Raw genomic sequence first — 55,226 nt, 5'->3', positions numbered from 1 at the left:
GGCGGGCCATCCAGGAGTGCAAGCTGGAGGCTTGATCCCATGGGCGGCGCAAGCGGTAAAGTTTCAATTCACTTGAATTGTCTCAATACGTGACTTTTGACCATTATGTCGTTAAATGAAACAACTCAAAGTGCCCAGTCGCTTGCCGCGATCCGCGCCGCGGCAAGCCCTCCATCATCGTCGAGGATGGTCGCCACGCCGATCCCGTCCGCGATGGATGCACCCCGAACCTGGGAAAGCTCCAGCTGGAACGTATCGTTCGCCTCCCCCGCCTCATCGGGCCGCAGCGTCACCGCGATGCGCTTCACCGTCTCACCCGGCGCGAAGGTCAGCACCCCGTTCGCCGCCACGTAATCGGCTTCGGAGGCCGTGCCCGGCCGGGTCCGCCAGTTGACGGTTACCGGCGCCGCCGCCGCCTGGCTGAGGCTGACGACGAAGACGGCCTCCGCCGGCGCTTCCGCGACGCCGGGCATGATCGGTGCCAGGCGGTCGGTCTTGATGGTCAGCACCGTTTCCCAGTCATCCGCCAGAATGCCGCCCGTGTCGCCGGAATTGGGGTTCCAGGACCACCAGGCGAAGGATGCGGCGGGGCCGGCGATGTCCTTGTCCCCATCCGCATCGACATCGCCGGAGAGGTAGGCGATCAGCTTGTCCGCCCAGGCCTGGTCCTTCGGGTCGACCAGGCGGGACCCGAATTCGCCCATCAGCACCGGCGCCGTGCCCTCTCGCCACAGGTAGCCCCACATCTTGTCGAACAGCCCCGGCAGGTTGGCGGGGAAGTCCGGCCCCTGGAAGAAGGGCTGCGCATAGACGGAATTCGGATAGTCGTGCGGCGAATAGACCAGCTTGTTCGCGACGTTCAGCTGCACCGGCCGTTCCGCGGCCCCCATGAGGTTGCCGCCCCACCAGTAGTAGCTGCCATTGTGGTCGCCGACGCCTTCCACCAGCACCAGCCAGTCCGGATTGGCCGCCAGCACCGCATTTCCCGCCCGTTCCGCCGCCCCGGCCCAGGCCCCCCAGGCCACATTGTGCGGTTCATTGTGCAGATCCGCGCCCACCACGGCGGAATCGCGGTAGCGCACCGCCAGATCCTCCCACATGTCGATCCAGCGGGCCTCGGTGAAGCGCCCCTCGTACCAGAGGCCGTTGCCATTGGCCCCGTTGCCCGCCGCGCTGCGGTGGTGGTCCAGGATGATGCGCAGCCCGATCTCCCCGGCGTAGTCGACGATCCTGTCCATGATCTGCAGCGGCGTCAGCCCGACGAGGTCGGGGTTCAGGTTCCAGTTGATCCCGTTCGGCGTGCCTCCCTCCTGCACCGCCTGGGCGGAGAAGGGCAGGCGGATGGCGTTGAATCCCGTCTCCAGGATCTGGTCCATCATGTCCCGCCAGTTGCGGGTGCCGAGGCCGTGCGGCGAGAGCGTGCTAGTCTCCAGTCCGAACCAGTTCACCGCCGCCAGTTGCACGGCATTGCCCTGCGCATCGACGATGCTGCCGCCGCGCGTGGACAGCGTGCCCAGGGGCCGCGCCACCCCGGCGGAGGGATCGCCTTCCAGCACCGCCCCCGCATCCGCCACCGTGATGCGCGGCAGGTCGTTGTTGACGATGGTGCCGGTCGCCTCGGCGTCGGTATAGGCGGCGCGGACAGGGTTGGTGAGGCGCAGCAGGAAGCTCTCATCCGCCTCGACCAGCGTGTCACCATTGATGGTGACGCGGACGGTCTTGCTGAGTTCGCCGGGCTGGAAGGACAGCGTGCCGCTGCGCGCGACATAGTCGCTGCCCGCCACCGCCGTGCCATCGGCCGTCGCGAAGCGCGTGGAGACGACGACATCCTGCGCCTTCGACAGCGTCACGGTGAAGGTCATCACCCTGGTACCGGAATTGCCTTCCGTGACGCTGGCATCGGCCACGCTGAAGCGCGCGATGTCGTCATCCTCGATGGTGGCGATGCCCTGCGCGTCCGCGATGGTGGCGCCCGTCGCGCCGGTCAGGTTCAGCAGGAACCGTTCAGCCTGCTCCCGCGTCGCATTGTCCACCAGGCCGACGGAGACGACCTTGCTGGTCTCCCCCGCCGCGAAGGTGATGCTGCCGGTCGCCGCGCGGTAGTCGCTGCGGGCCAGGGCCGTGTCGTTGGCGGTCGCGAAGGTCACGGTGACGGGCGTCGCGCTCGCCTTCGACAGCGTCAGCACAAAGCGCGCCGCGCCGTCATTCTCCCACGCCAGCACATCGCCGACGGACACCGTCGGCAGCACCACGACAGGTGGCGGCGGCGGGACCACGACCGGCGGCGGGACCACCACGCCCGGCGCCGCCAGCACGAAGCGGGCGGGATCGGGCGCGGGGCCTGTTGTCGCCGCCTGGAATCCGAAGCCGATCTCCCCGTTCCAGCCCGTGGCGTTCCAGCCGGCGTTGCCGACCGTGTACACGCCATCGAGGAAGGAGACGATCTCCGCCCCCCAGATGTTCACGATGCTGAAGCCCGCATCGAAGCGCAGCGTCCAGCCATTCAGCGTGGCCTCCGGCCGCATCGTCACCTGCGCGACGAAGCCGGAACCCCAGTCGCTGGACCGTGTGACACTGAACTGCGTGGGCATGGTGGCGGCGCTCCCCCCTGGCATGGCGCCGGCCCTCCCCCCCGGGCAGCCGGCCCCATCTTCCTAGCGGGGCCTGTCGTCAGGCAGGGTACCGTTGTGTCGTCTTGTGTCGCCGCCGCGGCGACACAAGAACACCGCCGCTCAACGCCAGGATGCGGGGACGTGGCGGAAGGGCTGCGCCGCCAGGTCCAGCGCGGCGGGGCCGGGGCAGTCGCATTCCACGATGGCGCTGCACCGCGCGGCGAAGGCGGCGCGGAAGTGGTTCTTCGCCTTGTTGGCCAGCAGCCGCGTCGCCGCCAGGTCGATGCCGTGAAGCGCGAAGAAGGCCGGGTCCACCGCGGCTTCCTTCCGGCTGGTCACGACAACCCGCAGCAGGCCGGACCGCAGCACCACGGTCGGGCCGAGATCGACCGGCGCGCCGCGCTCCATCGGCCCCTCATTGACGAAGCGTCCCGCCGTCAGCCGCTCCACCACCGCCTCCATCGCGACCGGTGGCCCGAAGGCATCCGTGGTCCGCCCGCCCAGAAGGAAGCCCGCGCGCGCGCCCTCCCCGATCGCCGTTGCCTGCGCCACCACGGTGGGATCGTGCAGGAAGGCGAAGACGGTCGGCACCGGCGGCCCGGCCTCCACCAGCACGCGCAGCAGGTCGGGCGTATCCGCCACGCCGCCGGAAAGCGGGTTGTCCGCGGGGTCGAGCAGCGCCACCAGGCCCGGCGGCGCCGCCAGCGCCGTGGCCAGAGCATCGCGCGGCGTGGGCAGCGTCACGGCGAAGCGCGGCAGCCGCGCGACGATGGCATCGCGCACCGCCGCCGCCGCCTGGCTGGCTGCCTCCGGCGTTGTCGCCCAGGCCATGCCGCTCGGCCCCGCATGGGGCGTGTCACCCCAGGAGAAGCCGCCGAAGGGCGCCGCTTCCAGGACCTCGTCGCCCTCCAGCGCGGCGGCCTCCGCCCAGACCTCCGCCATCGGCCCGGCTTCGCTGCGCATGTGGAAGCTGTGCAGCACGCGCGGATGCTTGGCGATGGCGCCGAACAGGCGCTGCCCCGCCAGGCGCCGTTCCAGCATGGCCAGCGCCCGCAGCGCCACCGCATCCATGTCGAGATGCGGGTAGGTGCGATAGACGCTCGCCCCATCCAGCAGCGTCGCCAGTTCCGGCGCCATGTTGCCGTGGAAGTCGAAGCTCGCCACCAGCGGCGTCGCGCCGATCGCCGCCCGCACGCGCCGCACCGTCGCGAGATCAGCGGCGGGCTCGTGTTCCGCCACGCAGGCGCCGTGGAGCGAGAGGTAGACGCCGTCCCACGGCGCCCCGACTGCGATGCCATCCAGCACCTCCGCCAGCCAGCCCTCATAGGCGTCCCGCATCAGCGGCCCGCCGGGCTGGGCGGAGGTGCAGCGCAGCACCGTGGCCTGCCAGTCAGACCGCGTGGCGAGGAAGGCCGCGAGGCCGCCGAGTTCCGTTGCCGTGCCTGCATAGCGCGACAGCGCTGCCTCCCCCGCCACCCATTCGCGGGATCGGAGTTCGGCCGGCCCGGTCGGGACCGGGGTGAAGGAATTGCCCTCGAACCAGAGGCGGGCGACAGCGATGCGTGGCATGGCGCGATCCTACCGCCACGCCGCGCCGCCTGCCCATCCCGCGTCAGAGCCGCGCCGGCCGGAAGGTGTCGCAAGCCTCCAACTGGCCGGATTGCAGGCCGGTGCGGAACCACCGCACCCGCTGTTCGGAACTGCCATGGGTGAAGCTATCCGGCTGCACGGTGCCGCGGGCGCGGCGCTGCAGCCGGTCATCCCCGACCGCCGCGGCGGCGTTCAGCCCTTCCTCGATGTCGCCATCCTCCAGGATCTGCCGGGCGTCCTGCGCGCGACGGGCCCACATCCCCGCCAGGCAGTCCGCCTGCAACTCCACCCGCACCTGCAGCGCGTTGCCCTCGGCCTCTGCCGCGCGGCTGCGCAGTTCCTGCACGCGCCCCAGCACGCCGAGCTGGTTCTGCACGTGGTGCCCGACCTCATGCGCGATCACATAGGCGGCCGCGAAATCCCCGGGCGCGCCCAGCTGCCGCTGCATCTGCGCCAGGAAGTCCAGGTCGATGTAAACGCGCTGGTCGCCGGGGCAGTAGAAAGGTCCGACCGCTGCCTGCGCCGTGCCGCAGGCGCTCTGCACCGCGCCGGAGAACAGCACGAGGCGCGGTTCCTGGTAGCGGCGGTTCATCTGCTGGAAGACCGGGTTCCACACATCCTCGGTCTCCGCCAGGACGCGGCGGACAAAGCGGCTTCCCGCGTCATCCGCCGGCGGCGCGCCGCCACCGCCCTGCGTCTCCGTCCGCGCGGGATCGCCGCCGGACAGGATCACGCCGGGATCGACACCCAGCAGCAGGGCGATCACCACCAGCACCACGCTGCCGAGGCCGCCGCCGACGGCAAGCCCCCGCCCGCCGCCGAAGCCGCCCCCCCCGCCGCGCCGGTCCTCGACATTGTTGCTTTCGCGTCCATCGCCGAGTTGCATGGCGTCCCGTCCTCCGTGGCGGGCCTGCAACGTCGGGCGGCCTAGGCGGTTGCGGCCGCTCCGCGGCGGGCGGTTGCGGCCGCTCCGCGGCGGGCGGTTGCGGCCGCTCCGCGGCGGGCGGTTGCGGCCGCTCCGCGGTGGGCCCAGCATCCGCCCCGCGCAAGGGAGGCCGCCATGTCCACCGAACCGCTGATCCTCGCCCTCGTCGAGTGGGTCGCCCCCCACCCACGCCCCTATGCCGCGGTGATGGAGCCCTGGCGCACCAATTGCCCCCGCCTGACGGTGTGGGAGGACGTCGTGGAGCGCGGCCTTGTCATCTGCACCGCAGCACCCGACGGCGCGCTGATGGTCGCCGCCACCGAAGCCGGACGCCGCGCGCTGGCGAAGCGCCTCAGCCCAGCAGCGCCACCATGACCCAGCCGATCACGATCACGCCGAGCAGGGACGGCAGCAGCAGACGCCAGACCTGCCCCGGCCGCGCCCCATCCGCCAGCAGGCCGCAGACCATGGCCGTGACGGCGAAGGACATGCCCGCGCCGGCGGAGCCCGCGAAATTGTGCAGCGCGGGCGCCAGCCCCTCCGGCATCCCCGCCGCGCGGCCCAGCGCGAACTGCACCGGCATCAGGGCGGCGTTCGATCCCACATTGCTGCCCGTCACCATGCCGGACACCAGGCCCATGACCGGCACCGCATAGGGCGCGGCCGGGCCAAGCGCCTCCGCCGTCGCGGTCGCGAGGCTGGCCGCGATGCCGGACCCCGCCATCCACCGCGCCAGCACCACGTAGAACAGCATGGCCATGGCGGGCTTCAGCGCGCGGCGGAAGGCGCCCGCCGCCACCACGGGGGCATCGGAGCGCGTCGCCAGCAGCACGCCCGCCGCAAGCCACAGCACCACCGCCACATGCGTCAGCGGGAAGCCCGGGAGTTCGGGAAAGGGCGCCCAGGAAGGCGCGCCCGCCCAGCTCCGCGCCAGCAGCAACGCCGCCGTCAGGCCGAGATAGGGCGCCATCGCCCGCCCGGCCCTGCGCCAGCCCTCCGCCCCCGAAGGCGGGTCCAGCTTCCACAGCGCCGCCAGCAGCGGCAGGCCGGATGCCAGCACGCCGATCACCTCGAACGGCAGGACGGGGTGCAAAAGCACCAGCATCGCCGCCATGGCGGACAGGAACCCCATCTGCGCCAGCTTCTCCGCCGGCGGCACCACGACCCCGGCGGCCGCGCAAAGCCGCCACAGCACGGGCCCCATCAGCAGCAGCCAGGCGGCGTTGGGCCAGGATGCCATGGTGGCGATCTGCTGCGCCGGCATCCCCACCAGCGCCGCCCCCAGCGCCGTCCCCGGCCCCAGCCCGCCCCAGGGCACCAACGTCAGCGACAGCAGCGCCATGGCGGCCGCTGGAGCGCCGCCAATCCCCATGCCGCGCAGCGCCGACAGCGCGAAGACCGCCCCCACCGCGAAGCCGGTGACGCTTTCCATGAAGACGCCCATCAGCAGCGCCGCCACGAAAATGCGCCGCGGGTCCGGCGCCCCCTGCCCCGCCTGCGGCTTCGCCAGCGCCGCATGGAACAGCAGCCCTCCCACCACCACGGCGATGGGCTTGGAGGCGAGGAAGGCGCCCCGCAGCGTCTCCGCCCCCAGGAAGGGCAGCGCGGCCGCTCCATCGGGGAGGGAGAGCAGCACCGCCGGCAGCGCCACCACCAGCGCCGCCAGCACCGCCGGCACGGGCCCCGCGCGGCCCGAGACAAGAAGACCGAGCAGCAACAGCAGCGGCGCGGCCTGGAGGAACAGGATCATCCGGGCATCCTTGCCATATCGCGGCGGCCACGCCAGCCTGCCGCGCCATGCTCTACGCCGCCTATGGCAGCAACCTCGACCACGCCCGGATGCTCGCCCGCTGCCCGGGCGCGGCGCCCGCGGGAAGCGCGCTGCTGCCGGGCTGGCGCCTGGCGGTGAACCGCTTCGGCACCATCGAACGGGATGGCATCGCGACGGTCCCCATCGGCCTGTGGCGGATCACGGAAGCCCATCGCCGCGCGCTGGACATCGCGGAGGGTGTCGCGCTCCGCATCTATCGCGCCGCGATGCTGGATATACCCGGCCATGGCGCGGCGCTGACCTATATCGAGCAGCGCCACCGCCCCGGCCCGCCCTCCGTCGCCTATGTCGCGCATCTCCGCCAGGGCTATGCCGATTTCGCGCTGGACGGCGCGGCGCTGGATGCCGCCCTGGCCCGCTGGAGCATCGCTTCTCGCCGCGTGATGTAGAGCGTCGATCCGATGATCAGCGCGCCGCCCGGCAGCAGCCACCATTCCGGCACCTCCCCGAACAGCACCACGCCGAAGAACACGGCGTACAGCAGCCGCACATAGGACAGCGGCGCGATGAAGCTGGCATCCGCCATGCGCAGCGCCATGATCCAGACCCACATCGCCGCCGGCCCCAGCACCGCCGCCGCCAGCAGCAGCCCCGCATTCCACCAGCCCGGCCAGGCCAGGCCCGGCAGCGCGATGGGCAGGCTGACGCAAAGCGCGACGACGCCGACATAGAACATGATCGTCACCGTGCGCTCCGTCCGCGCCAGGCGCTTGGTGGTGATCAGGATGCCCGCCCCGAAGACGGATGCCGCGATGGCCGCCAGCACCGGCACGCCCACCGGCACCATCCCCGGCCGCATGATGATCAGCACGCCCACGAAGCCGACAATCGTCGCCGTCCAGCGCCGCCAGCCCACCTTCTCCCCCAGCAGCGGCGCCGCCATGGCCGTGACGAACAGCACGGTGGTGAAGGACAGCACCGTCGCGGTCGCCAGCTTCATGCCGGAGAAGGAGACGTAGTAGAGATACCAGGCGATGGCGGAGAGCAGGCCGCGGAAGATCTGCATCGGCAATTCGCCCGTGCGCACCAGCAGCACGGGGCTGCGGATCAGGTCCGGCACCGTCCAGGCCAGCTGCCCGATGGCCCGCGCCAGCACCAAGGTCGCAATCGGCACGCCGACCAGCGCCTTCACCGCCAGCGTCTCCAGCGTGAACAGCAGCGACGCGGCCAGCGCCAGCAGCGCCGCCTTCGTCGTCTGCGTCACTTGCGGCGCGCCTCCGCGATGGTCACCACCATCGCGCCACCCAGGATGATGGCCGCGCCGATCCAGCCGAACAGGTCCGGCACCTCCCCGTACAATACCCAGCCCGCCACCGCGACGACGACGATGCGCAGGTACTGGAAGGGCGCAATGGCGGAGGCCTCGCCCGCGCGCAGCGCCTCCGTCACCAGGAAGATGATGCCCGGGCAGATGATCGCCACCAGCAGCATCAGCGCCATGTCGCCCAGGTCGAGCGGCACCCAGGCATGGATCGCAAACGGCAGCACGCCGGTGAACGTCACAAGCCCCACCCAGGCCAGCACGGTCTTGGTCGTCTCCGTCGTCGTCAGCATCCGGCTGGTGACCGTGATCCCGCACCAGGCGATGGCCGCGCCGATCGCCGCCGCCGCGCCGATCCAGTCGATCTGCGCCCCCGGCCGCAGCATCACCGCGACGCCGACCAGCCCCACGATGGTGCCAGTCCAGCGCCAGCGGTCCACCCGTTCCCCCAGCAGCACGCCGGCCAGCATGGTGGTGAACATCACGTTGGTGAAGGACAGGACCGTGCCCGTCGCCATGTCGAGCCGCGTGAAGGAGTAGTAATAGAGCCCCCAGCAGATCAGCGACGACATGCCGCGGAACACATGCATGGGCGCGCGCTTCGTGCGGAACACGCCGATGCCGCTCACCAGCATCGTCGGCATCACCCAGAGCAACTGCCCGAAGGCGCGGGACGCCAGCTGAACCTCGGTCGGGATGCCGCGCAGCGTCATCCAGCGGATGAACAGCACCTCCGTCGCGAAGAAGACCGCGGCCGCCGCCATCAGCGCGGCGCCCTTCAGGTTATTGGTCGGCGGGTTCACCGCGCGTGAGACCGATGCATTGACCTCTGTTGTATCCCAGCTAGCGTGACACCCAGGGTGGGCCGCCCGTGCCGCGTCGCGCAAGCGCCGTGCCTGCATGGCGGCCCCCCGTTGGACAGAAGGGGAAGCGCGCGTGGCGAAGGAAGCCGAACAGGCGGCGGCGAGGCAGGCCGTGGATCACGGCCCCATCCTGGTCTGGGGCGCGGGCGCCATCGGCGGCACGATCGGCGCGCATCTGGTCAAGGCCCGCCACGCCGTCGTGTTCTGCGACGTGGTGGCGGACCACGTCGCCGCAATCGCGGACCCGGCCCGCGGCCTGGTGATCGAGGGCCCGGTCACGCAGTTCAAGGTCGTCGCCCCCGCCGCGACTCCCGACCAGGTGAAGGGCGTCTTCCGCCGCATCATCCTGGCGGTGAAGACGCATGACACCGAAGCCGCCTGCCGCGCCCTGCTGCCGCACCTCGCCCCCGACGGCTACTTGCTCTCCGCCCAGAACGGACTGTGCGAGCGTGTGATCGCCGAGGTCTGCGGCGCCCACCGCACCATGGGCGCCTTCGTCAATTTCGGCGCGGATTGGCTGGAACCCGGCCGGATCACCTATGGCAATCGCGGCGCCGTGGTCGTCGGCGAACTCGATGGCGCGAAGACCCCCCGCGCCACGGCGCTGCACGCGCTGCTGCAACAGGTCTTCGAACCCGATGCGGTGCTGACCGACAACATCTGGGGCTATCTCTGGGGCAAGCTCGCCTATTCCTCCCTGCTCTACGCGCAAGGGCTCGCCGCGCATGGCATCGCGGACATGATGGCGCGTCCCGAATTGCTGCCCATGGTCCGCGCGCTGTGCGGTGAGGTGATCACGGTCGCGCGGGCGGAAGGCGTGAAGCCCCTGTCCTTCAACGGCTTCGACGCCACCGCCTTCGGCCCCGGCGGGACGGAGGATGCGGCCCGCGCCTCCATGATCGCGATGGAGGCCTTCAACCGCCCCAACGGCAAGACCCATTCCGGCATCTGGCGCGACCTCTGGGTGCGCCACCGCGCCACACCCGCGGATGCGCAGATCGGCGCCGTGCCGCCCATCGGCGATACCCACGGCATCCCCTGCCCCACGCTGCGCAAGCTCATCGCCATGATCCATCAATGCGAGCGTGGCGAACGCCCCATGTCCGACGCCAACCTGCTGGAGCTGCTGCCATGAACATCCGATTCGACGGCCAGACGATTGCCGTCACCGGCGCCGGCCACGGCTATGGCCGCGCCATCGCCCGCAGCTTCGCGGCGTTGGGCGGCAATGTCTTCGCCTGCGATCTCTCGGCCGGGGAACTGGCGGAAACCGCGCGCTGCGAGGGCAGCATCACCACCGCCGCCTTCGACCTGACGGCCAAGGGCGCCGCCTTCGACTGGATCAAGTCGATCGAGGCCGCGACGGGCGGCCCCATCGCCGTGCTGGTCTGCAATGCCGGCGGCGTGCGCGGCCAGGTGAACCGCCCGGTGGAGGATGTGCCCGAAGACGATTGGCACGCGATCTTCGACATCAACACCCATGCCGCCTTCAACATGGCCCGCGCCGTCGCGCCCGGCATGAAGGCCGCCAAGGCCGGCCGCATCGTCACCATCAGCAGCGGCGCCGGCCTCAAGGCCAGCAAGACGGGCATCCAGGCCTATTGCGCCGCCAAGCACGCCCTTGTCGGCCTGACGCGCCAGCTGTCCCGCGAATTCGGCCCGCATGGCATCACGGTGAACTCCGTCGCGCCGGGCTTCGCCCTTTCCAACCCCGCCACGGTCAAGCAGTTCGAGAGCTACGGGCCGGAGGGCCAGAAGGCGCTGGTGGACGGCATCTCCATGCGCCGCCTGGGCGATCCGCAGGACATCGCGAATGGTGTCCTCTTCTTCGCCTCCAGCTATTCGAGCTGGGTCACGGGGCAGGTCCTGTCGGTCGATGGCGGCGGCTGAGGAGCCACCGCCCGGCTTCGCGCCGGCTTTCTTCGACAGCGCGGCGGGTGGCAGCGAGTCGCCCGCCGCGGCGCTGTACGGCTTCGCCCTCGACCTCGAAGCCACCGCCCGCGACGCCCCCGACTGGGTGATCGAGAGCGCCGGCAATCAGCCGCTCCGGATCAACCCCCTGCGCTGCGAACCCGATGGGGGCAGCATCGCCTTCGAAAGCCAGGGCATCAGCGGCGTCCTCACCCTATCCGCCCACCCATCGGGCTGGGTACGCGTGACCGCCACCATCGACAGCCACTTCGTCTTCAGCGCCTTCGTCGATCGCGTCTGGGAGGAGTACGAGATCCATCCACCCGCCAGCCCGCGGCGTCCCGGCGGGGTCGAGGAGGATGCGCCCGGCCGTGTCGGACGCCGGCGCGACCGGATGTCGCTCTCGGCCCGCATCTGGCCGCAGCTGGAGCCGCTCGCGAATGCCGAGGGCTGGGTCCTGCTGCACCGGGCATAGGACTGAGGCGCGCGAACCTACCGCCCGAGCCTGACGCCATCCTGCGCGCCCGCCGCGCGGCGCTCCGCGCCCTGCTGCCGGCGCCGCGCCTCGTTCACCTGCGCCTCGTGCCGCAACTCGCTGGAGGAGGTGCGCCCGCCCTCCGGCCCCGTCGCGGTGCGCGGATTGACGTTGCCGAGCGGCGATGCGTTGCGCGTCCGCGGCCGCGCCGCCGCCTCGCGCTGGGGCCGCGCCGGTGCCCTGCGCGCCGCCGTTCCCGTCGCGGGCGATGACAAGCTCTGGCGCCCCGCCGGCGCCTGCCCATGCACCGCCGCCGCATTGGGCCCCGTCAACGGCGCGCTCTGTCCCCAGGCAGCGGGGGCGAAGGCCAGCCCCGGTGCCAGCAGCGCGGCGAAGATCGCCGCCCGCACCGTCACGCCCCCAGCCTGGTGAACAGCCCCGCCAGCAGCCGCGCCCGCGGCACCAGCGACGAAACGACGATATGCTCGTCCAGCGTATGCGCCCCCGCCCCGGCCACGCCGAGCCCGTCCAGCGTCGGCACGCCCATCGCGCCAGTGAAGTTGCCGTCGGACCCGCCGCCGGAGGATTGCGGCGGGATGTCGAAGCCCATCCCCATCGCGATCGCCCGCGCTTCGGCATGCAGCGCCCGCACACCGGCATCGGGCTCCCACACCGGGCGCGTCACGCCGCGCTTCACCTCCAGCACCACATCGGGGTTGGAGGATTGCAGCGCCAGCATCCGCGCGACGCCGGCATCCAGATCCTCCTGCCGCTTCGCCATGCTCAGCACTTCCGCGTCGCAATGCGTGGCCACGCAATTCACCCATTGCCCCGCATGCATGACACCGGCGGAGAAGGTGCAGCTTTCCGTCGTCATCGCCTCGATCGCGAGGATCTGCTTGCACATCTCCCGGATCGCGCTGCGGCCTTCCCCCAGCGTGATGCCCGCATGGGAAGGCCGGCCCGTGGTGCGCAGGTTGAAGCGCGCGATGGCGTAGCGCCCGGTCACGACGCCGCCATCGGGCCGCGCGGGTTCGGGCACCAGCACGAAGCGGGCCCGCCGCGCCTCGGCCTCGATCAGGTCGCGGGTGGAGGGGCTTCCCACCTCCTCATCCGGCGTCAGCAGGAAGGTCACGGGCAGCTTCGTGGTGACGCCGGCGCGCAGCAGTTGGCGCATCGCCTCCACCGCCAGGTAGGTGCCGCCCTTCATGTCGAAGATGCCGGGGCCGCGGTAGGTCCCGCCATCCCGCCGGAAGGGCAGCTTTGCCAGAGTCCCCACGGGGTGGACGGTATCCAGATGCGCCAGCACCAGGATGCCCGGCACGGCATCGCCCGCGGGGTGGGGGAAGCGCGCGCGGATGCAGCCCGCGAAACCCATCCGGCCCGCAATGTGTTCGACGCGCGCGCCGATCAGCGCCAGGTCCCGCGCCGCCAGCGCCAGCATACGTTCCACCGCCGCTGCATCGAAGGTCGGGCTTTCGCATTCCACCCAGCCGCGCAGCCCTTCCAGGATCTGTTCCGCATCGAAGGGTAGGCCAAGCCAGGGCTGGCTGGCATCGAGGCTGCTGGCAGGCGCGTCCATCCGTATCCGTCTCCGTATCCCCGCCGCCAGCCTGCTGCCTCGGCACGATGCGGGCAAGCCGCCTGACGCAGCGCTCATGTGCCAGCCGCCAAATCATGCTGTAGTGTGCCCCCAATGAGTGCGACATCCCCGACTACGCCCCCCACGAACCCGGGCCGCCCCCGGCTGGTCCCCCAGGCCGGCCCCGCCGCCTGGCGCGCCGCGGATCTGCGCGCCTCCGACTGGATGATCCCGGTGGGCGCGGAGGATGCGGCCGAACTCGAAGCCGCCCTCGCCGCCCTGGGTGGCCGCGCGCCGCAGGTGGCGGCGGAAGCGCCGCTGCCGAAATTCGGCGCCGTCCTCCGCAACGCCGCCGCGCGGCTCGATACCGGCCGGGGCCTCGCCGTGCTGCGCGGCCTCCCGCTGGATGAGGCGATGGCCGAACCCCTGCTGCTGGCGCTGGGCGCCCATCTCGGCCGCCCGGTGGCGACGGGGGGCCAGGACAGCGCCGTGCAGCGCGTCTCCAGCCCCTCCGGCGGTGCGCTCCGCTGGCGTTTCCATGCCGATGCGGCCGACATCGTCGCCATGCTGGTCCTACGCCAGCCGCCGGAGGTCGATCCCGTCATGCTCGTCGCCGCGGCCACCGTGCACAATGAGATGATGAAGCGCGCCCGCCCGGCGCTGGAGGCGCTGTACCGCCCCCTGCCCCATGCCGCGCCTGGCGGCGGCGTGGTGGGCCTGCCGGTGTTCAGCACCGCCTCCGGCGCCTTCGTCGGCCGCTACGCCCGCGATGCCATCGAAGCCGCCCAGGCCATCCCCGAAACGCCCCGCCTGACCGCGGCGCAGATGGAGGCGCTGGACCTGCTGGACACGCTCTGCGCCGAACCCGGCCTGGCGCTGCGCCTCGATGTCCGCCCCGGCGACGTGCTGCTGTTCAACCCGCTCCAGGTCTGGAAGCGCAATGCGGAGGCCCTGGCCCCCGCGGAGCCCGATGCGCCGCCCACCATCACCCGCCTGGCGCTGCGCCTGCTGCTGTTGAGCGAGACGTCCCGCGCCCTGCCGGAAGGGCTCGTGGCGCTGGGCGGCGCGCCGAATACGACCGATACCGGCATGGTCGGAGGCTAGAGGCCCATGCGCATCCTCATCGCGAACGCCAACACCACCGCCGCCATCACCGATGCCTGCGCCGCCGTCGCGCGCCAGGCGGCGGCGCCCACCACCGTCATCATCGGGGCCACACCGACCTTCGGCCCGGCGGTGATCTCGACGCGGGTGGAAAACGCCATCGCCTCCCACGCTCTGCTGTCCATGCTGGCGGAACATGCCGGGCGGGTCGAAGCGGTGGTTCTGGCCGTCAGCCACGACACGGCGCTGGAAGCCGCGCGCCAGCTCATGCCCTGCCCGGTGCTGGGCATGACGGAGGCGGGCTGCCTGACCGCCTGCATGGTCGGCGGCCGCTTCGGGATCCTGACCCTCGGCCAGGTCGCAGCCTATGAGGATCTGGTGGCGCGCCACGGGCTGTCCGCCCGCTGCGCCATGGTGCGCGGCATCGCGGCCACGCCGCTGGATGCGCTGCGGGACCCCGAGGGCGTGGCGGCCATGGTGCTGGCCGAAGCCCGCGCCATGGCCGAAGGCTGCGACGTCATCGTGCTGGCCGGCGCCGCCCTGGCCGGCATGGACCGGCGGCTGCAGGAGGATTGCCCGGTGCCGCTGCTGGACGGCATCGCCTGCGCGGTGAAGCTGCTGGAAGGCCTGGTCGGCCTCGGCCTGCCGAAGCCCCGCGGCGGCAGCTACGCCGCGCCCATGGGGCGCGCCAGCATGGGCCTGTCCCCGGCGCTGGACGCGCTGCTGCGCGGCGGTTGAAAGCAGCCGCATGAACCCGCCTTGCCGGCGCATGGGCTGCCGGCAATGCGGCGAGTTACGGGATCGTCAGCCGGAAGCGGCGCCATCCGGTTCAATGCCAAGCCACGAACCGAATGCCAGGGGCGACATGGCGCTTCCGTCATCCGCCTTCTGGACGATGTGCCATGTTTCATCTGGATTCGATGACATGGCGTGGAAACTACGGCTCCCTTCTTCCAGCCGGTAGCCTTGGGCCAGGGGGGAAGCGGCTGCCTGGTGCGCCGCCCCTGGAGATATGGAATGGACTATCTGCTCGGGCAGGGCGCGCAGTTCCTGCAGATTCTTTGGCTGAACATCATCCTGTCCGGCGACAACGCCGTGGTCATCGGCCTGGCCGCCGCCGGCCTGCCGCCGGCGCTGCGGAACAAGGCGGTGCTCTTCGGCATCGTCGCGGCTGCCGTGCTGCGCATCATCTTCTCGATCTTCGCCACCTACCTCCTCGGCCTCTGGTGGATCGAGATCGTCGGCGGCGCCGCGCTTCTCTACATCGCCTGGGGCTTCTGGTCCGAGCTTCGCGGCAAGGAGGAGAAGGAAGGCGAGGAAGGCCACGAGGTGAAGGAGAAGACCCTTCGCCAGGCGCTTTGGCAGATCATCATCGCCGACGTGTCGATGAGCCTCGACAACGTCCTCGCCGTCGCCGCCATCGCGCGCAACAACCTGCCCATGCTGGTGATCGGCCTGCTGATCTCCATCGTGCTGATGGGCGTGCTCGGCGGCGCGCTGGCCAAGCTGCTCGATCGATACAAGATTATTGCCTATATCGGCCTGGCGCTGATTGCCTATATCGGCGTCGAGCTGCTGTGGGAGGGTCTGCAGGCCGCCAACGTCGAACTGGCGCTCGGCCTGCCCATCCCGGCACCGCACGGGCATTGATCCGAACCCGCCGGTAGCCTCAGCCCCGGGTGAAGTCCCGGGATTGATGCGCTGGCGGCACCTCTCCTATACGGGTGCCGCATGGGGGCGCTGCGAAGGCGCCCCCGCCCTTGGGGAGACGTTGCCATGAACCTGACCCGCCGCGTGGCGCTCGCCGCCGCGATCGCCCTGCCGCTGTCCCTGCCGATGGCCCAGGCCCAGGCACAGACCACCATCACCGTCCAGCACCCGCTGCCGCTGGCCAGCCACTACGGCGCCGGCGTCACCGCGTTCAAGGAGGCGCTGGAACGCGCCACGGGCGGGCGGTACCGCGTCAACATCCAGCGCAACGACAATGAGCGCGAGGCGATCGAGAGCGTGCAGATCGGCACGATCGAATGCTCCCTCACCTCCACCGGCCCGGTCGGCAACTTCGTCCCGGAAGTCCGCAACTTCGACGTCCCCTTCCTGTTCCGCGACACTGCCCATGCCCGCGGCGTGCTGGATGGCGAGATCGGCCAGCAGATGCTGGCGCGCTTCACCGCCCGCGGCCTGGTCGGCGTGGTGTGGATGGAAAACGGCTTCCGCCACCTGACCAATTCGCGGCGTGAGGTGAATGCCCCCGCCGACATCCGCGGCCTGAAGGTCCGCACCATGGAAAACCAGGTGCATATGCGCGCCTTCACGCAGCTGGGCGCGCTGCCGACGCCGATGGCCTTCTCCGAGCTCGTCCCCGCCCTGCAGCAGGGCACGGTCGACGGGCAGGAGAACCCGATCGCGGTGATCCTGGCCAACAACCTGAACCAGGTGCAGCGCTTCCTGACGCTGACAGGCCACGTCTATTCGCCGGCGATCCTGATCTGCAACCCCGGCCTGGTCGGCCGCATGAACGCCGCCGACCGCGCGGCCTTCAACGAAGCCGCCCGCGCCGGCGCCGCCGCCAACCGCGCCAAGAACTCGGCCGATGAGGCCGCGGGCGTCGAGGAACTGCGCCGCCGTGGCATGACCGTCGTCACCCAGGTGGACAGCGCCGCCTTCCAGACGGCCCTGGCCCCCGGCGCGGCGCAGATCGAGCAGCAACTGGACAGCGCGCTGCTTCGCCGCATCCGCGAATGGCGTGCGAACTGACCGGCCATTGCCGGATTGAGTGAGGGGGCGCGGGGACAACCCCGCGCCCCCGTTGTTTAAGGGGGCGAGCAACAATGAATGCGATGAACACGCTGCCGCTGCAGGTGACGGGGGTGCTCACCCTCCTCACCGTGGCGCTGGCGCTCTGGGCGGCGGAGGGCGATGGCCTGCGCGCCACCATCCGCCGCGCCGTGCTGGGGCTGGACCGGATCACCACCGGCGCGGCTTCCATCATCGCCTGCCTCGCGCTCACCGTCGCGGTCGGTGCCGGGCTCTGGCAGGTCATCGCCCGCTTCGCCACCGAAGCGCCCGCCGTGTGGTCGGAAGCGCTGGTCCGCACGGCCCTCATCTGGATGGCCTATCTCGGCCTGGCGGTCGCGCTGCGCGCCGGCGCGCTGGTCTCCATCGATGTCGCGCACCGCTATTCCACCGGCAAGCTTCGCCGGTCGATCGAGGCCGCCTCCCTTGCCTGCTCCCTCTCCTTCATGGGGGTCATGTTCTGGTTCGGCTGGACCATGGCGACGCGGGTCCAGTTCCAGGAAATGGCGGGGCTCGAGGTTTCGATGTCCTGGGGCTACGCCGCCATCCCGCTCGGCGCCATCTTTGCCGTGGTCGGCGCCATCGCCCATTTCCTCGACCGTCGCAGCGAAGAACTGGAGACCGCGGTATGAGCGGCATGATGCTCACGGTGATGCTGGTGCTCTTCGCCGCCAGCATCCCCGTCGCCATCGCCATCGGCCTGGCCGCCATCATCGGCATCCAGGGCTATACCAGCTTCCCGCTGATCGTCGCGGCCCAGCAGCTGTTCGTGGCGCTGGACAAGTTCCCGCTGGCCGCCATCCCCTTCTTCATCCTGGCGGGCAACCTCATGGATGTCGGCGGCATCTCCCGCCGCCTCGTCGAATTCGCGCGCTCCATCGTCGGCGGCATCCAGGGCGGGCTGCCCGCGACCTGCGTCGTGACGTGCATGATCTTCGCCGCCATCAGCGGTTCCTCCGTCGCCACCACCTTCGCGGTCGGCGCCATCATGATCCCGGCGCTGGTGCGCGCGGGCTACCCGGTTGCCTTCGCGGCCGCGCTGCAGGCCACCGCGGCGGAGCTCGGCGTGATCATCCCGCCGTCGATCCCCATGATCCTCTATGGCGTCACCACCCAGACCAGCATCCCGGAGCTTTTCATCGCCGGCTTCGGCCCGGGCCTGCTGATCGGCAGCGCGCTGATCGCGACGGTGCTGGTGTGGTGCCGCATCACCGGCTGGGGCAAGCGGGATGGCGAAGGCCGCCTGTCCTTCGTGGCCGCCACGCGCCAGGCGGGCTTCGCGCTGTTGATGCCTGTCGTCGTGCTCGGCGGCATCTATGGCGGCGTCACCACGCCGACCGAGGCCTCGGTCGTTGCCGTCTGCTACGCGATCATCGTCGGCATGTTCCTGCACCGGGAGATCGGCTGGCGGGACCTCTATCCCATCTTCCGCAAGTCGGTGATCAGCAGCGCGGTGATCATGTTCATCATCGCCTGCGCCGCGCTGTTCTCCTGGCTGCTGAACCGCCAGGGCGTGCCGGACCAGGCGGCGGCCTGGCTGGTGGAAACCTTCGACGGCGCCGGCCTCTACCTGCTGGGCGTCAACATCTTCCTGTTCATCGTCGGCATGTTCGTGGAGACCTCGGCCTCCATCATCGTGCTGGCGCCGATCCTGCAGGAAGCGGCGGAGCGCTTCGGCATCGATGGCGTGCATTTCGGCACGATCATGGTGGTGAACCTGGCCATGGGCATGATCACACCGCCCTTCGGCGTGAACCTCTTCGCCGCGGCGCAGGTGGCCAACACCAGCGTGGACAAGATGATGCGCTATTTGCCGGTCTTCATCGGCGTCATCTTCGCCTGCCTGATGGTCATCACCTACGTGCCTTGGATCACGCTGACTCTGCCGCAGTTGGTGTTCCGATGACGCAAGGGGCCGGCGACCTGCCGGCGCTGGCGGCCCGCCGCGCGGCGGACCGTCCCGCGCGGCTCGTCGCCGGCCCCGCCGCGCTGACGCATCTCCGCCGCGATCCCGTCCTCAAGCGCGTGATCCGGCAGATCGGCCCCTGCACGCTCCGCCCCGTCCAGCGCGAACCATACGAGGCACTGGTCCGCGCGATCGCCCACCAGCAGGTGCATGGACGGGCGGCGGAAGCGATCCTCGGCCGCTTCGTGGCGCTCTTTCCCGGCCAGGACTTCCCCCCCGCGGCCCTGGTGCTGGAAGCCCCGGCCGAATCGCTGCGCGCCTGCGGCTTCTCCGGCGCCAAGGTCGCGGCCATCCGCGACATCGCGGAGAAATCGGTGGCCGGCCTCGTCCCCACCCGCCGGGCCGCCGCGCGCCTCACCGATGACAAGCTGATCGAGCGCCTGGTGCAGATCCGCGGCGTCGGCCGCTGGACGGTGGAGATGCTGCTGATCTTCACCCTCGGCCGGCGGGACATCCTGCCCATCGACGATTTCGGCGTGCGGGAGGGCTGGAAGGTCGCGGCCGGCCTCGATGCCCAGCCGAAGCCGAAGGAACTGGCCGCCATCGGCGAAGCCTGGGCGCCCTGGCGCAGCGTCGCCGCCTGGTATCTGTGGCGCGCCGCCGATGCCGCCAAGGCCAGCAGCTTCAAGCCGCAATAGCGCCGCTTCTTCGAAGCTCCGCCTTTCTTCGAATATCGGCGTTGACACCCCTTGGCCGGCGTCGTGACACTGGCCGCAACAGGGGGAAACAGATCCATGGCCTTCACGATGCCGCGCCGCGCCGCGTTGGTCCTGCCGTTCTTCGCCCCCGCCATCGCCCCTGCCCAGGCTCAGGAACCGCTTCGCCTCAGCGTCTTCCCCTCCGGCAGCAACTGGCCGGTCTGGGTGGCGCAGGAGAAGGGTTTTCTCGAACGCCGCGGCGTCGCCATCGCCGTCACACCCACGCCCAGTTCCGCCGCGCAGTTCACCGCGCTGATGACGGGGCAGGTCGATATCGCCAGCACCGCCATCGACAACGTCATCGCCTATGTCGAGGGCCAGGGGGAAGCGCCCGGCGCCGCCGCCAATCCGCCGGACATCATCGCCGTCGCCGGCATCAACAACGGCTTCCTCCGCCTGGTCACGGCGCCGGATGTGCGCAGCTTCGCCGATCTGCGCGGCCGGGAGTTATCGGTCGATGCGCTGACCACCGGCTTCGCCTTCGTGCTGCGCCGCCTGCTGGAACGCGGCGGCCTGGCGGAGGGCGAGGCCCGCCTGGTGCGCGTCGGCGGCACGACCCAGCGGATGGAAGCGCTCTTCGCCGGGCGCCAGGCCGGCACGCTGCTGACCGTGCCGCTGGATGCCGTGGCGGCCCGGCGCGGCTTCAACGTGCTGGCCGATCCCAGCGACATGCTCGGCGCCTACCAGGGCCTGACCTTCGCGCTGCGCCGGGACCGCGCGGCGGCGGACCGCCCGCGCCTGGTTGGCTTCCTCCGCGCCTATCTCGATGCGCTCGAATGGCTCTACGCGCCGGCCAACCGGGCGGAGGCCGTGGCCATCATGGGGCGCAACCTGGCGGAGGTGACGCCGGACCTGGCGGAGGCCTCCTACGACGCCATGTTGCATCCCCGCAGCGGCTTCCCGCGCCGCGCGGACCTCGACATGGCCGGGATCGCCACGGCGCTGTCGCTCCGCGCCGCCTATGGCCCGCAGGGGCGCGCCCTGTCGGCCCCGGAACGCTATGTCGACCTTCGCTACCTGGCGGAAGCCCAAAGCGGCTCACGGGCGGGCTGATCCCCCGCCAGGCGGCCCAGCAGCGTCGGGATGCTTTCCCGGAACGGGAAGAAACCCTTGGTGGCCAGCGGCCAGCAGGCATCGTCCCATTCCCGCCGCAGCCGCCGCATTGGCACCCCAGCGCCCGCCAGCGCATCCGCCGTCCAGCCCACCGGCGCCCAGGGCGTCACCACCGGCAGCCCGTGGGATGCCGCCCAGCCCGCCAGGTCCGTCACCGCGACCCGCCCCGCCGGCACGCCCCAATGTGCCGAGGCCCGCGAAAGCCCATCCGCCAGCGCCGCGCCGGCGCTTTCCGCCACCAGCGCCGAACAGCCCAGCGACGACCGTGCTTCCGGCACCGCCACGCCCGCGATAGCCGCCACCCGCGCGCCGGCGGGCAGCAGGCTTTCCGCGTGCAGGTCATCCTCATGCAGCAGCAGCGCGAAGGGGCCGTCGGGCAGCCGGTCTGCCGCCGGCAGCGTGCCAGGGCGGGGAGGTGGCGGAGCCTCCACCGGGCGGGGATCCTCCTCCAGCTCTCCCGCGGGGTCGAAGCGGCCTTCGGTGTAGCGGGCGATGTTCTCGGCGCGGGCCACATAGTGCTTCCCCAGCGTCTGGATGCCCGCCACCCAGCGCCAGGACAGGGTGTTGGATGCCGCATCGCCGTCCCGCAGGTGCCGCAGCATGAAATCCGCGCCCAGCGTCCAGGGCAGTTTCAGCGTGAAGATCCAGATGCTGGCGAACCACATGCGGGCGTGGTTGTGCAGCCACCCCGTCTCCCGCAATTCCGCCACCCAGGCGTCGAGGCAGCCGATCCCGGTCGTCCCCGCCTCCGCCCGCGCCAGCGCATGCCCTCGGATCGCGGCCCGGTCGGCCTTCACCGCAGCGCGATAGGCCACCCACAGTCCCGGCCGCAATTCGAGAAAACCCTTCCAGTAGCTGCGCCAGAACACTTCCTGGATGAACTTCTCCGCCGCCCTCGGCCCATGCGCCGCCAGGGCAGCGCCCACCACCTCGGCCTCCGTCACCAGCCGATGGCGGATGGCGGGCGACAGGCAGGAGACGTCGCGCCGCCGTCCCGGCCCGGGATCGGTGTTCCTGCCCTGCGCGTAGTCGCGCCCCATGCGGGGGGTGAAGTCGGCCAGGCGTTGCAAGGCGGCGGCGCGGTCGGTCGGGAAGGTCTCGCTCATCCCGCGCCATCTTGGGCCGGGGCGCCGTCCGGCAAGCCGGCTCAGTCCGGCGCCGCAGCCAGCGCGATGCGGAAGATGGCGCCCTCGGCCCCGTTCTCCGCCTCGATCGTCCCGCCCATGGACGTCACCAGCCCATGGCAGATCGACAGGCCGAGCCCCGTGCCGCGATCGGGCCCCTTGGTCGTGACGAAGGGCTGGAACAGCCGGGACATCACGCCATCCGGGATGCCGCCCGCATTGTCGGAGACATCGAGGACGATGCGCCTATCCTCCGCCTGCCGCGCCGCGACGTGGATGCGCGCCCCACCATCCCGGATCCCCAGCGCATCCCGCGCATTGGCCAGCAGGTTCAGCAGCACCTGTTCCAGCGCCATGCCATCGCCCCGCACCGCGGGCAGGCCCGGCGGCAGGTCCAGCACCACCTCGATGGAGGCTTCCCGCAGCGCGCCGCCGATCAAGGTCAGCGCCCCCTCCACCGCCGCCGGCAGTTCCGCCGTGGCATTGGCATCGCCGCCCTCACCGCCCCGGGCGAAGCGGCGCAGGTGGTCGATCAGCACGCCACCCCGCGCGGCCTGGTCGGCGATGCGTCCCAGCCGCACCAGCGCCGCCGCCGTATCGCCGCGTTCCGCCGCGCGGCGCGCATTGGCCGCGGCCAGGGCTATCGCGGTCAGCGGCTGCTTCAGCTCATGCGCCAGCCCCGCCGCCATCTCACCGAGGGAGGTCAACCGCCCCGCCGCCGCGGCACGCGCTTCCGCCGCCCGTTCCGCCGTCACATCAATCACCGTCACGATGCAGCCGCCGCTCGCCAGGCGCTGGGCTGCCACATCCAGGCGCCGCCGGTCCTCCATGAAGATTTCCGCCCGCGCCGGCGCGTCCCGCCCGTCCACCATCGCGATGCGGGTCGCCAGCAATTCCTGCAGGTCCATGCCACGATGCAGCCCCGCCGCCTGCTCGATTACCAGCTGTTCGGCGTGGGAAATGCCGGGCCGCAGCGTGCCGGGCTGCAGGCCCAGGATCTCGTGGTAGCGCCGGTTCACCACCACCAGCAGGTCCTGCCGGTCATAGAGGCAGAGCCCCTGCAGCATGTTGTCTAGCGCCGCCTCGAACCGCAGGTTCTGCACCCGCAGATTCTCCACCAGCGCCTCCAGCCGCCGGTTGGCGCCTTCCAGCTCCTCCGCCATCAGCGTGATGGCGCGGTCGGTGCGTTCCCGGTCCCGCGCCGAATCCTCGTATCCCGCGACCACCAGGCGGCGCAGCGCGTCCATGTCGATGCTGCCATCGGCCCGCGTGGCGCGAAGCACCTGGCGGCTGAACAGCCTTTCGGCCGCCATCCCCGCTTCCCTCACGCGGCGGTCTCGGTCAGGGTCAGCACCGTCATGGTCTGGTTATGAAGCTCGCTGCGGCCCGTCATCGGGTGCGGCGCGATCTCCCCGTATGAATAGAAGCCCAGCACACGCATGGAGGCCGGCAGGCATTCCCGCGCGGCCAGGACCTCCTCCTCCACCCGCTGGCCCATCATCAGGCGCCGGCCGACGCAGCTGACGATGAAGGCGGCGCTGTCGCCCGCGGCGGCGGAGCCGCCGCCCGCACCGGCCGCGGCCTCCGCCGCGCCTTCGGCCAGGCCGCCGAAGCGCCCGCGCATCAGCTGTGCCCGCCACCCCACCGGCAGGTCGGCCGCGAAGATCAGGGTCCGTGCCTCCCGGTCCACACCCAGCAGGGTGCGCAGCACGTCATGCCGCGGTTCCCCGGCATCCCAGATCCGCAGGGGGTAGAGCAGCCCGGTGCCCGGCAGGCCGGCCGCTTCGGGACCGAGATAGCGTTCATACAGGTCCAGCGCCGGCTCCCCATCCAGCTCCCGCAGCACCCGCCCCTCGGAGGCGGTGATGGAGCGCAAGGGCCCGAAGGCATCCCAGCCGGAGGCGCAGCCATGGCCGAAGCGGACGGCGCTGCCGACGAAGCCGATGGCAGCGACCAGGCCCGGCGTCGGCGCCTCCTCCCCCGCGCCCACCAGCGTGCGGCGGAAATGCGGGCCATCGCCGGCCAGCCCGCCCACGATCGGCACGCCGGCGCCGATGGCTTCCTGAAGCCCTGCCACCAGATCGCCGGCATTCACCGCCAGCCCCTCGGAGATCAGCAGCACTCCGGCCAGGTCCGGCGCCGCCAGCGCCGCGCCCAGCCGCCGGCCGCAATCGCGGGACGCACCCTCACCCGCCAGGCGTTCCGTCGCCAGGCGCAGGCGCGACGCGGCGAAATCCAGCTTGAGGGCCTGCACCCCCTCATCCACCACATCGGACTCGTCGATCTGCCCGCCGGTGCTGCACCCCGCGACGATCGCGCCGGGGAAGGCCGCGCGCAATTCGCGGTGCCGCTCCCCGCTTTCCAGCGCCTCGCGCCCCGCGACATACAGGACAAGGCACGGGCCTGCCGCCGCGGCTGGCACCACGCCATGCCAACCTTCCGCCGGCGACCATCGCAGGGTGGCTGCTCGCATCCCATCGACCCCTTCAGACCTGCCACTGGGGGCATGTCCCCGGCTTGCTGGCTCCGGGATCGGTACCATGACAGCCGCAGCCTTCCTGGCCGTTACCGCGGCATGGACGCTCGGCGGCCTACAGACCAGTCTGTGTTTGTAGCAAAATGTCGCTTTTGCGACGTTGGGACGAAAAATGAACCCCATTCCCTCATGCCGCCGACAGAAAATCCTCCACGGCGACCAGGAAGGCGCGCGGATTTTCCGCGTGCAGCCAATGCCCCGCGGCGATGCTGGCGAAGCCGGCCGCCGGGAACAACGCGCGGATCGCGTCGTGATCCCGCAGCTTCACATAGGGGGATGCATCGCCGGACAGCACCAGCACCCGGCCATCGTACCGCCCGGGCAATGCGGGCCAGCCGCCGATCTCCCCCATCCCCGCCGCGATCTCCGCCAGCCCGATCCGCCAGCGCGGCGGCTGTTCGGCGAAGGCCAGGTTCTGCAGCAGGAAGGCGCGCAGCGGCGCTTCCGGCACCGCCCCCGCCAGCGCGGCATCGGCATCGCGGCGCGTCAGCCCATCCCGCAGCGGGATTGCCTGCATGGCGGCGATGTAGCGGGCGAAGATCGGCGTGGGGTAGGTGACGGGCGCGATATCCGCCACCAGCAGCCGCTCAACCCCCTCCGGCCGGGTCAGGGCCAGCGCCATCGCCACCTTGCCACCCATGGAATGGCCGATCACGGCGGCGGGCCAGGCGCCCTCAGCCGCCAGCGTTTCCGCCACATCCGCCGCCATGGTGGCGTATTCCATGCCGGGCGCGTGCGGGGATTGGCCGTGGTTGCGCAGGTCCAGCGCCAGCACGCGCCGCCCGCCGGCCGCGATCGCCTTCTGGATCGCCCCGAAATTCTGCGCCGAACCCAGCAACCCGTGCAGCAGGACCACCGGCGGGCCATCGCCCATCGCAACGACGTTCAGCCTCATCCCAGCGCCGCCAGCACCACGGAAGCCACGATCAGGATCCCCCCCACGATCACGTCCCAGCCGATCGGCTCCCCCAGCCAGATGGCGGAGACCGTGACGCCGAAGGCCGGCACCATCAGGAAGCCGACGGAGGCCACCGCGCCCGGCAGCTTCCGCCCGGCCTCGATCACGCACCAAGTGCCGATCGGCGCCGCGAAGAAGCCGATATAGAGAAGGAAGGGCCAGGAGGAGAGGCCGACCCCCCCATCCGGCTCCATGAACTGCGCCAGCGGCGCCAGCAGCAGCGCGCCGATGCCGAAGCACCAGGGCAGCAATTCGAACATCGGCGTCTTCGGCGGCCATTTCCGGCTGGCGATGATGGCGATGGTCCAGAGCAGCCCCGCCAGCACCAGCATGAGGTGCCCAACCAGCGCATCATGCGACGACCAATCCACCGCCCAGGGCCCGATCAGCACCCCCGCCCCCGCGAGCCCCAGCCCCGCCGCCGCCCAGCGCTGCGCCGACACCTTCTCCCCCAGCACCAGCACCGACAGCGGGATCAGCCAGTAGGTCACGACATTGGACAGCACCGCCGTCCGCCCCGCCGGCACCAGCGCCACCGCGAGGTGCGTCAGCGCGAAGAAGGCGCCGAGCTGGAAGATGCCGAGGAACAGCACCGCGATCCGGTCCTCCGCCCGCGGCAGCCGCAGCCGCCCGAGGCAGGCCAGCAGGATCGCCGCCCCCAGCGCGGCCAGCGCCGACCGCCCCGTGCCGAACCACAGCGGAGACGCGTCCGCCAGCGCGGCCTTGGTAATGGGCCAGGCGCCACCGAACAGGATGACGGCCGCGAAGAGCAGCCGGAAGGCGGAGGCCATGGGCATTGGATGGCAGCCTAGACGCGCGCCGCGCGTCGCGGATAGCCCGCCGCGCGCGGAACCGCGCGGCGCGTTGCCGGCTGGCTCAAGCGCCTGCCAGGGCGGCGCGCATCGCGATCGCCTCCGCCGCCGGCCCGCCGGCGGTGCGCGGCACAAGGTCGGCCTCCGTCACCAGCGCGCCCTCGGGCAGGTCCCGTGCCAGCGCCACGCCATGCGCCAAGCCGATCGGCACCGCCGCCAGCTGCCGCGACCGCTCGGCCGGGATGCATTTTCCCCAGACCGTGGCGCCACCCTCGCCATCCAGCACCTCGCCCCGCTTCAGCGCCCGCTTGGCGACGGCGACGCAATCCGCCGACCAGGTTTCCGAACATCCCGTGGGCTCCCGCCGCAGCGCGGCGGAGGCGACGGAGACGCCGAGTTCCAGCCCGATGAAATGATAGGGCCGCCACAGCGCGGCGTAGCGGCCGGAGGGATCGGTCGCGACGCCGTATTCCGCGAAGCAGCGCCGCGCGTAATCCGTCTCCCCCTCGAACACGACATAGACGCCCCAGCGGAGGTTGTCGGGGATCTCGCTGCCATCACGGTTGAGGGAGGAGATGACCTCCACCATGCCCTTGCGCGGCAGGATGCCGCCTTCGTTGTGCGGCCGCAGCAGGGACGGCAATTCGCCCGTGCCACAGGGCGGGAAGGCGAGCCCATCCTCCGGCGGCGCCAGGCCCGTGGCGTTGGCGATCGCCGCCATCTCGATGCCGGACTTGGTACCATCCAGGAAGCTGTTGAACATGCGCGGATTCATGCCGCCCGCCTGCGCCTGTTCCGCGCTCAGGCCGTAGAAGTCCCAGACCGTGTCCGGGGTGGAGGCATGGTAGTGCGGCAGGTACTTCGTGCCCTTGCCCGCGGCGACGATGGTGAAGCCGCCCGCGCGGATGGTGTCCACCATCTCCGCCACCAAGGCCGGCTGGTCGCCATAGGCCATGGAATAGACGACGCCCGCCGCCGCCGCTTCACGGGCGAGCACCGGGCCGGCCAGCACATCGGCCTCCACATTCACCATCACCACATGCTTGCCGTGGCGGATCGCGTGGCGAGCGTGGCGCAGCCCCGCGGCGGGGTCGCCGGTGGCTTCCACCACCACCTCCACCTCCGGGCTCGCGATCAGCGCCAGGCTGTCCTCGGTCAGCCAGGTCGCCCCCGTGCGCGCCGCCGCCGCGGCATCCGGCGCGGCGGAGGCTTCCGCTGGCCAGCCGATCCGCGCCAGCGCCGCGCGGGCGCGCGGGACGGAGAGATCGCCGATGCCCAGCACATGCAGACCCGGCGTGCGCGGCGCCTGGTGCAGGAACATGGATCCGAACTTGCCCGCGCCGATCACGGCAACCCGCACGGGCCGCCCTTCCGTCGCGCGCTTCAGCAGCAGACGGTGCAGGTTCATGCCGGTGTCTCCGAACCAATCGTCCTCGAACCCATCGTCACGGCTGGGTCCATTGCCGCGGGCCCCAGCCCGGCATGTGGATGGCGCTGCCCGGGCGGCGGAAGGCCATGATCACGCCGGTCGCCACCAGCAGCACCGCCAGCCCCTGGGCACCGCCCCGCGCCGCGCGGCCCCGCAGCATGACGCTGAACGCCAGCATCGCCACGCCCACCACCAGCAGCGCCCAATGCATCAGCCGACGGTCAGCATGATCTTGCCGACATGCGTGCTGCTTTCCATCAGCGCATGCGCTTCCGCGGCGCGCGCCAGAGGGAAGGTCGCGTGGATGCGCGGCCCGGCCTGGCCGGCTTCCAGCAGCGGCCAGACCTTCGCCTCCAGCGCCTGCGCGATCACGCCCTTTTCCGCCGTCGTGCGCGGCCGCATCGTGCTGCCCGTCACCGTCAGGCGCTTCACCATGATGGGGCGCAGATCGGCATTCTCCGCGACATGCCCGTTGAGGAAGGCGATCATCACCAGCCGCCCATCCAGCTTCAGACAGCGGATGTTCTTCGCGAAATAGGGCGCGCCCACCATGTCGAGCACGACGTCGACACCCTTGCCGCCCGTCGCCTGCTTGACGACCTCGGCGAAATCCTCCGACCGGTAGTCGATGGCGTGGTCCGCGCCGATCTCCCGGCACGCCGCGACCTTCGCGGCACTGCCCGCCGTCGTGAAGACCGTCGCGCCGAAGGTCTTCGCGAGTTGGATCGCCGTCACGCCGATGCCGCTGGTGCCGCCATGGATCAGCACGCTTTCGCCGGCCTGCAGGCGGCCATGGCCGAACAGGTTGGCCCAGACGGTGAAATAGGTTTCCGGCAACGCGGCCGCGCGCAGCGCGTCATAGCCGCGGGGCCAGGGCAGCGTCTGCGCTTCCGGCGCCGCCGCATATTCGGCGTAGGCACCGCCATTGGTCAGCGCGCAGACCCGGTCGCCGACCTTCCAGCGCGTCACGCCGGCGCCGACGGCCACGACCTCCCCGGCGCATTCCAGCCCGATCACAGGGCTCGCGCCCGGCGGCGGCGGATAGCTGCCGCTGCGCTGCGCCACGTCCGGCCGGTTCACGCCCACCGCCTGGGTGCGGATCAGCACCTCATCCGCCCGCGGCGCCGGCACGGGCCCGCGCGCGGGCACCAGAACCTCCGGCCCGCCGCCTGCTCCATGGTCGATCAGCAGCATCTCCGCGGGCAGGTCCGGCATGCACGGCTCCTTCGTGGGTCTGGGGCATTCTACGCCCGATCCTGGCGCGATGAGGGACCATGCGGCACGGCGCAGCGTCAAGGCCCGCCGCGATTGCACAGCTTTGTGCATCGTCCCGCGTTCTGGGACGATTTGCAGCTGCTGGCGCGTGCCTGGGCTTGCGCGCGCAAGCCGCCCCATGGGAACCTGCCCCCGGAGGCCGTGGGGATTTGAGCAGCATGCAGGGTATCGGCCGCCGGGCCTTTGTCGGGCTGGCCGGTGCGGCATGGGGTGCGGCAGGGACGGCCAGGTCCGGCCATGCGCAGGCGCCGGCGCAGGAAATCCGCCTCGGCGCCATCTTCCCGCTCTCCGGCCCCTCCGGCCTGCTCGGCGATGAATGCTTCCGCGGCGTCGAACTCGCGGTGGAGGAACGCAACGCCGCGGGCGGCATCGCGGGCCGCGCCATCCGCCTGGTCCGCGCCGATGCGCCGGATGAAGCGGCGGCTTCCCATGAAGCGCGGCGCCTGTCCCAGGGCACGGATCGCGTGGCGGCCTTCCTCGGCAGCTTCGCCACGCCCATCGCGCTTCCCGCCAGCCAGGTCGCCGAACTCGCCGGCATTCCCTATTTCGAACTCGGCGCCCTGGCCGATGCGGTGACGGAGCGCGGCTTCCGCTGGATCTTCCGCCTCTCCCCCCGCGCCGCCGATTTCGCCGCCACCTCGATCGACGCCGTCACCGGCATCGTCGCGCCCTCCCTCGGCGTCGCCCCCGATGCCCTCAGGCTCGCGATCCTGCATGAGGAAGCCGCTGGCGGGCAGAGCGTCGGCGCGGCGCAGGAAGCGCTGATCCGCGTGCGGTCGCTGACGCTGGTGGAGCGCGTGGCCTATGCGCCCCGCCCCGCGGACCTGACCGCCGTGGTCAACCGCCTGCGGGGACAGGCGGCGCAGGTGGTGCTGCATTGCGGCGCGCCGGGGGATGAGGTCGCGCTGTTCCGCGCGCTGCGCGATGCAAGCTGGCGCCCCAGCATGGTGATCGGCACGGCGGGCGGCTACGGCCTGACGGAAAGCGCGCGCAGCATCGGCGACGACATGCTCGGCACGATGAGCGCGGATTGGACGCCCTTCGAGGTGAATGAGCGCATCGCCCCCGGCGCCCGCGCCTTCCCCGACCTCTACCTCCGTCGCTACGGCGCGGAGCCGCGCTCCGCCCACGGCCTGGCCGCCTATGCCGGCGCCCGCGTCGCGCTCGATGCCCTGCACCGTGCCGGATCGACGGAGCGCGACCGCATCCGGGCCGCCGTGCAGGCGACCGACCTGGCGGAGGGCACGACGCCCGCGGGCTGGGGCGTCCGCTTCGATGACCGCGGCCAGAACCTGCGCGCCGCGCCCATCCTCTGCCAGTGGCAGGCCGCACCCACCGGCGGCCTGCGCCAGGTCGCCATCGGCCCCGCCGCCGCGGCGGTGGCGGATGCCCTGCCGCGGCTGGGTGGCTAGGCAGGCCGACCCGCGCCAACCGTCAGCACCAGCGCCCCGCGTTTGCGCCCTGAATCGACATGGCGATGCGCCTCCACCACCGCCTCCAGCGGCAGCACGCGGTCGATGACGGGAAGCAGCGTCCCGGCCTCCGCCAGGTCCCGCAGGAAGCGCAGATCCGCCGCACCGCCACCGGCGAAGCCGCAGATCACGCGCCGGCCCGGCCACAGCGCCGTCAGCATCATCCAGGCCATCCCGGCCACGCCGAAGGACAGCAGCACATGCCGGCCGCGCGGGGCCAGCGCCCGCCGGACGCTGGCGGGACCGGCCGCGCCGGCCGCGTCCAGGATCACATCGTATCGCCCCTCCTCCTGGCCGGAATCCCAGGCCGCGCGATCATGCGCGACCGTGGCGCCGAGCGACCGGACCAGGTTGATATTGCCCGCACCGCAGACAGCAGCGACCTCCGCACCCAGATGACGGGCGAGCTGGACGGCACTGGCGCCGACCGCCCCGGCCGCGCCGATCACCAGCACCCGCTCTCCCTGCTTCACCTTGGCGACGTCCCGCAGGAAGATCAGGGCGGAGAGGCCACCGAAGGGCAGCGCCGCGGCCTCGAAGTCGGATAGCCCGGCCGGTGCTGGCGCCACGGCGGAATCCTCCGCCACCACCAGCCATTCGGCATGGGCGCCCGCCGCCGCCAGGCCGAAGACACGGTCCCCGGGGCTGAACCGCGTCACCGCATCGCCCACCGCGTCCACCACCCCGGCGAACTCCATGCCCGTCACCGGCCGCCGCGGCCCCCGCAACCCGAGCACCAGCCGCATCGGCAGCCAGAAGATGGCGGGGCAGCGGAACCCCCGGATCCGCGCATCGCCGGAGGTCACGGTCGTCGCCGCCACGCGCACCCGCAATTCCCGCGCGGCGGGGACCGGGCGCGGCAGGTCCTCGATCCGCAGGACATCGGGCGGGCCGTAGCGGCGGCAGGTCACGGCACGCATCGGCGCCTCCTTCGTCAGGGAAGGCCCGGGTCTAACCATGCACACAGCAAGGGGGAATTGTCGCAACCCGCCTGGTTGCCATACAAGAATGCATGGATTTCCACGCCGCCCGCCTTGATTGGAACCACCTCCGCGGCTTCCTCGTCACGGCGGAGGCCGGATCGCTCTCCGCCGCTGCCCGCCAGCTCGGCCTCACCCAGCCCACGCTCGGCCGCCAGGTCACGGCGCTGGAGGGCGAACTCGGCGTCGTGCTGTTCGAACGGGCAGGCCGGGGCTTGGTGCTGACGCCGACGGGGCGGGACCTGCTGGACCATGTTCGCCCGATGGCGGAAGCCGCTGCCCGGCTGGCGCTGGTGGCCACCGGGCGGTCGCAGGCGATCGAGGGCGCGGTCCGCATCACCGCCACCGAAGCCTGCGCCGCGCATATGCTGCCGCCCCTGGTCGCCCGGCTGCGCGCGGCCCATCCCGGCATCACGGTGGAAATCCTGGCGACCAACCGAACCGCGGATCTACTGCGGCGGGAAGCGGATATCGCCATCCGCAACGCCGCGTCCCGCGACGGCGACCTCATCGTGCGAAAGGTAGGGGAGGATCGGGGTCGCCCCTACGCCACCCCCGCCGTGATCGAGCGCCTGGGCCGGCCGGCCAGCCTGGCGGACCTCGCCGCCGCCGATTTCGTCGGCTTCGGGGACCCGGATGATTTCATCGACGGCCTGCGGGCCTTCGGCATCAACCTGTCGCGCCGCCAAATCCCGGTCGTGGTGGACAGCTACCTGGTCCATTGGGCGCTGGTCAGGCAGGGCGCCGGGATCGGCTTCATGACCGAAGCGGTGGGCGATGCCGAACCGGCGGTGCGGCGCGTGCTGCCCGATGCCGCGCCGATCGTCTTTCCGGTCTGGCTGGCGACGCACCGCGAATTGCACACCAGCCGGCGCATCCGCGTGGTCTTCGACCTGCTCGCGGAAGAACTGGGGGCGATGCTGGGCACCGCCCCCGGGGCCGCGGCCCTCAGTTCGCCGTGATGTTCGCCGCGCGCACCAGCGGCTCCCACACCGCGATCTCGCTGCGCAGATAGGCCGCGGCGGAGGCGGGCGTGCTTTCCGGCACAAGCTGCATGGCCAGTTCCGTCAGCCGTGTCTGCACCGTCGGCACCGCGACGGCCTGCGCCACCGCGCGGCTGATGGCATCCACCACCGGCGCCGGGGTGCCGCTGCGCACCATCACCATGTGCCAGGTATAGGCCTCATACCCCGCGACCCCCTGCTCGATCATCGTCGGGATGTTGGGCGCCAGCGGCGAACGCTGCCGCGTGCTGATGCCGAGCGCCCGCAACTCGCCCGACCGCGCATAGGGCAGGGCGGAGGCGGCGATGTCGAAGATCATCGGGATGCGGCCGGACAGGACGTCCGGCATGGCGGCGGAGGAACCGCGGAAGGGCACGTGGTTCACCCGCAGCCCGCCGGCGGCGTGCATGAACAGTTCCGTCGCCAGATGCACCGCGCCGCCATTGCCGGAGGAAGCGTAGTCATACTTCCCGGGATTGGCGCGGATCACCTCGATGAATTCGCGCAGATTGGTGGCGGGGAAGCTGTTGTGCACCAGCAGGATCACCGGCACCTGGCCCACCAGCGACACCGGCGTGAAATCGGCGATCGGGTCGAAGGGCAGGCGCGGGAACATCGCCCGCGTCACGGCATGGGCGACGGTGGTGTAGAGCAGCGTGTGGCCGTCCTGCGGCCCCTTGGCGACGGCATCCGTGCCGACCACCACGCCGGAGCCCGTGCGGTTTTCCACCACCACGCGCTGCGGCAACTGCTTCGACATCTCCTCCGCCAGCAGGCGGGCGGGCACGTCGGTCGGCCCGCCGGCGGCGAAGGGCACCACCATGCGGATCGGCTGGTTCGGCCAGGCTGCGCCCTGCGCCCGCGCGCTGCCGGCGCCGATCGCCGGGGCGGCCAGCGCGGAAAGGGCCAGCAGATGGCGGCGGCGAATGGTCGCGATGGTCATCGACGAAGTCTCCCTTGGGCCTTGTGGTGGCCGTTTCAGTCCTGGACTGGACCAATGATGGGGAGACTTGGCGCGCGCGGCAACCGCCGATGTCCCGTCGCGCGGGACATCGGCGGCCCGGCGCGGGTCAATCCACGCGGATATTCGCCTCCCGGATCAGGCCTTCCCACTTCACCGTCTCCCGCCGCAGCCAGTCGGCGGCGGAAGCGGGCGTGCTGTCGCTGACCAGCCGCATCGCCAGGTCCGACAGCCGCCGCTGCACGGCGGCTTCGGCGGCCACGCGGTTGAAGGCCTGGTTCACCGCCTGGATCACCGGCTCCGGCGTGCCGGCCGGCGCCATGACCATGTGCCAGGTATAGGCCTCAAGCCCCGGGAACCCGGCCTCCGCCGTGGTCGGCACGTCGGGCAGCTGGGGCAGGCGCCGGCTGTCCATCACCGCCAGGCCGCGCGTCTCGCCCCGCTGGACATAGGGCACGGCGGAGGTCGCGACATCGACGATCAGCGGGATGGTGCCGTTCAGCACATCGGGCATGGCGGCGGCGGTGCCGCGATAGGGGATGTGGTTGCCCCGCACGCCCATCTGCCGCAGCAGCAATTCCGTCGCCAGATGCAGCGCGCCGCCATTGCCGGAGGAAGCGTAGTCGATCCCGCCGCGCTCAGCCCGGCCGCGCTGCTGCAATTCCTGCAGCGTCCGCGCCGGGAAATCCTTGCCCACGGTGACGATCATGGGGATCACGCCCACCAGCGCCACCGGCACCAGGTCCGCCTGCGGGTCGAAGGGCAGGCGCGGGAACAGCGGGCGCAGGGAGGCATGGGCAACGGTGGTGTAGAGCAGCGTCTGCCCGTCCTTCGGCGCCTTGGCGACCACGTCCGTGCCGACCACCACGCCCGCGCCGGTGCGGTTTTCCACGATCACGCGCTGCGGCAGCGCCTTGCTGATCTCCTCCGCGAAGAGCCTGGCGGGGATGTCGGTCGGCCCGCCGGCCGCGAAGGGTACCACCAGGCGGATGGGCTGGTTCGGCCAAGCGCCCTGCGCCAGGGCAGGGGAGGCAAAGGGGAAGGCCAGGGTGGAAGCGAGGGGGGCGGCCAGCGCGGCAGCGCCGGCGCCCAGCAGGTGGCGTCGAAGCATGGGACGATTCTCCAGAACGTGCCCCGCCAGCGCGTCAGCACCGCGCGGGTTCCGTGCCTCTGCCGTCCCGGACCTTCCGGGTCAATCGTCCAGTCGGGTCAGGCTCTCATAGAGTTCAGGGTCCGTCGCCCCCTCCGTCCCGAACAGCAGCACCCGGCTCTGCGCGTCCAGGCCCAGGATGGCGCGGGACATCGGATCGGCCGCCGCCAGCAGCAGCGCCGCCAGCCCGGCCACGGCACTTTCCCCCGCCACCACCCCGGGCTTCCGGCGGGCCAGCAGCTTCATGCAATCCACAGCGCTCTCATCCGGCACGGCCATGAAGGCGAAGGCGCCGCGCTCCAGCTCCTGCCAGGCCAGCAGGCTCGGCTCCCCGCAGGCGAGGCCGGCCATCAGCGTATCCAGGTCGCCGGGGACGGAAACCGCCTCCCCGGCCTCGGCGCTCGCCAGCAGGCAGGCGGCCTTTTCCGGTTCCGCCACGATCACCTTGGGCCCGGCGCCGTAGCGGGCGCGGACCTGGATCGTCACCGCCGCGGCCAGGCCGCCGACGCCGCCCTGGATGAAGACATGGGTGGGCGCCTCGCCGGTCCATTGCTCCGCGGCCTCATCGGCCATGACGCGGTAGCCCTGCATCACGTCCCGCGGCACCTCCGTATAGCCTTCGTAGGAGGTGTCGGAGACGACGAACCAGGCCTCCTTTTCCGCCGTCTGCGCCGCCGCGCGCACCGCATCGTCATAGGTGCCGGGCACCACCCGGATTTCCGCACCGTACTTGGCGATCGCGTCCCGCCGCCCCTGGCTCACGGTCTCATGCACGAAGATCACGCAGCGGCAGCCGAAGCGCTGCGCGCCCCAGGCGACGGATCGGCCATGGTTGCCATCGGTGGCGCAGGTCACGGTGATGCCCTGCGTCGCCTCCTTGTGCGCGCCCTCCGCCAGTTCGGCGGAGGTCGCGGCATTCGTCACGCCGCGCCGCGCCAGTTCCGTCACCAGCAGCCGCAGCACCGCATAGGCGCCGCCGAGCGCCTTGAAGCTGCCCAGCCCGAATCGCGGTCCCTCATCCTTCCACTGCACCGACGCCACCCGCGCCGCCTTCGCCACATCCTCCAGCGCCAGCAGCGGCGTGGGCGCATAGCCGTCCCAGGACGCGATTTCGGCGCGCGCCCGCCGGAAACCGCCATCCGGCAGCACGACGACGCCCGGCGTGCCATGGCGGCGGTTGAGGAGAAGGCGGTAGGTGCGTTCAGGGATCATGGTGCCCCCACCTTGGCGCGGCGGCGCCGGGGCGGCAACGTGGCGGCCGATTCGATGCGGGGGCGTTCATGCAGGTCACGATCCTGGGCGGCGGGGGGTTCCTCGGCCGGAAACTGGCGGCGCGCTTCGCCGCCGATGGCGCCATCGGCGGCAGGCCCATCACCGGCCTGACGCTGTTCGACCTGAACCAGCCCGCGCCGCTGGACGCCCCCTTCCCCATCCGCTGCCTGGCGGGCGACGTGGCCGACACCGCCACGCTGAAGGCCGCCATCCCCCCCGGCACCAGCATCGTCATCCACCTGGCCGCCGTCGTCAGCGCGGCGGCGGAGGCCGATTACGACCTCGGCATCCGCGTCAACATCACCGGCACCCAGGCCCTGATTGATGCCTGCCGCGCCCTGCCCGAGCCCCCCCGCGTGGTCTTCACCTCCTCCGTCGCCTCCTTCGACGGGGGCCAGGATGCGATGGTGCCGGATGAGGGCCGGCAGTTGCCCACCAACAGCTACGGGGCCCAGAAGGCGATCGGGGAGTTGCTGCTGGCGGATGCCACGCGGCGCGGCTTTCTCGACGTGGTCTCGATCCGCCTGCCGACGGTGATGGTCCGCCCCGGCCGCCCGAACCGCGCCGCCAGCTCCTTCGTCTCCGCCGTGGTGCGCGAACCGCTCCTCGGCCTGCCCGCCCAGTTCCCGGTGCCGGAGGATTTCCGCGTCTGGGTCTGTTCCCCGCGCCGCGCGGTGGATTGGCTGGCCCACGCCGCCGGGATGGACAGCGCCACGCTCGGCCGCGACCGCGGCATCAACCCGCCCGGCATCTCCGCCACCATCGGCCAGATGCTGGACGCGCTCGCCGCCGTCGCCGGCCCCGAGGCCCGGGCGCTCGCCAAGCGCGTGCCGGATGCGGAGGTGGAGGCGATCGTTGCCGGCTGGCCCGCCGCCTTCGCCGCCACCCGCGCCCCGGGCCTCGGCTTCGTCCGGTCAGAATCGCTGGAAGATCTGGTGCGCGCCTTCATCGCGGATGACCTCGACGCCACGCGGCGGGACCGCGGGATGGCCTGACACCAGCGCCGCCCGGCCCGGGGCAGGCACCACGCAGAAGGGGATGCTGATCGCCGCGCGCCAATCCTCCGCGCCCGGCCCGCGCCCCGCGCCGGCCGGCACCAGCCGAGCCTCCCGCGGCGGGATCACCACGGGCTCCGCCGGCGGTTGCTCCACGCCCGGCCCGGCGATGCCGGCCAGCACCGCCGCCGGCCAGGGATAGGGGTTGCGCAGCCGCAGCCGGTATTCCACCCGCCCCGCCTGGCCATCCGCCACCGCCTCGATGGCTTCCGCCACCAAATGCCCATCCTTCGCGAAGGGCCCGACCCTGCAGGGCAGCGGCGTCTGCGCCAAGGCGGGGAAGCCGAACAGGGCCAGACAGGCGATCGGGACGGCGTGGCGGGGCATGTGGCGGGGCATGGTGTCACCTCGGTGGGCGCCCCGCTTCTGCCCCAGCGGGCCCCCGGCCGGCCAAGACGCGGTTCCTCTCGCCGCCATCGGCAATGCCTCTGGCCTGGCGCGCCCTTGCCGCGCCCCCCGCTGGCCCGCCATGCTGGCACCAACAATCCAGGGAGGATCCACCATGACAACCCGCCGCGCCCTGCTGGCCGCCGCCGCCGGCACCGCCGCGCTGCTCGCAGCCCCCCGCATCGCGCTGGCCGCCTGGCCGGCCGATAGGGCGATCGAGGTCATCGTCCCCTTCCCCCCCGGCGGCGGCGTGGACAACATGGTCCGCCCCATCATCCACTTCGTGCAGCCCCGCCTGCCCGGCGCCCGCTTCGCCGTGGTCAACCGCGCCGGTGCTGCGGGGCAGCTGGGGTTCGAGGCCAATTTCAACGCCGCCCCGGACGGCTACACGCTCGGCGCCGTCACCAACACCGCGATGCACGCCATCGCGGTCGAACGCCGCCCCCGCTACCGGCCGGAGGATTTCACCTACATCGCCAATGTCGTGGACGACCCCGGCGGCTTCTGGGTGCGCGCCGACAGCCCCTGGCAGACCCTGGCCGACGTCCAGGCCGCCGCCCGCCGCAACCCGGAGGGCATCGGCGTCGGCACCGCCGGCATCGGCAGCGACGACCACCTGCTGCAACTCGGCTTCGAGGAAGCGGCGGGCTGCCGCCTGCTGCATGTCCCCTACAACGGCACCGCCCCCGTGATGCGCGATGTCCTCGGCGGATCGCTTCCCATCGGCAGCCTGAACATGAGCGAGGGGCTCCAGATGCTGCGGGAGGGCCGGATGCGCTGCCTCGGCCAGGGCGGGCCGACGCGCTGGGCACCCACCGGCCAGGTCCCCACCTTCCGCGAACAGGGCTTCGACGTGCTCGGCGGTTCCGCCCGCGGCATCGCGGGCCCGCCCGGCATGCCGGCCGAGATCGTGGAGCGCCTGCGCAATGCCTTCCGGGAGGCGCTGGCCGACCCCGCCATGATCGCCGATGCCGAACGCACCGGCATGCCACTCCGCCCCCTGATCGGCGAGGACTACAAGCGCATGATGACGGAGGACTACGCCGCGATCCGCGGCCTGTGGCAGCGGCGCCCCTGGCGGGAGGGGTAGCACCCGCCTGACGGGCTTGACCCCGCCTCGGAAACATCCCTACGGTTAACCGTAAGGTTAATCATAGGAGCCATCCCATGGCCGGCCGCGTCATCCTGCTCCTCGGCACCCGCAAGGGCGCCTTCATCCTGAAGGGCGATGCGGGGCGGCAGGCCTGGTCGCTGCGCGGTCCCTTCTGCGAGGCCTGGCCGATCAACCACATGATCGGCGACGCCGCCACGGGTCGCATCCTGGCCGGCGGCGGCAATGAATGGTTCGGCCCTGCCGTCTGGCAATCCGACGACCTCGGCGAGACCTGGACCCATTCCAGCCAGGGCCTCGCCAACCCGGAGGGCGAGGCGCCGGTGAAGGCTGTGTGGAGCCTGGCGCTGGCCCATGGCGTCCTCCACGCGGGCGTGGAGCCCGCCGGCCTGTTCCGCAGCACCGATGGCGGCCGCAGCTTCACGCCCCTGCCCGCCCTGAAGGCCCACCCGTCCCGCCCCCATTGGCAGCCCGGCGGCGGCGGGCTGATCCTGCACCACATCGTCCCGCACCCGCAGGACCCCGCCAGCCTGCATATCGCGATCTCCGCCGCCGGCGTCTTCCACACCGCCGATGGCGGCGAAAGCTGGGAACCCCGCAACCGCGGCACCCGCGCCGACTACGCGCCGGAGGACCAGCGCTACCCCGAAGTCGGGCAATGCGTGCACAGCCTGGTCATGGCCGCCGGCCAGCCGGACCTGCTCTACCAGCAGAACCACTGCGGCATGTATCGCAGCCCGGATGCCGGCCGGAACTGGACCAGCATCGAGGCCGGGCTCCCCTCCTCCTTCGGCTTCCCCGCCGCCGCCCATCCGCGCGACCCGGATACGGTCTTCCTGCTGCCCCTGAACGGCGACACCGCCGGCCGCTTCATGCCCGATGCCTCCGCCGCCGTCTGGCGAAGCCGGGACCGAGGCAAGACCTGGCAGGCGCTGCGCAGCGGCCTGCCGCAGGGCAACGCCTTCTTCGGCGTGCTGCGCCAGGCCATGGCGGTGGACCGCCTGGACCCCGCCGGCGTCTATTTCGGCACCGGCAGCGGCGAACTCTACGCCAGCGCGGATGAGGGCGAGACCTGGCGCTGCATCGCCCGCCATTTGCCCACCATCACCTCCGTGGAGACGATGGTGCTGCCGTGACGGTCTCCGTCACCATCCCCGCGGCGCTGGCGCGCCTGTTCCCCGGCGCGCCTCGTCGGTTCGAGCTTGAGGCCAAGACGGTGGCGGAGGCGATCGCGGCGCTGGAGGCGCGCCACCCCGGCATGAAGGGCCGGATCTGCGACACCACCCCCGCCATCCGCCGCCACATCAATGTTTTCGTCGGCGGCGAAAAGGCGGGGCTGGCAACGCCCCTGCCCCCGGGCAGCGAGATGCTGGTGATGACGGCGATCAGCGGCGGCTGACGCTCAATGCCCTTCCGCGCGGAAGAACACCCCGCCCTTCGCCGCCATCGCCGTGCGCCAGGCGACATGGCCGGTGATGCCCGTGGCAACGCCCAGCGCAACCCAGCACAGCAACGGATGGAAATCCTCCACCATCACCAGGATGGCGAAGGCGGCGGCGGGGAAGGTGAAGCTCCACCAGACAATGCTGAAGGGCAGCGCCGCGAAGTGCCGCGCCATGGAAACCAGCACCGCCGCGATCAGCACCGCGAGCCCCGTCAGCGCCAGGCTCGCGCCCCCCGCCTGCCCCGTCAGCGCCACCAGCGCCAGCGCCCCCACCGCCGGCGGCGCCAGGAAGATGGCGACGGAGGGCAGCAGCGGCGCCGGCAGTTTCGGCCCGGCGAAGAAGCGATGCAGCAGCAGCGGCATCATGATCAGCCACAGCAGCAGCCCCACGCCGAACATCATCCAGGACGCATCGATGAAGCCCATCCGCGCGCCCAGCGCCGGCGCCAGGATGTTGCCGACGAAGGGGATCAGCAACGGCGGCGCCAGCATTGCCGCATCGGCGCGGCCCAGCAGCACGCGGCGCAGCAGCAGCATCGCCACCAACAGGTGCAGCGGCACCGCCAGCGCCCACAAGGCAGCGCCCAGCCGGGGGGCGTAGGGCCAGGCCGCGGCGGCGGTGATCATCAGCCCGATGGTCGGCGCCGCCAGGAAGGCCAGCCGTATCGGATTCGCGGCCTCCTGCGCGAAGGCATCGGGATGCCGCCACCAGCGCCACCCCTGCGCGCCGACGATCCCGACCCAGACCAGCACGGTCAGCGCCAGCAGCGCCTCCCCCACCAGCCCCGTGATGTCGAGCGTCAGCGCGGCCTGCCGCCAGGCCAGGCCGACCCCGCCCAGGCCCATCGGCATGGCCAGCAGCGGCAGCGGCAGGAAGGCCAGAGTCGGCGCCGTCCGCATCACCTGGTCGATCTTCACAATGTCACGCTGCCCCTGAACATCGGCACGCAGCCGCCACCAACCGTCGCCCGGATCCCATCCGGGGACCGCCGCGCCGTGGTGCGCAGCAGGCTCGGCCGCCCCATCTCCACCCCCTGGGTTATGTCCCAGGCGCCTTGCTGCGCGCCCGACAGGTGCAGGAGAAAACCCGCCAGCGGCGTTGCCGCGCTGCCGGTCGCCGCATCCTCCCAGGTCCCGGCAAGGGGCGAGAACATGCGGGCCCGCAACCCAGTCCCCTCCGGCCGATAGAGATACAGCGACAGCTTGCCGCCCAGCGCCGGCGTCTCCGCCACCGCACGGCGGAACGCCGCGATATCCGGTGATGCGGCGGCCATCGCGGCTTCCGTCACCTCCACCAGCAGGCGAGGGTTGCCGCCATCGCTGGCGATGGTGGGATGGTGCCGCGTGGTGACGATCCCGGCGGGGTCGATCCCGGCACATGCGGCCGCGATCTCGACGCTCATCGCCGGCCCGATCGTCAGCGCCTGCGGTGCCGCGATGGTGGCGCCCGTCACGGTGCCGGCCGCGTCGCGGTCCAGCCGCACCTCGACCAGCCCCGCGATCTCCTCGAACCGCAGCAGCCCCTCCACGGCACGCTCCGCCAGCACATAGCCCGTGCCGACATTCGGGTGCCCCGCGAAGGGCATCTCCGCCGTGCGGTGGAAGATCCGCACGCGCGCCGTGTTGGCGGGGTCCGAAGGCGGCAGCACGAAGGTGGTCTCGGAGAGGTTCATCTCCGCCGCCAGCGCCTGCATCTCCGCGTCGTTCATCCCCCGGGCATCGGGGAACACCGCCAGCTGGTTGCCGCCGAAGCGCCGGTCGGTGAAGACATCGACCGTGACGTAGTCGTAGGTTCTCAAGAAAGCTGCTCCACCCGCGCCGGGTCCATCGTCACGCCATGGCCGAGCGGCCCATGCCCCTGGCCGAGCCCTGGCGCCGCCAGCATCGCCGCCCGCACATAGCCCCGCGCCCGCACCACCGCCGCCCGCAGCCCCATGCCCTGCGCCAGCCCGCAGGCCAGGGCCGAGGCCAGGGTGCAGCCCGTGCCATGGGTATGGCGGCTGTCGATCCGCGCGCTCTCGAAGCTCTCCATGCCCTCCGCCGTCGCCAGCAGGTCCGTCAGCACGGGGCCGTCGAGGTGCCCGCCCTTCAGCAGCACCGCCCGCACGCCCTGCTGCAGCAGCGCATCGGCCGCGCGCTTCATGTCATCGACGGTCGTGATGGTCAGTCCCGTCAGCGCCTCGGCCTCCGGCAGGTTCGGCGTGATGATGGCGGCCATCGGCATCAGCCGCGCCTTCAGCGTCGCCACCGCCTCCGCCGCCAGCAGCGGGTGCCCGCCCTTGGCCACCATCACGGGGTCCGCCACCAGCGGGATGCCCGGGCCGTAGACCTCCAGCGCGCCGCACACCGCCTCGATCGTCGCGCTGTCCGCCAGCATCCCGGTCTTGATCGCGTCGGCGCCGATATCCTCCAGCACCATCCGGATCTGCAGGCGGATGAAATCGGCAGCCACACCGACCACCCCCTGCACCCCCAGCGTGTTCTGCGCCGTCAGCGCCGTCACCGCCGTCGCGGCGAACCCGCCAAGCGCCGTGATCGCCTTGATATCCGCCTGGATGCCCGCGCCGCCGCCGGAATCGGACCCCGCGCAAACCAGCACCCTGCCCCGGGGCGCGGTCATTCCGCCGCCCCCACCTTCTTCAGCGCGCCCGCCGCCGCCCGGGCGCGGATCAGCGCCGCCAGATCGTCCACGGTGCCGCGCATCTCCCCCTCATCCTCCGCTTCCGCCATCACGCGGATCAGCGGCTCCGTCCCGCTCGCCCGCACCAGCACGCGCCCGCGCTTGCCGAGCCGCTCGCCGGCGGCCTCGATCCCCCGCTTCACCTCCGCATCGCCGAGCGGGGAGGCCCCCGTGAAGCGGATATTCACCAGGCGCTGGGGCAGAGGCTCGAACCGCCGGCAGACCTCGCTGGCCGGCCGCCCTTCCTCCACCAGCAGCGCCAGCACCTGCAGCGCAGCCACCAACCCATCCCCCGTGGTGCCGAAATCGGACAGGATCACATGGCCGGACTGCTCCCCGCCCAAATTGCAGCCAGCCTCCCGCATCCGTTCCCCCACATAGCGGTCGCCGACCTGGGTGCGATGCAGGGCCAGGCCCAGCCCCTCCAGGTGCCGTTCCAGACCGAGGTTGGACATGACGGTCGCGACGACGCCGCCGCCCACCAGCCGTCCCTGCCGGTGCCAGGACCCCGCGATGGTGGCCAGGATCTGGTCCCCATCGATCACCCGGCCCTGTTCATCGACCAGCACCAGCCGGTCCGCATCCCCATCCAGCGCGATGCCGAGATCCGCGCGCCTCTCCCGCACCAGCTCCGCCAACTTGCCCGGCGCCGTCGCCCCGCAATCCCGGTTGATGTTGAAGCCATCGGGAGAAACACCGAGCGGCACGACCTCCGCCCCCAATTCCCACAGCACCGTCGGCGCCACGCGGTACGCCGCGCCATGCGCGCAATCGATCGCGATGCGCAGCCCATCGAGGCTGCGCCCCTTCGGAAAGCTCGCCTTCGCACTCTCGATGTAGCGCCCCGGCGCGTCCTCAAGCCTGTTGGCCCGCCCCAGCTTCGTCGGCGCCGCCAGGGACTCGAGAAAGTTGGGCGCATCCATCAGCGCCTCGATCTCCGCCTCCTGCGCATCGGACAGCTTGAGGCCGTCCGGCCCGAACAGCTTGATGCCGTTATCCTCGAAGAGGTTGTGGCTGGCCGAGATCATCACGCCGAGGTCGCAGCGGAGGCTCCGCGTCAGCATGGCGATGGCGGGCGTCGGGATCGGCCCCACCAGCATCACATCCATCCCCGCGCCGACGAAGCCCGCGGTCAGCGCGGGTTCCAGCATGTAGCCGGACAGGCGCGTATCCTTGCCGATCACCACGCGGTGCCGGTGGCTGCCGCGGTTGAAGAACCGCCCCGTCGCCTGGCCGAGCCGGAGCGCGGTGCCGGCATCCATCGGCGGCTGGTTGGCCTTGCCGCGAATGCCATCGGTGCCGAAAAGCTTGCGAGGGGGCGTGCTCATGCCGCGCTTCTAGCGCCCCGTCCGGCGCTTTGAAATGCGGACCTACTCCGCCATGGCCCCCGGCCCCCGCACCGCCGCTTCCGGGCATTTGCCGAGGATGATCATCCCCAGCACCTCATCCTTCGTCACGTCACGGGTGCGCGCCGTGCCGACCAGCCGCCCGTTCTTCATCACGCTGACCCGGTCCGCCAGGTCGAAGACATCATGGATGTCGTGGCTGATCAGGAAGATGCCGATCCCCTGCGCCTTCAACTGCTTCACCAGCTCGCCCACCTGCGCCGTCTCCGCCGGCCCCAGCGCCGCGGTGGGTTCATCCATGATGAGGATGCGGGCGTTGAAGTGGATGGCCCGCGCGATGGCGACGGATTGCCGCTGCCCGCCGGACAGCGCCCGCACCGGTTCCTTGAAGCGCCGGAAATGCGGGTTGAGCCGCGCCATCACCTGGCGCGTCGCCGATTCCATCGCCGCGTCATCCAGCATCCCCCAGCGCGTCACCAATTCGCGTCCGAGGAAGATGTTGGCCGCCGCATCGACATTATCGGCCAGCGCCAGCGTCTGGTAGATCGTCTCGATCCCGTAGCGCTTTGCATCGCGCGGCGTCGCGATCTCGGCGGGCTGCCCTTCCACCAGGATCTCCCCGGCATCGGCGCGATAGGCGCCCGACAGCACCTTGATGAGCGTGGACTTGCCCGCCCCATTATGGCCGAGCAGCGCCACCACCTCCCCCGGCATCAGATCGACGGAGACATCGTCCACCGCCTTGATGCCGCCGAAGGCGATGGAGACGTTCCGCATTTCCACGAGGGGCGTGCTCATCGGATGCGCTTCCTCCACGCCCCGTCGAGCCAGACGGCGAAGACCAGCACCAGGCCCACCACGATGTTCTGCAGCGGCGTATCCACGCCCAGCAGCACCATGCCGGATTGGAGCGACTGCATCACCAGCGCCCCCAGCATGGCCCCCGCCACCGTGCCCATGCCGCCGGCCAAGGAGGTTCCGCCAATGACGGCGGCCGCGATCACATACAGCTCGTCCAGCGTCCCCGCGGCATTGGTCGCGGCATTCAACCGGGCGGTCGCGATGCAGGCGGAAAGCCCGGCCAGCGCGCCCATCAGTCCGAAGACCATCATCAGGCTGCGCCGGGTATTCACGCCCGAAAGCTCCGCCGCCTCCGGGTTGCCACCGATCGCGAAGACGTAGCGGCCGAAGCGCGTCCGCGTCGCCAGCACCGTCATCGCGACACCGACCAGCAGCGCCACGATCACCGGAATGGCCAGCCCATGCGGGATGAACAGCCCGCCCGGCGGCCAGGCGATGCCCTGCGCCTCCGCCATCCGCCGCGCCACGCCGACCGGGATGGGATAGCTGTTCGCCACCGCCACCGCGCCCACCACTGCCAGGCAGGCGAGGCCCATCAGCACCCCCTCCGCCCAGCCCGGCCGCACCGGAAACCCGAAGGCGAGGCGCCGGCGCCGCAGCATGACCATCCCGGCCACGATCGCCGCGCAGGCCAGCGCCGCCAGTACCCAGGAGGCCGTGGCGCCGATCGCGCCCTCGATCCCCCCGCCCAGCATCCGGAACTGGCCATCCATCGGCGCGACGGTCTGCCCCTGCGTCACCCACCAGGCAGCACCCCGCCACACCAGCAACCCGCCCAGCGTCACGATGAAGGACGGGATGCCGAGATAGGCGATGAGGCTTCCCTGCATCAGCCCGATCACGCCCCCCAGCGCCACCCCCACCGCCACCGCGATGAAGGCCGTCGCCGGATGTTCGAGGCCCAGCACCTCCGGCAGCCAGCGCGCCTGCACCACCCCGACCACCATGCCGACGAAGCCCAGCACCGCGCCGACGCTGAGGTCGATGTTCCGCGTGACGATGACCAGCACCATCCCGCAGGCCATGACAGCGACGGAGGCCGTCTGCACCGAGAGGTTCCACAAATTGCGGGGCGTGAGGAACGCCCCGCCCGACAGCACGTCGAACCCCACCCAGATCACCGCCAGCGCGGCCAGCATGCCGACCAGGCGCGGATCGACCTCCAACTGCCTCATGCGGCAGGGCTCAGTTGCACGCCTGCACCCGGCCCGCCGGAACCCCCTGGCACACCGCGGCCCTCGGCGCCCAACCCGCCTCGATCACCAGGCCGAGATTCTCCCGCGTCACCGGCACCGGCGCCAGGAAGCGCGCCGTCATGCGCGCGCGCTGCGGGCCCTCATTCCACTGGGTCGCACCCGGCACCTCCGCCAGCCGTGCCCCGCCCGCGAGCCGCAGCGCGATCTCCGCGGCGGTCTTGCCGAGTTCCCGCGCATCCTTCCAGATGGTCACGGTCTGCGTGCCCTGCGCGATCCGGTTCAGCGCGGCGCGATCCGCATCCTGGCCAGAGACCGGCACACTGCCTGCCAGCCCCTGCGCCGCCAGCGCCGCGATGGCGCCGCCCGCCGTGCCGTCATTCGCCGCCACCACCGCATCGATGCGGTTGTTGTTGCGGGTCAGCATCTGCTCCATGTTCCGCTGCGCATTCGCGGGCAGCCAGCCATCGGTATAGGCCTCCCCCACATTGCGGATGCGGCCGGCATCGATATGCGGCTTCAGGATCTCCATCGATCCACGGAACAGGAAATCCGCATTGGGGTCCGACGAACTGCCCTTGATGAAGGCGTAGTTGCCGGCAGGCTTCTGGGCCAGGACGCTGCGCGCCATCATGCGGCCGACCTCGACATTGTCGAAGGTCAGGTAGAACACCTCCGGCATCTCGATCAGGCGGTCATAGCCCACCACGGGCACGCCTTCGTTGATCGCCTTCTGCACGCCGGGCCGCACCGCGGCCGCATCCTGCGCCAGCACGATCAGCGCCTTGGCGCCACGCGCCAGCAGGCTTTCGATATCCGTCAACTGCTTGCCCGGGTTGGACTGCGCATCGGCCGAGAGGTAGCTGCCCCCCGCCGCGCGGATCGCCGCCTGGATCGCGGCCTCATCCGTCTTCCAGCGTTCCTCCTGGAAGTTGGACCAGGAGACGCCGACCACCGGCCCCCTGCCCTGCGCAACAGCGCCCAGCGCCGGCAGCGCGAGCGCACTGCCCAACAGCCCACGCCGCGTGAATCGATTCATCATCGTCGCCTCCCCTTCAACCGATCGTATGCACGACCTTGCTGAAAGGTAGGCTCATGCGCCGCCGCGCCCCGCGTCAAGTACGACGTGTATTCACCGGCCTAGCCGTCTACTTCCTCGACACCACCCGCCGAAACCGCGTTCCAGACCGCGAGGGCCTGCACGGTTTCCGAGACATCATGCACCCGGATGATCGCCGCCCCATGCGACGCAGCATGCAGCGCCGCCGCCACGGACCCCGCCACGCGGTCCACCGGAGTCTCGACCCCCGACAATTCCCCGATGAAGCGCTTGCGGCTGGCGCCGAAGACGATGGGCAGGCCAAGCCCCGCCAGCAGCGGCAGGCGCTCCATCAGCGCCAGATTGTGCGGCAGCCGCTTGCCGAAGCCGATGCCGGGATCGATCGCGATGCGCCCGCGCGGGATGCCCATCCGCTCCACCGCCGCGACGCGGTCGGCCAGGAACTGCGCGACCTCCAGCGCCACGTCGCCGTAGCGGGGGTCCTGCTGCATGGTGCGCGGGTCGTCGCCCAGCATGTGCATCAGGATCACGCTGGCCTCACTGCGCGCCAGCACCCGCGCGGCCGCGGGGTCGTGGCGCAGCGCCGTCACGTCATTGACGATCTCCGCCCCCGCCTCCAGCGCCGCCAGCATGGTCGCGGCGTTGCGCGTATCGACGCTGATGGTGGCGGCCTTCGCCAGTTCGCGGATCACCGGCAGGATGCGCCGGCATTCCTCCTCCGGCGCCACGGGCTGGGCGCCCGGCCTGGTGCTCTCGCCGCCGATGTCCAGCAGGTCCGCCCCCGCTTCCAGCAGCATGTGCCCGGCATCGATGGCATTGGCGTGGTCCGCGAAATGCCCGCCATCGGAGAAGCTGTCCGGCGTGATGTTGAGGATGCCCATCACCAGCGGCCGCCCGCCCTCATGCGGCAGTTCGAGCCCGGCAAAGGCGGAGGGGGCGCGCGTCAGCGCCAGCACCCGGTCCTGCCAGCCATCCGGCACATCGGCCAGCGCCAGGGCCCCTTCCGGCGCCCCATCACCCAGCAACCGCACCATGGTGAAGGCGCCCGGCCCGCCCGCCAGCGGCAGCGCCAGATCGGCGGCCACCGCGATGGCGGCGGCGCGGCCCTGCAGCAGGCCCAGTGGCTCCACCCAGTGTTCTGTCACGACTCGCCGCCCCGGTATCCGCCCTGTGCCCAACGATGACGCGCCACCCGGCAATCGGAAACCCGGAATCGAAAAGGCCCGCACCTTGCGGCGCGGGCCTTTCCGTTCAGGGCTTGTCGCCCGGCGTCAGCTTCCCGGCTTCAGGTCCCGGGCGCCGGGGCGAAGCCGCCACCCGTGCTCGGGCGCGGGTTGGGACGGCCGCTGGACGGCACGCTGCCACGGCCCTGGTTCACCGGCTCATCCGGGCGCGACCGCACGATCGGCTCGCCCTTGATGATCAGCTTGATCTCGTCGCCGGAAATCGTCTCGTGCTCCAGCAGGCCCTTCGCCAGCAGGTGCAGCTCGTCGATGTTCTCGCTCAGCACCTTCGTCGCACGGGCATAGGCGGAGTCGATGATCGACCGGATCTCGGCATCGATCTTCCGCGCCGTCTCCTCGGACAGGTTCTTCGACTGCGTCACCGAATGGCCCAGGAACACTTCCTGGTCGTTCGACCCGTAGGCGATCATGCCGAGATTGTCGGACATGCCCCATTCCGTGACCATCCGCCGCGCCTGGTCCGTCGCCATCTTGATGTCGCCGGAGGCACCGTTGGACACCTTGTCGGAGCCGAAGATCAGTTCCTCCGCCACGCGCCCGCCCATCGCCATGGCGAGTTCCGCCTTCAGCTTGGATTTGTGCTTGGAATAGCGGTCGCCCGCCGGCAGGGACATCACCAGGCCGAGGGCACGGCCGCGCGGGATGATGGTGGCCTTGTGCACCGGGTCGCATTCCGGCTCGTACATCGCCACCAGCGCGTGGCCGGCCTCGTGATAGGCCGTCATGCGCTTCTCATCCTCGGACATGACGAGGCTGCGGCGCTCCGCCCCCATCATCACCTTGTCCTTGGCCGCCTCGAACTCCGCCATGCCCACGGTCCGGCGCCCGGTCCGCGCCGCCAGCAGCGCCGCCTCGTTCACCAGATTGGCCAGGTCGGCGCCGGAGAAGCCCGGCGTGCCGCGCGCGATGGTCTTGGGGTCCACATCGGAGGCAAGCGGGACCTTCCGCATGTGAACCCGCAGGATCTTCTCCCGCCCGTTCACGTCGGGGTTCGGCACCACCACCTGGCGGTCGAACCGGCCCGGACGCAGCAGCGCAGGGTCCAGCACGTCCGGCCGGTTGGTGGCCGCGATGATGATGACGCCTTCGTTCGACTCGAAGCCGTCCATCTCCACCAGCATCTGGTTCAGCGTCTGCTCGCGCTCGTCATTGCCACCGCCGAGGCCCGCACCGCGGTGGCGACCCACCGCGTCGATCTCGTCGATGAAGATGATGCAGGGGGCGTTCTTCTTGCCCTGTTCGAACATGTCGCGCACGCGGCTGGCGCCGACGCCCACGAACATCTCGACGAAGTCGGAGCCGGAGATGGTGAAGAAGGGGACATTCGCCTCGCCGGCGATGGACCGCGCCAGCAGCGTCTTGCCGGTGCCGGGGGGGCCGACCAGCAGCACGCCCTTCGGGATCTTGCCGCCGAGGCGCTGGAACTTCTGCGGGTCCCGCAGGAATTCCACGATCTCCTCCAGCTCGCTCTTCGCTTCCTCGATCCCCGCGACGTCGTCGAAGGTCACGCGGCCCTGCTTTTCCGTCAGCAGCTTGGCCTTGGACTTGCCGAAGCCCATGGCCCGGCCGCCGCCGCCCTGCATCTGGCGCATGAAGAACACCCAGACGCCGATCAGCAGCAGCATCGGGAACCAGCTGAGCAGGTAGTGGAACAGCGGATTGACGTCGCTTTCCTCCGGCCGCGCGACGACGCGCACGCCCTTTTCCGTCAGCCGCGTGACCAGCTGCGGGTCTTCCGGCGTGTAGGTCTGGAAGCTGCGCCCGTCATTAAGCTGGCCGGTCACGGTCCGGCCCGTGATGGTCACGTCCCGGACATGGCCGGCGCTGACCTCGTTCAGGAAATCGGAATAGGCCACCTGCGTCGCCGCGCGGCTGCTGCCGCCCGAAGGCTGGAACAGGTTGAACAGCGCCACAAGCAGCAGCGCCACAATCACCCACAGCGCCAGGTTCCGGCCGAAATTGTTCACGTTGGCATCCCTTTGGGGCTTCCCAGGCTGGCCGTCTCGCACCGACGCGAGGGGCGGGCCGCTCCACTGCACAGATAGGAACGCTGCCGCCCTCTTCCATCCCAGGACCGCAATGCTCAGGCACATGCCCCGCCCGCCGGCGCGAAGCGCAGGCGGCATGCGGGGTGGGCTCCGGGTGGAGGATAGGACAGCCCGGGCGTCGCGACCAGCACGGTGTCGCGATGCAGACCCGCCATCGTTCGCACCACCGCTTCCGGCAGCCAGGCCGGCCGCGGCAGCCGCGCCGCGCCCAGCGGCCCGATCACGCATCCCTCCGGCGGCACCCCCTCCAGCACGAAGCGCCCATCCCAGCGCGCGCCCGGCACCGCCGGCACCGCCGGGGCCATGGCCGCCTCCTCCCGCAGCAGCAACCCGCCCTGCATGAGCCGCACCCCGCCCAACGTCCCGGCGCCGCGGGCCAGCAGCGCCGCCGCCGCCGCCTCGGCCGGGGCGTAGTCGCCCCCCGAAACCGCGCGCACCAGCACCGCCAGGGCCGCGGCCGCCACGCCATCCCGCCCCAGCAGGGCCAGGTCCAGCCGCGCGAACCCCTCGGGATGGAGGCGCGCCGCCGCGCCGATTCGCGCCGCCACCTCGCCCTCCGCCACCCCCCGCCGCCGCGCGAAGGCCGAAGCGGCCTCCGCCAGCGCCGCGATGGCCGGCCCCTCCCCGCCCGGATCGGCCAGGGCCGAGCGCAGCCGCACACGGGTGAAGCCGCGGTTTTCATTGGAAGGATCGCGGATCGGCGCCAGGCCCGCCGCCGCCACCACCGCCTCCAGCCGTACCGGCGCCACGCCCAGCAGCGGCCGGATCACCAGCGCGCCCCCGGCGCTGCGTGCCGCTGCCATGCCGGCCAGCCCCGCGGGCCCGCTGCCCGCGAAGCCCCGCAGCAGCAGGGTCTCCGCCTGGTCGCCGCGATGCTGTCCCAGCGCCAGCCAGGGCGCGCCCACCGCGGCACAGACCCGGAGCAGCGCCGCGATCCGCCCCGCCCGCGCCCGCGCCTGGACACCCGTCCCGCCATCCAGGCCCAGCGCCTCGACCCGCGACTCGATGCCCCGCGCCGTCATCCAGGCCGAAACCCGCGCCGCTTCCGCCGCGCTGTCCGCCCGCAGCCCGTGATCCACGATGCCCGCCACGGCGCGCCCGCCCCGACCCCGCGCCCAGCGCGCCAGCAGCAGCGCCAGCGCCAGGCTGTGCGGCCCGCCGGAGACACCCGCGACCACGACCGGCGCGAGGCCGAAGGGCCCGAGGGGTTCCATCAGCGCGTCGAATTCCGACGCCCCGATGGCCCCCGGGCCATCCATCACCTTTTCGAGAGCTTTGTTAACGCGCCGCGGTCAGCGGCATTGCGCCCGCCGCCGCGCATCCGCCACGCGTTCCGCGAGGGCGCCCGACAGGTTCGGGTAGCGGCTCCGCAAATCGCCCAGCTGGCCGCAGGCGTCGCGGTTGTTGTTCAGCCCGATCAGCGCGTTGGCCACGCCGAGCATCGCTTCCGGCGCGCGGGATCCCTGCTGGTTGCGGCGGAAGGCGTCGTCATAGGCGATGGCGGCGGCGGCGAAGTCCCGCTTGCCGGACAGCGCATCGCCGAGCAGCAGCTGCGCATCCGTGGCCCGCGCCGAATCACGCGCCGCGATCACCTCCCGCGCCGCGGCCTCCGCGCCCGCGAAGTCCCGCCGCGCCAGCGCCGCCTGGCCTTCCTGCAGCGCGCGCTGCGGCGGCCGGGCCAGGGCGGCCGGCTGCGCCTGGGGCGAAGCGCCGGCCTGGGCCGGCGGGGTCGCGGCCGGCCGGGCGGGTGTCGCCCCGGGGACTGCCGCGGGGGCTGCCGCGGGTGCCCCCGTGGATGCGGCCCCGCCGGGCCGCGCTGCTTCCATCTGCTGGAAGCGGAAATCCACGTCGCCGGTCAGCTTCTCCACCCGCTCGCGCAGCTCGCGCTCACGGAATTCGGCCTGCTCCGCGCGGCCGCGCACGCTGCGCAGCTCCTCCTCCATCCGTGAGACGCGATCGAGCAACTGGCCGACGAGTTCGCCCTGCGGCGCCTGCTGCTGCTGGGCGGGGCGGGGCGCGGCGCCACCGAAGCCCAGCACGGAACTGCCACCGGACGGCGCAGGCTGGGCACCGGCGCCCCCGCGCCGCAGCGCCTCCATCTCCTGCCGCAACTGCAGGATCTGGTTCTGCAGCGCGATTCCCTCCCGCGTCTCGACCTGCGCGCGCGCGGGCGGCGCCAGGACCATCGGCGCGGCCATCAGGGCCGCGGCAAGCATCAGGGGGCGAGAGAGGCGCATGGCGCTTTCCTTTGTCACGTTCCGGAAGCCGCTGGCCGGAAGCCGCGGGGATGGGGGCGGACCATCCGCCCCCATCCCCGCTGCGGCCCGGTCAGCGAACGACCGTGACCGCGCGGCGGTTCTGCGACCAGGCGGTCTCGTCGGAGCCGAGCGAGGCCGGACGGTCCTTGCCGTAGCTGATCGTGGAGATGCGGGCGGAGGCGACGCCACCGGCCACCAGCACATCGCGCGCCGCATTGGCGCGGCGCTGGCCGAGCGCCAGGTTGTATTCGCGCGTGCCGCGTTCGTCGGCGTGGCCTTCCACGGCGACCTGCACCTGCGGGAAGCGGCCGAGCCAGCCGGCCTGGCGCTCCAGGACCGAGCGCTGGTCGGCACGGATGCTGCTGCGGTCGGTGTCGAAGAGGACGCGGTCGCCGACATTGGCGACCAGGTCTTCCTGGCTGCCCGGGCGCGGGCCGCTCGCCGTCGTGGCGGCGCCACCGCCGGCCGCGCCGGCCGTGTCGGAGCCGGAGCCGCAGGCGCCGAGCAGGGTGAGCGCTGCGAGCGCGCCGATGACCTTGATGTTCATGGCTCTGAAAATCCTTTCAGGGTTGGGCTGTCTTGTGCCGCGGGCGTTAACGGCACGCGCCCGCAAGGTCAAGAATCCGTGCGGCGGCATCATGGCAACGTGCTTGGAGTTCTGTGCACGGAACCATGTTAACGCCGCAACATCACGGCGCCGCTTTCCTGGGTATCGAAATGCATCCGACGCGGCGCGCCGGATGCGCGGCCGCCTCAGCTCAGCAGCGGGCTCCAGGCGGGGTCGGACGCATCGGTCGGCGTCACCATCCGCCGCTCGTTGAAGCCCGCGATGTCGATCTGCGACAGGGTGGAGGAATAGCCGCCGCCCCGCGAATCGCGCGCCGGCGTTTCCCGGTAGAAGGCCAGCACGCGGCCATTCGGCGCGAAGGTCGGGCCTTCCATCGCCCAGCCCTCGCTGAGAATCCGTTCCCCGGACCCGTCGGGCCGCATCACGCCGATGCCGAACTGCCCGGCGGAGATGCGGGTGAAGGCGATCAGATCCCCGCGCGGCGACCAGACCGGCGTCGCATAGCGCCCATTGCCGAAGGAGATGCGCCGCGCCCCCCCGCCATCGGCGGACATGACGTAAAGCTGCTGGTCCCCGCCGCGATCCGAATTGAACACGATCTGCGTCCCGTCCGGCGAATAGCAGGGCGAGACATCCAGCGACCCGCCGCTGGTCAGCTGCCTTTCGCGGCGGCTGCCGATATCGACGCTGAAGATGTTGGCATCGCCGCCCCGGCTGGCGGAGAGCACGACGCTCCGCCCATCCGGGTGGAAGCGCGGGCTGAAGGTCATGCCGCCGAAGCTGCCCAGCACCTGCTGCTGCCCGGTATCCAGGTTGAACAGGTAGACGCGCGGCTCGTTGCGGAAATAGGACATGAAGGCGACCTGGCGCGCATTCGGGTGGAAGCGCGGCGTCAGCGCCTGGAAGCTGCCATCGGTCAGGAAGCGATGGTTCTCCCCGTCCTGGTCCATCATCGCCATGCGGCGCGTGCGCCGGTCGCGCGGCCCGCTTTCCGCGATGTAGACGATCTGCGTATCGAAATAGCCCTTCTCGCCCAGCAGACGCTCATAGATCACGTCGCTGATGAGGTGCGCGATCCGCCGCCACTGCGCGGTCGGCGCCGTGAAGGCGGTGCCCTGCAGGTACTGTTCAGGCAGCACGTCCCACAGGCGGAATTCCACCCGCAGCCGGTCGCCGCTGGCTTCCACCCGCCCCGTGGTCAGCGCCTGCGCGCCGATCACGCGCCAATCCTGGAAGCGCGGCCGGTCGGCGGCGGCTTCCGGCGTCTGGATGAAGGCCTGGCGCTCCACCGGGCGGAACAGGCCCGAATTGCGCAGGTTGGCCTGGATCACCTGCGCGATCTGGCGGCCCATGCGCTGCGCATCCGGCCCAGCGCCCGCAATGTCCGGCACCGCGATCGGCACCGGGTCCGTCCGCGCCCGCGTCACGTCGATGACGGTGGTCGGCTGCCCCTGCGCCGCCGCGCCATCCGGCAGCAGGCTCGCGATGACCGAACCGCCGATACCGGCGAAGACATGGCGGCGCGAGAGCCCGAAGCCCGGCAACGTCATCGGATGAAACCCCTCGGCGAGAAGTTGAACTGGAACTCATTCACCGCCTGCAACCGGGCACGCGGCACCGGCAGCGGGCTGCAGGCCGGGTCGAGCAGCGCCCGGCGGGCCTGCTCATACAACGTCCTGGCGCGCGGATCACGGGGCACACCCTCCGGCCCCGGCCTCACTTCCCGGATAACGCCGGCCTGGTCGACGATGGCGCGCAGGCTCACGGTCAAATCACTGAGCCCGAGCATCCCCTGGTCCACCCGCCAGCATTCGGCGACGCGTTCGCCGACCGCGCGGCGATCGCCGGCGGAAAGCGGGTCCTGCCCCTGCGGTGTGCCGCCGGAGGGCGCGGGGCGCCCGGCGGCCGGGTTCGGTCGCGCCGTCGGCGGCTGCTGCGCGGCCTGCTGCTGGCGCAGCCTCTCCAGCGTGTTCTGCACGCTGGTCGAACGCTCCTCCGGCCTGGCCACGGGCGGCGTCTGCCCGGTGCCGGTCGGCGTGGATTGCGGCTGCGGCGGGGCCGGCGGCGGGGGTGGCGGCGGCAGCGGCAGCGCATTCTCCGGCGGCCGCGTGGGCGCGGCCGGCGTCGGTGGCGTGGGCTGCGCCGGTGTGGGCTGCGGCGGGCGCGGCGTCGGCGGCGGCGGGGGTGGAGGTGGCGTGGGCGTCACCGCGCTCGGCGCCGGCGGGGGCGGCGGCGTCACGGGGCGCGGCTCCGGCGGCCTGGCCTCCGGCG

General features: G+C 71.7%; 55 protein-coding genes. 20 read left to right on the top strand and 35 right to left on the bottom strand.

Translation table 11 applies throughout. The features are described 5' to 3' along the window. Positions 1-125 precede the first annotated feature (125 nt). The 3 genes from ACTIE5_RS16250 to ypfJ all read right to left on the bottom strand — a co-directional run bounded on the left by ACTIE5_RS16250 (position 126) and on the right by ypfJ (position 5,088). Positions 126-2,591, bottom strand: a complete 2,466-nt coding sequence (locus ACTIE5_RS16250) for a Calx-beta domain-containing protein (RefSeq protein WP_439550748.1) — start codon at positions 2,589-2,591, stop codon at positions 126-128. Positions 2,592-2,732: 141 nt separating this feature from the next. After that, positions 2,733-4,181, bottom strand: coding sequence for a M81 family metallopeptidase (locus tag ACTIE5_RS16245; protein WP_439550747.1), 1,449 nt, complete (start codon positions 4,179-4,181; stop codon positions 2,733-2,735). Positions 4,182-4,224: 43 nt separating this feature from the next. Continuing rightward, positions 4,225-5,088, bottom strand: coding sequence for a KPN_02809 family neutral zinc metallopeptidase (ypfJ, locus tag ACTIE5_RS16240; RefSeq protein ID WP_439550746.1), 864 nt, complete (start codon positions 5,086-5,088; stop codon positions 4,225-4,227). 174 nt (positions 5,089-5,262) lie between these two features. On the opposite strand from ypfJ, the gene ACTIE5_RS16235 reads away from it, so the two are divergent. Next, complete coding sequence (locus ACTIE5_RS16235) at positions 5,263-5,502, top strand: hypothetical protein (RefSeq protein ID WP_439550745.1); 240 nt, start codon at positions 5,263-5,265, stop codon at positions 5,500-5,502. Here ACTIE5_RS16235 and ACTIE5_RS16230 read toward each other — a convergent pair. Next, a complete protein-coding gene (locus ACTIE5_RS16230) occupies positions 5,480-6,877 on the bottom strand; it encodes an L-lactate permease (protein WP_439550744.1) in 1,398 nt (465 codons plus the stop codon). The genes ACTIE5_RS16235 and ACTIE5_RS16230 overlap by 23 nt on opposite strands. Before the next feature lie 47 nt (positions 6,878-6,924). On the opposite strand from ACTIE5_RS16230, the gene ACTIE5_RS16225 reads away from it, so the two are divergent. Beyond that, positions 6,925-7,347, top strand: coding sequence for a gamma-glutamylcyclotransferase family protein (locus ACTIE5_RS16225; RefSeq protein WP_439550743.1), 423 nt, complete (start codon positions 6,925-6,927; stop codon positions 7,345-7,347). Here the strand turns inward: ACTIE5_RS16225 and ACTIE5_RS16220 are convergent. Further along, entirely contained in the window at positions 7,266-8,162 is an 897-nt protein-coding gene (locus tag ACTIE5_RS16220) for a DMT family transporter (protein ID WP_439550742.1), read from the bottom strand. The genes ACTIE5_RS16225 and ACTIE5_RS16220 overlap by 82 nt on opposite strands. Then, the gene (locus ACTIE5_RS16215) at positions 8,159-9,022 is read right to left on the bottom strand and encodes a DMT family transporter (protein WP_439550741.1); all 864 of its coding nucleotides are present in this window, start codon (positions 9,020-9,022) and stop codon (positions 8,159-8,161) included. The genes ACTIE5_RS16220 and ACTIE5_RS16215 overlap by 4 nt, the downstream gene beginning before the upstream one ends. A gap of 133 nt (positions 9,023-9,155) precedes the next feature. On the opposite strand from ACTIE5_RS16215, the gene ACTIE5_RS16210 reads away from it, so the two are divergent. Genes ACTIE5_RS16210 through ACTIE5_RS16200 form a run of 3 tightly spaced genes read left to right on the top strand, consistent with a single transcriptional unit; the run spans position 9,156 to position 11,468 of the window. Continuing rightward, positions 9,156-10,217 (top strand): ketopantoate reductase family protein, encoded by a 1,062-nt coding sequence (locus ACTIE5_RS16210; protein WP_439550740.1) that lies wholly within the window; start codon positions 9,156-9,158, stop codon positions 10,215-10,217. Beyond that, a complete protein-coding gene (locus ACTIE5_RS16205; protein ID WP_439550739.1) occupies positions 10,214-10,972 on the top strand; it encodes an SDR family NAD(P)-dependent oxidoreductase in 759 nt (252 codons plus the stop codon). The genes ACTIE5_RS16210 and ACTIE5_RS16205 overlap by 4 nt, the downstream gene beginning before the upstream one ends. Continuing rightward, the gene (locus ACTIE5_RS16200; protein ID WP_439550738.1) at positions 10,959-11,468 is read left to right on the top strand and encodes a hypothetical protein; all 510 of its coding nucleotides are present in this window, start codon (positions 10,959-10,961) and stop codon (positions 11,466-11,468) included. The genes ACTIE5_RS16205 and ACTIE5_RS16200 overlap by 14 nt, the downstream gene beginning before the upstream one ends. A gap of 17 nt (positions 11,469-11,485) precedes the next feature. Here ACTIE5_RS16200 and ACTIE5_RS16195 read toward each other — a convergent pair whose 3' ends face one another. Together ACTIE5_RS16195 and ACTIE5_RS16190 are read right to left on the bottom strand one after the other, a co-directional pair. Then, the gene (locus ACTIE5_RS16195; RefSeq protein WP_439550737.1) at positions 11,486-11,884 is read right to left on the bottom strand and encodes a hypothetical protein; all 399 of its coding nucleotides are present in this window, start codon (positions 11,882-11,884) and stop codon (positions 11,486-11,488) included. Further along, positions 11,881-13,050 carry a M20/M25/M40 family metallo-hydrolase gene (locus ACTIE5_RS16190; protein WP_439550736.1) on the bottom strand — a complete coding sequence of 390 codons (1,170 nt, stop codon included), beginning with the start codon at positions 13,048-13,050 and terminating at the stop codon, positions 11,881-11,883. The genes ACTIE5_RS16195 and ACTIE5_RS16190 overlap by 4 nt, the downstream gene beginning before the upstream one ends. A 114-nt stretch (positions 13,051-13,164) precedes the next feature. Here ACTIE5_RS16190 and ACTIE5_RS16185 point away from each other — a divergent pair, with 114 nt between their 5' ends. From ACTIE5_RS16185 to ACTIE5_RS16150, 8 genes are all read left to right on the top strand, one after another. Beyond that, on the top strand, positions 13,165-14,154 hold the full coding sequence (locus tag ACTIE5_RS16185) for a TauD/TfdA family dioxygenase (RefSeq protein WP_439550735.1): 990 nt from the start codon (positions 13,165-13,167) through the stop codon (positions 14,152-14,154). 6 nt (positions 14,155-14,160) lie between these two features. Then, entirely contained in the window at positions 14,161-14,892 is a 732-nt protein-coding gene (locus ACTIE5_RS16180) for an aspartate/glutamate racemase family protein (protein ID WP_439550734.1), read from the top strand. Between the two features lie 279 nt (positions 14,893-15,171). Further along, positions 15,172-15,804 (top strand): YjbE family putative metal transport protein, encoded by a 633-nt coding sequence (locus ACTIE5_RS16175; RefSeq protein WP_439550733.1) that lies wholly within the window; start codon positions 15,172-15,174, stop codon positions 15,802-15,804. A gap of 126 nt (positions 15,805-15,930) precedes the next feature. Then, on the top strand, positions 15,931-16,911 hold the full coding sequence (locus ACTIE5_RS16170) for a DctP family TRAP transporter solute-binding subunit (protein ID WP_439550732.1): 981 nt from the start codon (positions 15,931-15,933) through the stop codon (positions 16,909-16,911). An 83-nt stretch (positions 16,912-16,994) separates the two neighbouring features. Beyond that, positions 16,995-17,582, top strand: a complete 588-nt coding sequence (locus tag ACTIE5_RS16165; RefSeq protein WP_439550731.1) for a TRAP transporter small permease — start codon at positions 16,995-16,997, stop codon at positions 17,580-17,582. After that, positions 17,579-18,856, top strand: a complete 1,278-nt coding sequence (locus ACTIE5_RS16160) for a TRAP transporter large permease (protein ID WP_439550730.1) — start codon at positions 17,579-17,581, stop codon at positions 18,854-18,856. Before ACTIE5_RS16165 ends, ACTIE5_RS16160 begins: the two co-directional genes overlap by 4 nt. Then, a complete protein-coding gene (locus tag ACTIE5_RS16155) occupies positions 18,853-19,554 on the top strand; it encodes a DNA-3-methyladenine glycosylase family protein (RefSeq protein WP_439550729.1) in 702 nt (233 codons plus the stop codon). Before ACTIE5_RS16160 ends, ACTIE5_RS16155 begins: the two co-directional genes overlap by 4 nt. 96 nt (positions 19,555-19,650) lie before the next feature. Further along, positions 19,651-20,667 carry an ABC transporter substrate-binding protein gene (locus ACTIE5_RS16150; RefSeq protein WP_439550728.1) on the top strand — a complete coding sequence of 339 codons (1,017 nt, stop codon included), beginning with the start codon at positions 19,651-19,653 and terminating at the stop codon, positions 20,665-20,667. On the opposite strand, the gene ACTIE5_RS16145 is transcribed toward ACTIE5_RS16150, so the two are convergent. The 8 genes from ACTIE5_RS16145 to ACTIE5_RS16110 all read right to left on the bottom strand — a co-directional run bounded on the left by ACTIE5_RS16145 (position 20,628) and on the right by ACTIE5_RS16110 (position 28,801). Further along, positions 20,628-21,833, bottom strand: coding sequence for an FAD-binding domain-containing protein (locus ACTIE5_RS16145; protein WP_439550727.1), 1,206 nt, complete (start codon positions 21,831-21,833; stop codon positions 20,628-20,630). The genes ACTIE5_RS16150 and ACTIE5_RS16145 overlap by 40 nt on opposite strands. A 41-nt stretch (positions 21,834-21,874) precedes the next feature. Further along, on the bottom strand, positions 21,875-23,164 hold the full coding sequence (locus ACTIE5_RS16140; protein WP_439550726.1) for a PAS-domain containing protein: 1,290 nt from the start codon (positions 23,162-23,164) through the stop codon (positions 21,875-21,877). A gap of 11 nt (positions 23,165-23,175) precedes the next feature. Beyond that, positions 23,176-24,324, bottom strand: a complete 1,149-nt coding sequence (locus ACTIE5_RS16135) for an FIST signal transduction protein (RefSeq protein ID WP_439550725.1) — start codon at positions 24,322-24,324, stop codon at positions 23,176-23,178. Between the two features lie 190 nt (positions 24,325-24,514). After that, positions 24,515-25,282 carry an alpha/beta fold hydrolase gene (locus tag ACTIE5_RS16130; RefSeq protein WP_439550724.1) on the bottom strand — a complete coding sequence of 256 codons (768 nt, stop codon included), beginning with the start codon at positions 25,280-25,282 and terminating at the stop codon, positions 24,515-24,517. Then, the gene (locus ACTIE5_RS16125; RefSeq protein ID WP_439550723.1) at positions 25,279-26,142 is read right to left on the bottom strand and encodes a DMT family transporter; all 864 of its coding nucleotides are present in this window, start codon (positions 26,140-26,142) and stop codon (positions 25,279-25,281) included. Before ACTIE5_RS16125 ends, ACTIE5_RS16130 begins: the two co-directional genes overlap by 4 nt. A gap of 79 nt (positions 26,143-26,221) precedes the next feature. Further along, positions 26,222-27,565, bottom strand: coding sequence for an NAD(P)H-dependent oxidoreductase (locus tag ACTIE5_RS16120; protein WP_439550722.1), 1,344 nt, complete (start codon positions 27,563-27,565; stop codon positions 26,222-26,224). Positions 27,566-27,602: 37 nt separating this feature from the next. Continuing rightward, positions 27,603-27,797 (bottom strand): hypothetical protein, encoded by a 195-nt coding sequence (locus ACTIE5_RS16115; protein ID WP_439550721.1) that lies wholly within the window; start codon positions 27,795-27,797, stop codon positions 27,603-27,605. Next, entirely contained in the window at positions 27,797-28,801 is a 1,005-nt protein-coding gene (locus tag ACTIE5_RS16110) for an NAD(P)H-quinone oxidoreductase (protein ID WP_439550720.1), read from the bottom strand. Before ACTIE5_RS16110 ends, ACTIE5_RS16115 begins: the two co-directional genes overlap by 1 nt. 218 nt (positions 28,802-29,019) lie before the next feature. Here ACTIE5_RS16110 and ACTIE5_RS16105 point away from each other — a divergent pair, with 218 nt between their 5' ends. After that, entirely contained in the window at positions 29,020-30,273 is a 1,254-nt protein-coding gene (locus tag ACTIE5_RS16105; protein ID WP_439550719.1) for an ABC transporter substrate-binding protein, read from the top strand. On the opposite strand, the gene ACTIE5_RS16100 is transcribed toward ACTIE5_RS16105, so the two are convergent. After that, positions 30,270-31,253, bottom strand: coding sequence for an NAD(P)-dependent alcohol dehydrogenase (locus ACTIE5_RS16100; RefSeq protein WP_439550718.1), 984 nt, complete (start codon positions 31,251-31,253; stop codon positions 30,270-30,272). The genes ACTIE5_RS16105 and ACTIE5_RS16100 overlap by 4 nt on opposite strands. A 92-nt stretch (positions 31,254-31,345) precedes the next feature. Here ACTIE5_RS16100 and ACTIE5_RS16095 point away from each other — a divergent pair, with 92 nt between their 5' ends. Next, a complete protein-coding gene (locus ACTIE5_RS16095; RefSeq protein WP_439550717.1) occupies positions 31,346-32,275 on the top strand; it encodes a LysR family transcriptional regulator in 930 nt (309 codons plus the stop codon). Here ACTIE5_RS16095 and ACTIE5_RS16090 read toward each other — a convergent pair. The 3 genes from ACTIE5_RS16090 to ACTIE5_RS16080 form a co-directional block, all read right to left on the bottom strand. Next, entirely contained in the window at positions 32,262-33,260 is a 999-nt protein-coding gene (locus ACTIE5_RS16090) for a Bug family tripartite tricarboxylate transporter substrate binding protein (protein WP_439550716.1), read from the bottom strand. The two genes, ACTIE5_RS16095 and ACTIE5_RS16090, sit on opposite strands and share 14 nt — an antisense overlap. A 127-nt stretch (positions 33,261-33,387) precedes the next feature. Then, positions 33,388-34,389 carry a Bug family tripartite tricarboxylate transporter substrate binding protein gene (locus ACTIE5_RS16085; RefSeq protein WP_439550715.1) on the bottom strand — a complete coding sequence of 334 codons (1,002 nt, stop codon included), beginning with the start codon at positions 34,387-34,389 and terminating at the stop codon, positions 33,388-33,390. 81 nt (positions 34,390-34,470) lie between these two features. Beyond that, positions 34,471-35,640: a diaminopropionate ammonia-lyase gene (locus tag ACTIE5_RS16080; protein WP_439550714.1), complete on the bottom strand. Its 1,170-nt coding sequence runs from the start codon at positions 35,638-35,640 to the stop codon at positions 34,471-34,473. Positions 35,641-35,708: 68 nt separating this feature from the next. On the opposite strand from ACTIE5_RS16080, the gene denD reads away from it, so the two are divergent. Beyond that, positions 35,709-36,695, top strand: a complete 987-nt coding sequence (denD, locus tag ACTIE5_RS16075) for a D-erythronate dehydrogenase (protein ID WP_439550713.1) — start codon at positions 35,709-35,711, stop codon at positions 36,693-36,695. Here the strand turns inward: denD and ACTIE5_RS16070 are convergent. Then, complete coding sequence (locus tag ACTIE5_RS16070) at positions 36,615-37,094, bottom strand: hypothetical protein (protein WP_439550712.1); 480 nt, start codon at positions 37,092-37,094, stop codon at positions 36,615-36,617. The two genes, denD and ACTIE5_RS16070, sit on opposite strands and share 81 nt — an antisense overlap. A 163-nt stretch (positions 37,095-37,257) precedes the next feature. On the opposite strand from ACTIE5_RS16070, the gene ACTIE5_RS16065 reads away from it, so the two are divergent. The 3 genes from ACTIE5_RS16065 to ACTIE5_RS16055 all read left to right on the top strand — a co-directional run bounded on the left by ACTIE5_RS16065 (position 37,258) and on the right by ACTIE5_RS16055 (position 39,652). Beyond that, positions 37,258-38,232, top strand: coding sequence for a tripartite tricarboxylate transporter substrate binding protein (locus ACTIE5_RS16065; RefSeq protein WP_439550711.1), 975 nt, complete (start codon positions 37,258-37,260; stop codon positions 38,230-38,232). A 77-nt stretch (positions 38,233-38,309) separates the two neighbouring features. Continuing rightward, on the top strand, positions 38,310-39,389 hold the full coding sequence (locus ACTIE5_RS16060) for a WD40/YVTN/BNR-like repeat-containing protein (RefSeq protein ID WP_439550710.1): 1,080 nt from the start codon (positions 38,310-38,312) through the stop codon (positions 39,387-39,389). Then, on the top strand, positions 39,386-39,652 hold the full coding sequence (locus ACTIE5_RS16055; RefSeq protein ID WP_439550709.1) for a MoaD/ThiS family protein: 267 nt from the start codon (positions 39,386-39,388) through the stop codon (positions 39,650-39,652). Before ACTIE5_RS16060 ends, ACTIE5_RS16055 begins: the two co-directional genes overlap by 4 nt. Positions 39,653-39,655: 3 nt before the next feature. On the opposite strand, the gene ACTIE5_RS16050 is transcribed toward ACTIE5_RS16055, so the two are convergent. The 14 genes from ACTIE5_RS16050 to ACTIE5_RS15985 form a co-directional block, all read right to left on the bottom strand. Continuing rightward, positions 39,656-40,615, bottom strand: coding sequence for a hypothetical protein (locus tag ACTIE5_RS16050; protein WP_439550708.1), 960 nt, complete (start codon positions 40,613-40,615; stop codon positions 39,656-39,658). Then, positions 40,612-41,496 carry a PhzF family phenazine biosynthesis protein gene (locus ACTIE5_RS16045; RefSeq protein ID WP_439550707.1) on the bottom strand — a complete coding sequence of 295 codons (885 nt, stop codon included), beginning with the start codon at positions 41,494-41,496 and terminating at the stop codon, positions 40,612-40,614. The genes ACTIE5_RS16050 and ACTIE5_RS16045 overlap by 4 nt, the downstream gene beginning before the upstream one ends. Further along, positions 41,493-42,317, bottom strand: a complete 825-nt coding sequence (gene thiD, locus ACTIE5_RS16040) for a bifunctional hydroxymethylpyrimidine kinase/phosphomethylpyrimidine kinase (RefSeq protein ID WP_439550706.1) — start codon at positions 42,315-42,317, stop codon at positions 41,493-41,495. Before thiD ends, ACTIE5_RS16045 begins: the two co-directional genes overlap by 4 nt. Continuing rightward, entirely contained in the window at positions 42,314-43,705 is a 1,392-nt protein-coding gene (gene glmM, locus ACTIE5_RS16035; RefSeq protein WP_439550705.1) for a phosphoglucosamine mutase, read from the bottom strand. Before glmM ends, thiD begins: the two co-directional genes overlap by 4 nt. 42 nt (positions 43,706-43,747) lie before the next feature. Further along, on the bottom strand, positions 43,748-44,521 hold the full coding sequence (locus ACTIE5_RS16030; protein WP_439550704.1) for an ATP-binding cassette domain-containing protein: 774 nt from the start codon (positions 44,519-44,521) through the stop codon (positions 43,748-43,750). Further along, the gene (locus ACTIE5_RS16025; RefSeq protein ID WP_439550703.1) at positions 44,518-45,759 is read right to left on the bottom strand and encodes a sugar ABC transporter permease; all 1,242 of its coding nucleotides are present in this window, start codon (positions 45,757-45,759) and stop codon (positions 44,518-44,520) included. Before ACTIE5_RS16025 ends, ACTIE5_RS16030 begins: the two co-directional genes overlap by 4 nt. A 10-nt stretch (positions 45,760-45,769) precedes the next feature. Beyond that, the gene (xylF, locus tag ACTIE5_RS16020; RefSeq protein ID WP_439550702.1) at positions 45,770-46,819 is read right to left on the bottom strand and encodes a D-xylose ABC transporter substrate-binding protein; all 1,050 of its coding nucleotides are present in this window, start codon (positions 46,817-46,819) and stop codon (positions 45,770-45,772) included. A 98-nt stretch (positions 46,820-46,917) separates the two neighbouring features. Continuing rightward, positions 46,918-47,982, bottom strand: a complete 1,065-nt coding sequence (gene folP / locus ACTIE5_RS16015) for a dihydropteroate synthase (protein ID WP_439550701.1) — start codon at positions 47,980-47,982, stop codon at positions 46,918-46,920. A 140-nt stretch (positions 47,983-48,122) separates the two neighbouring features. After that, the gene (ftsH, locus tag ACTIE5_RS16010; RefSeq protein WP_439550700.1) at positions 48,123-50,048 is read right to left on the bottom strand and encodes an ATP-dependent zinc metalloprotease FtsH; all 1,926 of its coding nucleotides are present in this window, start codon (positions 50,046-50,048) and stop codon (positions 48,123-48,125) included. Positions 50,049-50,164: 116 nt separating this feature from the next. Further along, a complete protein-coding gene (gene tilS, locus ACTIE5_RS16005; RefSeq protein WP_439550699.1) occupies positions 50,165-51,388 on the bottom strand; it encodes a tRNA lysidine(34) synthetase TilS in 1,224 nt (407 codons plus the stop codon). A 33-nt stretch (positions 51,389-51,421) separates the two neighbouring features. Continuing rightward, positions 51,422-52,366: a tetratricopeptide repeat protein gene (locus ACTIE5_RS16000; RefSeq protein WP_439550698.1), complete on the bottom strand. Its 945-nt coding sequence runs from the start codon at positions 52,364-52,366 to the stop codon at positions 51,422-51,424. Between the two features lie 91 nt (positions 52,367-52,457). Next, complete coding sequence (gene pal / locus ACTIE5_RS15995) at positions 52,458-52,934, bottom strand: peptidoglycan-associated lipoprotein Pal (protein WP_439550697.1); 477 nt, start codon at positions 52,932-52,934, stop codon at positions 52,458-52,460. A gap of 206 nt (positions 52,935-53,140) precedes the next feature. Next, the gene (gene tolB, locus ACTIE5_RS15990; RefSeq protein ID WP_439550696.1) at positions 53,141-54,505 is read right to left on the bottom strand and encodes a Tol-Pal system beta propeller repeat protein TolB; all 1,365 of its coding nucleotides are present in this window, start codon (positions 54,503-54,505) and stop codon (positions 53,141-53,143) included. After that, on the bottom strand, positions 54,502-54,933 hold the full coding sequence (locus ACTIE5_RS15985; RefSeq protein WP_439550695.1) for a hypothetical protein: 432 nt from the start codon (positions 54,931-54,933) through the stop codon (positions 54,502-54,504). The genes tolB and ACTIE5_RS15985 overlap by 4 nt, the downstream gene beginning before the upstream one ends. Between ACTIE5_RS15985 and ACTIE5_RS15980 the strand changes: the two genes are divergently transcribed. Further along, positions 54,923-55,226: hypothetical protein (locus tag ACTIE5_RS15980; RefSeq protein ID WP_439550694.1), on the top strand; the 304-nt coding region annotated here is incomplete at its 3' end. The genes ACTIE5_RS15985 and ACTIE5_RS15980 overlap by 11 nt on opposite strands.

The sequence above is a fragment of the Falsiroseomonas sp. genome (assembly GCF_051859025.1).
GTDB lineage: Bacteria > Pseudomonadota > Alphaproteobacteria > Acetobacterales > Acetobacteraceae > Falsiroseomonas.
This window is presented reverse-complemented; position numbering and strand designations above follow the sequence as displayed.

Bases quoted from the DNA above. Each gene is read 5' to 3' on its own strand.
- ACTIE5_RS16250 (WP_439550748.1), bottom strand. From the start codon at position 2,591: ATGCCCACGCAGTTCAGTGTCACACGGTCCAGCGACTGGGGTTCCGGC.
- ACTIE5_RS16245 (WP_439550747.1), bottom strand. From the start codon at position 4,181: ATGCCACGCATCGCTGTCGCCCGCCTCTGGTTCGAGGGCAATTCCTTC.
- ypfJ (WP_439550746.1), bottom strand. From the start codon at position 5,088: ATGCAACTCGGCGATGGACGCGAAAGCAACAATGTCGAGGACCGGCGC.
- ACTIE5_RS16235 (WP_439550745.1), top strand. From the start codon at position 5,263: ATGTCCACCGAACCGCTGATCCTCGCCCTCGTCGAGTGGGTCGCCCCC.
- ACTIE5_RS16230 (WP_439550744.1), bottom strand. From the start codon at position 6,877: ATGATCCTGTTCCTCCAGGCCGCGCCGCTGCTGTTGCTGCTCGGTCTT.
- ACTIE5_RS16225 (WP_439550743.1), top strand. From the start codon at position 6,925: ATGCTCTACGCCGCCTATGGCAGCAACCTCGACCACGCCCGGATGCTC.
- ACTIE5_RS16205 (WP_439550739.1), top strand. From the start codon at position 10,214: ATGAACATCCGATTCGACGGCCAGACGATTGCCGTCACCGGCGCCGGC.
- ACTIE5_RS16200 (WP_439550738.1), top strand. From the start codon at position 10,959: ATGGCGGCGGCTGAGGAGCCACCGCCCGGCTTCGCGCCGGCTTTCTTC.
- ACTIE5_RS16190 (WP_439550736.1), bottom strand. From the start codon at position 13,050: ATGGACGCGCCTGCCAGCAGCCTCGATGCCAGCCAGCCCTGGCTTGGC.
- ACTIE5_RS16185 (WP_439550735.1), top strand. From the start codon at position 13,165: ATGAGTGCGACATCCCCGACTACGCCCCCCACGAACCCGGGCCGCCCC.
- ACTIE5_RS16180 (WP_439550734.1), top strand. From the start codon at position 14,161: ATGCGCATCCTCATCGCGAACGCCAACACCACCGCCGCCATCACCGAT.
- ACTIE5_RS16175 (WP_439550733.1), top strand. From the start codon at position 15,172: ATGGACTATCTGCTCGGGCAGGGCGCGCAGTTCCTGCAGATTCTTTGG.
- ACTIE5_RS16170 (WP_439550732.1), top strand. From the start codon at position 15,931: ATGAACCTGACCCGCCGCGTGGCGCTCGCCGCCGCGATCGCCCTGCCG.
- ACTIE5_RS16165 (WP_439550731.1), top strand. From the start codon at position 16,995: ATGAACACGCTGCCGCTGCAGGTGACGGGGGTGCTCACCCTCCTCACC.
- ACTIE5_RS16160 (WP_439550730.1), top strand. From the start codon at position 17,579: ATGAGCGGCATGATGCTCACGGTGATGCTGGTGCTCTTCGCCGCCAGC.
- ACTIE5_RS16155 (WP_439550729.1), top strand. From the start codon at position 18,853: ATGACGCAAGGGGCCGGCGACCTGCCGGCGCTGGCGGCCCGCCGCGCG.
- ACTIE5_RS16150 (WP_439550728.1), top strand. From the start codon at position 19,651: ATGGCCTTCACGATGCCGCGCCGCGCCGCGTTGGTCCTGCCGTTCTTC.
- ACTIE5_RS16145 (WP_439550727.1), bottom strand. From the start codon at position 21,833: ATGAGCGAGACCTTCCCGACCGACCGCGCCGCCGCCTTGCAACGCCTG.
- ACTIE5_RS16140 (WP_439550726.1), bottom strand. From the start codon at position 23,164: ATGGCGGCCGAAAGGCTGTTCAGCCGCCAGGTGCTTCGCGCCACGCGG.
- ACTIE5_RS16135 (WP_439550725.1), bottom strand. From the start codon at position 24,324: ATGCGAGCAGCCACCCTGCGATGGTCGCCGGCGGAAGGTTGGCATGGC.
- ACTIE5_RS16130 (WP_439550724.1), bottom strand. From the start codon at position 25,282: ATGAGGCTGAACGTCGTTGCGATGGGCGATGGCCCGCCGGTGGTCCTG.
- ACTIE5_RS16125 (WP_439550723.1), bottom strand. From the start codon at position 26,142: ATGCCCATGGCCTCCGCCTTCCGGCTGCTCTTCGCGGCCGTCATCCTG.
- ACTIE5_RS16120 (WP_439550722.1), bottom strand. From the start codon at position 27,565: ATGAACCTGCACCGTCTGCTGCTGAAGCGCGCGACGGAAGGGCGGCCC.
- ACTIE5_RS16115 (WP_439550721.1), bottom strand. From the start codon at position 27,797: ATGCATTGGGCGCTGCTGGTGGTGGGCGTGGCGATGCTGGCGTTCAGC.
- ACTIE5_RS16110 (WP_439550720.1), bottom strand. From the start codon at position 28,801: ATGCCGGACCTGCCCGCGGAGATGCTGCTGATCGACCATGGAGCAGGC.
- ACTIE5_RS16105 (WP_439550719.1), top strand. From the start codon at position 29,020: ATGCAGGGTATCGGCCGCCGGGCCTTTGTCGGGCTGGCCGGTGCGGCA.
- ACTIE5_RS16100 (WP_439550718.1), bottom strand. From the start codon at position 31,253: ATGCGTGCCGTGACCTGCCGCCGCTACGGCCCGCCCGATGTCCTGCGG.
- ACTIE5_RS16095 (WP_439550717.1), top strand. From the start codon at position 31,346: ATGGATTTCCACGCCGCCCGCCTTGATTGGAACCACCTCCGCGGCTTC.
- ACTIE5_RS16090 (WP_439550716.1), bottom strand. From the start codon at position 33,260: ATGACCATCGCGACCATTCGCCGCCGCCATCTGCTGGCCCTTTCCGCG.
- ACTIE5_RS16085 (WP_439550715.1), bottom strand. From the start codon at position 34,389: ATGCTTCGACGCCACCTGCTGGGCGCCGGCGCTGCCGCGCTGGCCGCC.
- ACTIE5_RS16080 (WP_439550714.1), bottom strand. From the start codon at position 35,640: ATGATCCCTGAACGCACCTACCGCCTTCTCCTCAACCGCCGCCATGGC.
- denD (WP_439550713.1), top strand. From the start codon at position 35,709: ATGCAGGTCACGATCCTGGGCGGCGGGGGGTTCCTCGGCCGGAAACTG.
- ACTIE5_RS16070 (WP_439550712.1), bottom strand. From the start codon at position 37,094: ATGCCCCGCCACATGCCCCGCCACGCCGTCCCGATCGCCTGTCTGGCC.
- ACTIE5_RS16065 (WP_439550711.1), top strand. From the start codon at position 37,258: ATGACAACCCGCCGCGCCCTGCTGGCCGCCGCCGCCGGCACCGCCGCG.
- ACTIE5_RS16060 (WP_439550710.1), top strand. From the start codon at position 38,310: ATGGCCGGCCGCGTCATCCTGCTCCTCGGCACCCGCAAGGGCGCCTTC.
- thiD (WP_439550706.1), bottom strand. From the start codon at position 42,317: ATGACCGCGCCCCGGGGCAGGGTGCTGGTTTGCGCGGGGTCCGATTCC.
- glmM (WP_439550705.1), bottom strand. From the start codon at position 43,705: ATGAGCACGCCCCCTCGCAAGCTTTTCGGCACCGATGGCATTCGCGGC.
- ACTIE5_RS16030 (WP_439550704.1), bottom strand. From the start codon at position 44,521: ATGAGCACGCCCCTCGTGGAAATGCGGAACGTCTCCATCGCCTTCGGC.
- ACTIE5_RS16025 (WP_439550703.1), bottom strand. From the start codon at position 45,759: ATGAGGCAGTTGGAGGTCGATCCGCGCCTGGTCGGCATGCTGGCCGCG.
- xylF (WP_439550702.1), bottom strand. From the start codon at position 46,819: ATGATGAATCGATTCACGCGGCGTGGGCTGTTGGGCAGTGCGCTCGCG.
- tilS (WP_439550699.1), bottom strand. From the start codon at position 51,388: ATGGATGGCCCGGGGGCCATCGGGGCGTCGGAATTCGACGCGCTGATG.
- ACTIE5_RS16000 (WP_439550698.1), bottom strand. From the start codon at position 52,366: ATGCGCCTCTCTCGCCCCCTGATGCTTGCCGCGGCCCTGATGGCCGCG.
- pal (WP_439550697.1), bottom strand. From the start codon at position 52,934: ATGAACATCAAGGTCATCGGCGCGCTCGCAGCGCTCACCCTGCTCGGC.
- tolB (WP_439550696.1), bottom strand. From the start codon at position 54,505: ATGACGTTGCCGGGCTTCGGGCTCTCGCGCCGCCATGTCTTCGCCGGT.